The 57,671-nt window shown below is 41.5% G+C and carries 46 protein-coding genes (2 of these 46 cut by a window edge); 39 read left to right on the top strand and 7 right to left on the bottom strand.

Annotation, left to right across the window (positions count from 1 at the left end):
• Together INE92_RS25930 and INE92_RS25925 are read right to left on the bottom strand one after the other, a co-directional pair.
• A protein-coding gene (locus tag INE92_RS25930; protein WP_008025715.1) for an ISAon1 family transposase crosses the window boundary here: on the bottom strand, positions 1-513 show its 5' portion. The gene continues 423 nt to the left of window position 1, outside the view; 513 of the gene's 936 nt are visible here — the first part of the coding sequence; it begins with the start codon at positions 511-513; its stop codon lies beyond the left edge, outside the window.
• Between the two features lie 40 nt (positions 514-553).
• Positions 554-925, bottom strand: coding sequence for an ISAon1 family transposase N-terminal region protein (locus INE92_RS25925; protein WP_008640050.1), 372 nt, complete (start codon positions 923-925; stop codon positions 554-556).
• Between the two features lie 85 nt (positions 926-1,010).
• On the opposite strand from INE92_RS25925, the gene INE92_RS25920 reads away from it, so the two are divergent.
• From INE92_RS25920 to INE92_RS25855, 14 genes are all read left to right on the top strand, one after another.
• Entirely contained in the window at positions 1,011-1,484 is a 474-nt protein-coding gene (locus INE92_RS25920; protein WP_128859391.1) for a hypothetical protein, read from the top strand.
• 139 nt (positions 1,485-1,623) lie between these two features.
• Positions 1,624-3,813, top strand: a complete 2,190-nt coding sequence (locus INE92_RS25915) for a glutamine synthetase III family protein (protein WP_055235832.1) — start codon at positions 1,624-1,626, stop codon at positions 3,811-3,813.
• A 116-nt stretch (positions 3,814-3,929) separates the two neighbouring features.
• A complete protein-coding gene (locus INE92_RS25910; RefSeq protein ID WP_009039694.1) occupies positions 3,930-4,631 on the top strand; it encodes a Crp/Fnr family transcriptional regulator in 702 nt (233 codons plus the stop codon).
• Between the two features lie 34 nt (positions 4,632-4,665).
• Entirely contained in the window at positions 4,666-5,220 is a 555-nt protein-coding gene (locus INE92_RS25905; protein ID WP_195436702.1) for an RNA polymerase sigma factor, read from the top strand.
• Positions 5,221-5,287: 67 nt separating this feature from the next.
• Positions 5,288-6,448 carry a FecR family protein gene (locus INE92_RS25900; protein WP_004315456.1) on the top strand — a complete coding sequence of 387 codons (1,161 nt, stop codon included), beginning with the start codon at positions 5,288-5,290 and terminating at the stop codon, positions 6,446-6,448.
• Between the two features lie 29 nt (positions 6,449-6,477).
• Positions 6,478-10,044, top strand: coding sequence for a SusC/RagA family TonB-linked outer membrane protein (locus tag INE92_RS25895; RefSeq protein WP_195436701.1), 3,567 nt, complete (start codon positions 6,478-6,480; stop codon positions 10,042-10,044).
• 19 nt (positions 10,045-10,063) lie between these two features.
• Positions 10,064-11,608: a RagB/SusD family nutrient uptake outer membrane protein gene (locus INE92_RS25890; protein ID WP_074910156.1), complete on the top strand. Its 1,545-nt coding sequence runs from the start codon at positions 10,064-10,066 to the stop codon at positions 11,606-11,608.
• A gap of 31 nt (positions 11,609-11,639) precedes the next feature.
• Positions 11,640-12,653: a hypothetical protein gene (locus INE92_RS25885; RefSeq protein WP_195436700.1), complete on the top strand. Its 1,014-nt coding sequence runs from the start codon at positions 11,640-11,642 to the stop codon at positions 12,651-12,653.
• Between the two features lie 11 nt (positions 12,654-12,664).
• Complete coding sequence (locus INE92_RS25880) at positions 12,665-13,690, top strand: TlpA family protein disulfide reductase (RefSeq protein WP_008771145.1); 1,026 nt, start codon at positions 12,665-12,667, stop codon at positions 13,688-13,690.
• 31 nt (positions 13,691-13,721) lie between these two features.
• Positions 13,722-15,428 carry a S8 family serine peptidase gene (locus INE92_RS25875; protein ID WP_004315451.1) on the top strand — a complete coding sequence of 569 codons (1,707 nt, stop codon included), beginning with the start codon at positions 13,722-13,724 and terminating at the stop codon, positions 15,426-15,428.
• A gap of 10 nt (positions 15,429-15,438) precedes the next feature.
• Entirely contained in the window at positions 15,439-16,578 is a 1,140-nt protein-coding gene (locus tag INE92_RS25870) for an aspartyl protease family protein (protein ID WP_195436699.1), read from the top strand.
• A gap of 1 nt (position 16,579) precedes the next feature.
• Entirely contained in the window at positions 16,580-17,740 is a 1,161-nt protein-coding gene (locus tag INE92_RS25865) for a pepsin/retropepsin-like aspartic protease family protein (protein WP_195436698.1), read from the top strand.
• 20 nt (positions 17,741-17,760) lie between these two features.
• Positions 17,761-19,050 carry a thioredoxin domain-containing protein gene (locus INE92_RS25860; protein WP_008645677.1) on the top strand — a complete coding sequence of 430 codons (1,290 nt, stop codon included), beginning with the start codon at positions 17,761-17,763 and terminating at the stop codon, positions 19,048-19,050.
• A 157-nt stretch (positions 19,051-19,207) separates the two neighbouring features.
• Complete coding sequence (locus tag INE92_RS25855) at positions 19,208-21,637, top strand: glycoside hydrolase family 20 protein (RefSeq protein WP_211421274.1); 2,430 nt, start codon at positions 19,208-19,210, stop codon at positions 21,635-21,637.
• Positions 21,638-21,832: 195 nt separating this feature from the next.
• Here the strand turns inward: INE92_RS25855 and trxB are convergent, their stop codons facing one another.
• Genes trxB through INE92_RS25840 form a run of 3 tightly spaced genes read right to left on the bottom strand, consistent with a single transcriptional unit; the run spans position 21,833 to position 25,979 of the window.
• Positions 21,833-22,783 carry a thioredoxin-disulfide reductase gene (gene trxB / locus INE92_RS25850; protein WP_004315443.1) on the bottom strand — a complete coding sequence of 317 codons (951 nt, stop codon included), beginning with the start codon at positions 22,781-22,783 and terminating at the stop codon, positions 21,833-21,835.
• A gap of 36 nt (positions 22,784-22,819) precedes the next feature.
• Positions 22,820-23,467 (bottom strand): LolA-like putative outer membrane lipoprotein chaperone, encoded by a 648-nt coding sequence (locus tag INE92_RS25845; protein ID WP_087322118.1) that lies wholly within the window; start codon positions 23,465-23,467, stop codon positions 22,820-22,822.
• Positions 23,468-23,486: 19 nt separating this feature from the next.
• Positions 23,487-25,979, bottom strand: a complete 2,493-nt coding sequence (locus INE92_RS25840; RefSeq protein ID WP_195436696.1) for a DNA translocase FtsK — start codon at positions 25,977-25,979, stop codon at positions 23,487-23,489.
• Between the two features lie 126 nt (positions 25,980-26,105).
• Between INE92_RS25840 and INE92_RS25835 the strand changes: the two genes are divergently transcribed.
• From INE92_RS25835 to INE92_RS25725, 23 genes are all read left to right on the top strand, one after another.
• Positions 26,106-26,762 (top strand): DUF5063 domain-containing protein, encoded by a 657-nt coding sequence (locus INE92_RS25835; protein WP_195436695.1) that lies wholly within the window; start codon positions 26,106-26,108, stop codon positions 26,760-26,762.
• 8 nt (positions 26,763-26,770) lie between these two features.
• Complete coding sequence (locus INE92_RS25830) at positions 26,771-27,439, top strand: 3'-5' exonuclease (protein WP_004315434.1); 669 nt, start codon at positions 26,771-26,773, stop codon at positions 27,437-27,439.
• Positions 27,440-27,544: 105 nt separating this feature from the next.
• Positions 27,545-28,723, top strand: coding sequence for a class I SAM-dependent rRNA methyltransferase (locus INE92_RS25825; RefSeq protein ID WP_004315432.1), 1,179 nt, complete (start codon positions 27,545-27,547; stop codon positions 28,721-28,723).
• Positions 28,724-29,246: 523 nt separating this feature from the next.
• Entirely contained in the window at positions 29,247-30,497 is a 1,251-nt protein-coding gene (locus INE92_RS25820) for a nucleoside permease (RefSeq protein WP_008020916.1), read from the top strand.
• A 13-nt stretch (positions 30,498-30,510) separates the two neighbouring features.
• Positions 30,511-31,104, top strand: coding sequence for a bifunctional nuclease family protein (locus INE92_RS25815; protein WP_004315428.1), 594 nt, complete (start codon positions 30,511-30,513; stop codon positions 31,102-31,104).
• An 8-nt stretch (positions 31,105-31,112) separates the two neighbouring features.
• Positions 31,113-31,811 (top strand): 16S rRNA (uracil(1498)-N(3))-methyltransferase, encoded by a 699-nt coding sequence (locus INE92_RS25810; RefSeq protein ID WP_004315426.1) that lies wholly within the window; start codon positions 31,113-31,115, stop codon positions 31,809-31,811.
• Between the two features lie 40 nt (positions 31,812-31,851).
• Positions 31,852-33,399, top strand: coding sequence for a DUF4836 family protein (locus tag INE92_RS25805; RefSeq protein ID WP_008645657.1), 1,548 nt, complete (start codon positions 31,852-31,854; stop codon positions 33,397-33,399).
• Between the two features lie 20 nt (positions 33,400-33,419).
• Complete coding sequence (locus INE92_RS25800; protein WP_004313014.1) at positions 33,420-34,064, top strand: ATP-binding cassette domain-containing protein; 645 nt, start codon at positions 33,420-33,422, stop codon at positions 34,062-34,064.
• Positions 34,065-34,169: 105 nt separating this feature from the next.
• A complete protein-coding gene (locus tag INE92_RS25795; RefSeq protein ID WP_004313013.1) occupies positions 34,170-35,375 on the top strand; it encodes a hypothetical protein in 1,206 nt (401 codons plus the stop codon).
• A gap of 21 nt (positions 35,376-35,396) precedes the next feature.
• Positions 35,397-38,051, top strand: coding sequence for a TonB-dependent receptor plug domain-containing protein (locus INE92_RS25790; protein ID WP_195436694.1), 2,655 nt, complete (start codon positions 35,397-35,399; stop codon positions 38,049-38,051).
• A gap of 876 nt (positions 38,052-38,927) precedes the next feature.
• Complete coding sequence (gene miaA / locus INE92_RS25785; protein WP_004316676.1) at positions 38,928-39,848, top strand: tRNA (adenosine(37)-N6)-dimethylallyltransferase MiaA; 921 nt, start codon at positions 38,928-38,930, stop codon at positions 39,846-39,848.
• A gap of 57 nt (positions 39,849-39,905) precedes the next feature.
• Entirely contained in the window at positions 39,906-40,832 is a 927-nt protein-coding gene (locus tag INE92_RS25780; RefSeq protein WP_004316677.1) for a diacylglycerol/lipid kinase family protein, read from the top strand.
• Positions 40,833-40,949: 117 nt separating this feature from the next.
• The gene (gene kdsA / locus INE92_RS25775; RefSeq protein WP_004316678.1) at positions 40,950-41,750 is read left to right on the top strand and encodes a 3-deoxy-8-phosphooctulonate synthase; all 801 of its coding nucleotides are present in this window, start codon (positions 40,950-40,952) and stop codon (positions 41,748-41,750) included.
• Between the two features lie 81 nt (positions 41,751-41,831).
• Entirely contained in the window at positions 41,832-44,669 is a 2,838-nt protein-coding gene (locus INE92_RS25770) for a M16 family metallopeptidase (protein WP_118219342.1), read from the top strand.
• A gap of 24 nt (positions 44,670-44,693) precedes the next feature.
• The gene (locus INE92_RS25765) at positions 44,694-46,187 is read left to right on the top strand and encodes a DUF5687 family protein (protein ID WP_004316684.1); all 1,494 of its coding nucleotides are present in this window, start codon (positions 44,694-44,696) and stop codon (positions 46,185-46,187) included.
• 38 nt (positions 46,188-46,225) lie between these two features.
• On the top strand, positions 46,226-46,933 hold the full coding sequence (locus tag INE92_RS25760; RefSeq protein WP_074708534.1) for an ABC transporter ATP-binding protein: 708 nt from the start codon (positions 46,226-46,228) through the stop codon (positions 46,931-46,933).
• Positions 46,934-46,984: 51 nt separating this feature from the next.
• Complete coding sequence (locus tag INE92_RS25755; RefSeq protein WP_004316687.1) at positions 46,985-47,515, top strand: C40 family peptidase; 531 nt, start codon at positions 46,985-46,987, stop codon at positions 47,513-47,515.
• A 26-nt stretch (positions 47,516-47,541) separates the two neighbouring features.
• Positions 47,542-48,426: a TraB/GumN family protein gene (locus INE92_RS25750; RefSeq protein WP_195436688.1), complete on the top strand. Its 885-nt coding sequence runs from the start codon at positions 47,542-47,544 to the stop codon at positions 48,424-48,426.
• A 38-nt stretch (positions 48,427-48,464) separates the two neighbouring features.
• Positions 48,465-49,103, top strand: coding sequence for an HAD-IA family hydrolase (locus tag INE92_RS25745; protein ID WP_211421273.1), 639 nt, complete (start codon positions 48,465-48,467; stop codon positions 49,101-49,103).
• A 193-nt stretch (positions 49,104-49,296) separates the two neighbouring features.
• Positions 49,297-49,614: a 50S ribosomal protein L21 gene (gene rplU, locus INE92_RS25740; protein ID WP_004316691.1), complete on the top strand. Its 318-nt coding sequence runs from the start codon at positions 49,297-49,299 to the stop codon at positions 49,612-49,614.
• 21 nt (positions 49,615-49,635) lie between these two features.
• Positions 49,636-49,899 carry a 50S ribosomal protein L27 gene (gene rpmA, locus INE92_RS25735; RefSeq protein ID WP_004316697.1) on the top strand — a complete coding sequence of 88 codons (264 nt, stop codon included), beginning with the start codon at positions 49,636-49,638 and terminating at the stop codon, positions 49,897-49,899.
• Between the two features lie 250 nt (positions 49,900-50,149).
• Entirely contained in the window at positions 50,150-51,424 is a 1,275-nt protein-coding gene (serS, locus tag INE92_RS25730) for a serine--tRNA ligase (protein WP_004316699.1), read from the top strand.
• Between the two features lie 158 nt (positions 51,425-51,582).
• Positions 51,583-53,883, top strand: coding sequence for a bifunctional dihydroorotate dehydrogenase B NAD binding subunit/NADPH-dependent glutamate synthase (locus INE92_RS25725; protein ID WP_009039679.1), 2,301 nt, complete (start codon positions 51,583-51,585; stop codon positions 53,881-53,883).
• Positions 53,884-54,027: 144 nt separating this feature from the next.
• Here the strand turns inward: INE92_RS25725 and panD are convergent, their stop codons facing one another.
• Together panD and panC are read right to left on the bottom strand one after the other, a co-directional pair.
• Positions 54,028-54,381, bottom strand: a complete 354-nt coding sequence (gene panD, locus INE92_RS25720; RefSeq protein WP_004316702.1) for an aspartate 1-decarboxylase — start codon at positions 54,379-54,381, stop codon at positions 54,028-54,030.
• Positions 54,382-54,399: 18 nt separating this feature from the next.
• Positions 54,400-55,245: a pantoate--beta-alanine ligase gene (gene panC / locus INE92_RS25715; protein WP_074910211.1), complete on the bottom strand. Its 846-nt coding sequence runs from the start codon at positions 55,243-55,245 to the stop codon at positions 54,400-54,402.
• A gap of 142 nt (positions 55,246-55,387) precedes the next feature.
• On the opposite strand from panC, the gene INE92_RS25710 reads away from it, so the two are divergent.
• Positions 55,388-56,221, top strand: coding sequence for a glycogen/starch synthase (locus tag INE92_RS25710; protein ID WP_008020874.1), 834 nt, complete (start codon positions 55,388-55,390; stop codon positions 56,219-56,221).
• Positions 56,222-56,243: 22 nt separating this feature from the next.
• Positions 56,244-57,671, top strand: partial view of a DUF4270 domain-containing protein gene (locus tag INE92_RS25705; RefSeq protein WP_074910232.1) — the 5' portion only. 261 nt of this gene lie beyond the right edge of the window; 1,428 of the gene's 1,689 nt are visible here — the first part of the coding sequence; it begins with the start codon at positions 56,244-56,246; its stop codon lies off the right edge, out of view.

Raw genomic sequence — 57,671 nt, 5'->3', positions numbered from 1 at the left:
TCCGTTTTCGAGTTCTTCTGCTTTATATACTTCCCCCTTCTCTTTTGCCGCTTTCATAGCTTTATTCTCCTCTTTTATCACTTGCCATCTATATGTAATGCGCAACTCTTGTACAGCTTCGTATACAAGTTTTTGTACATGAAACCTATCAATCACCTGCATGGCACGTGGAAAGCACGTTTTGGCAATCTTTTGCATGCTCCCGGCCATATCCAGTGTAATTTCTTTGACCTGATTACGCAGCTCCTGTGGCATCTTTGTAAGTACCGCAATGATATCATCGGTTTTAGTGCCCTGAATTACAGCTATAATAGAACCTTTCCTACCTCGCTTATCTCTATTTATTAAGATGGTATAAAGATCTCCCTTACTTAAAGCCGTTTCGTCAATACATAGGTGATAACCCATATTCTTTGGATAAAGGATATACTCTTGGGCATGTGCTCTCTGATCCCAATTCTGGAAGTCACTCAGGTGGTCTTTATATTGGCTTTGAAGCTGTTTGCCATCCATACAGTAATGCTCAGCTACACTTTGGCAGCTAACGGCGTGATTATCTAAGTAATTCTTTTAAAAAAGCACCGAACTCAGCGGTTATGCGAGTACCGGTGGCTACCAAACTCCAGTCACGACTATATGTCTGCCCAGTGGATGGATCTTCCCAGCGACGACGCTTGATACGTAAATAAACGGCTTTACCACGGATAGGGAAGTCCTGAACTTCAATCTCAGGGAGGAAACCTTTTGAGTGAAGATGGAGATCAGAGTACTCAGCAGGAATAGTGGCTTTCTCCTCTAAATAAAGAATAAAGCAAGTATCCTGAGAAACATGATTGACTAGGGTAAAGTAATCAAGGATTCCTGAAGGCAAGAACAAGCTTAAAGAAGCAACAGGATCAATCGTTTGGGAAGAGGATGTTTTCATGATGCAAAAATAAGAATTTTAACGCAATCCCCCAAGGTTTCAGACTGAGCCAATCTTCGCCTACCACCTTATTCATAATTATATTATGGAAACAAAACTAGTTACCGTTCAACCAGCGGTGGGAGGCATGATAAAGGCTTCCAAAGATTCATTTGTTATTCCTAAAGAAGAATTAAAGGATTTCTACCTTAAATTCGCTTTCCTCCTGAACCCGGATTCCTGCTCCGTAAACCGCACCGAATTCGAACTATTAAACATTCTGCTGAAGGACCTGAAAAAAATCTTGGCAGCATTGACTCACCTCAACACCCATCCTTGGGATGAAGGCATCGCAGAAATCCAAATTTCATGCGGTGTTTACTCCCTACAAGATAACTTGAGCAAAGAAAAACGTATGCAAATGAACACCTCTACGGGTAAACACCTACAATTTCTCACCCAAATGGCTATGGACAGTCCAGTGTTCAAACAGTTATTCAGGAACTATCACAACCATTATATCCAAGTGGAAAGTTTGGTTAAACAGATGGCTAAAGAAATGGACCAACAGAAGCAATAAGAACAGAAGTTGGATAATCAACAGAGGGGGTATCTTTAGAAAAATACATTCATTTCTAAAAATACCCCCTTTAAAATAGGGGTACTTTCAGAAAAAACATATAATTTTGCGCCATCAACCGATAAAAAGTAGACCATTTATGTCAAAAATGCGTTTTTTTGCCTTACAAGAGCTTTCCAACCGGAAACCTCTGGAAGTAACTGCTCCTTCCAACAAACTCTCTGATTATTATGGTAGCCACGTGTTCGACCGCAAGAAGATGCAGGAGTATCTTCCCAAAGAAGCCTACAAAGCTGTAACCGATGCTATCGAAAAAGGTACGCCTATCAGCCGCGAAATAGCAGATTTGATTGCTAACGGCATGAAAAGTTGGGCCAAGTCACTCAACGTCACTCACTACACACACTGGTTCCAGCCTCTGACAGACGGAACAGCCGAGAAACATGACGGTTTTATCGAATTCGGCGAAGACGGCGGAGTAATCGAACGCTTCTCCGGAAAACTACTGATCCAGCAAGAGCCGGATGCCTCTTCTTTCCCTAACGGCGGTATCCGCAACACTTTCGAAGCACGAGGATATACAGCCTGGGATGTTTCTTCACCGGCATTCGTGGTAGACACCACTCTTTGTATCCCCACTATCTTCATTTCTTATACAGGTGAAGCACTGGATTACAAAACTCCCTTATTGAAAGCACTTGCCGCCGTAGATAAAGCAGCAACGGATGTCTGCCAACTATTCGACAAGAACATCACCCGCGTATATACCAATTTAGGATGGGAACAGGAATATTTTCTAGTTGACTCTTCCTTATATAATGCACGCCCCGACCTCTGCCTGACAGGACGGACACTGATGGGACACTCTTCCGCCAAAGACCAACAGTTGGAAGACCACTATTTCGGCTCCATCCCTCCACGTGTCACCGCATTTATGAAAGAACTCGAAATTGAGTGTCACAAACTGGGTATTCCTGCCAAAACCCGTCATAACGAAGTAGCCCCCAACCAATTTGAGTTGGCCCCTATCTTCGAAAACTGCAACCTTGCCAACGACCACAACCAACTTGTCATGGATTTGATGAAACGTATTGCAAGGAAACATCACTTCAATGTACTCCTACACGAAAAGCCATACAGCGGAGTAAACGGTTCGGGCAAGCACAACAACTGGTCGCTCTGCACCGACACCGGCATCAACTTGTTCGCCCCCGGAAAGAATCCGAAAGGAAACATGCTATTCCTCACTTTCCTGGTAAACGCCTTAATGATGGTTTATAAAAACCAGGATTTACTGCGGGCCTCCATCATGAGCGCCAGCAACAGCTACCGTTTGGGAGCCAACGAAGCTCCTCCCGCCATTCTCTCCTGCTTCCTGGGTTCACAACTATCGTCCACTCTCGACGAAATTGTCCGCCAGGTAGGAAACGAGAAAATGACACCGGAAGAAAAAACCACTCTTAAATTAGGTATCGGACGTATCCCCGAAATCCTACTGGATACTACCGACCGTAACCGCACCTCTCCTTTCGCATTCACCGGAAACCGTTTCGAATTCCGTGCCGCAGGTTCTTCTTCCAACTGTGCCGCCTCCATGATTGCAATCAATGCCGCCATGGCAAACCAGTTGAACGAATTCCGCGCATCAGTAGAAAAGCTGATGGAAGAAGGAGTAGGCAAAGATGAAGCCATCTTCCGCATACTGAAAGAAACGATTATCGCCTCCGAACCGATTCGTTTTGAGGGCGACGGTTATTCTGAAGAATGGAAACAGGAAGCCGCACGCCGCGGACTGACTAACATCTGCCACGTACCGGAAGCCCTGATGCACTATATTGACAACCAATCCAAATCAGTGCTGATTGGCGAACGTATCTTCAACGAAACCGAATTGAACAGCCGTCTGGAAGTGGAACTGGAGAAATATACCATGAAGGTGCAAATCGAAGGCCGTGTACTGGGCGACCTCGCCATTAACCACATCGTACCGACTGCCGTTGCCTATCAGAACCGATTGCTCGAAAATCTTCGCGGACTGAAAGAAATATTCCCGGCTGAAGAATACGAAGTGTTGAGTGCCGACCGCAAAGAACTGATCCGTGAGATTTCCCACCGGGTCACTTCCATCAAAGTACTGGTTCGCGAAATGACCGAAGCACGAAAAGTAGCCAACCACATGGAGAACTACAAGGAAAGAGCATTTGCATACGAAGAAAAAGTACGTCCATACCTCGATCAAATCCGCGATCACATCGATCATTTGGAGATGGAAGTGGACGATGAAATATGGCCGTTACCCAAATACAGGGAACTGTTATTTACTAAATAAAATGCCTATAAGATTGCACGAAAGCTCCCACTTTTGTGCAATCTTTTTATAGATTCGTTCATTTTCTCATTTTTTCTTTTTACTTTTGTGCTGTATAACACAGTTTTGTAGCACTCATGGTAAAAATGAATATGTCAGACATCGATATTTCGGAACCGTTATCCGATATGTTAGCTCCTTTAAATAACGAGCAAAAGGAGTTTCTGATGAACAATTATACGATACAAACCTACAAAAAAAATGAAACCATCTACTGCGAAGGGGAAACACCTTCTCATCTGATGTGTCTTATCAGTGGGAAAGTAAAAATCTTCAAAGATGGCGTGGGAGGTAGAAGTCAGATTATTCGCATGATTAAACCACGCGAATACTTTGCTTATCGTGCTTATTTTGCCAAACAAGATTTTGTAACTGCCGCAGCAGCTTTCGAACCCTCTGTTGTTTGTCTGATTCCTATGAATGCTATCTTAACTTTAGTTGCCCAGAATAATGACCTGGCCATGTTTTTTATCCGCCAGCTTTCTATTGATCTCGGCATCTCGGACGAACGCACCGTTAATCTGACACAAAAGCATATCCGCGGACGCTTGGCCGAATCTCTCATCTTCCTGAAAGAAAGCTACGGTTTGGAAGAGGACGGATCTACTTTGAGCATTTATCTTTCACGCGAAGATTTAGCTAATCTCTCTAATATGACTACTTCGAATGCTATCCGCACATTGTCACAGTTCGCTACGGAACGACTGATTACAATCGACGGAAGAAAGATCAAAATCATCGAAGAAGAAAAGCTGAAGAAAATAAGTAAGATTGGATAAGAAAATTCCTGCACCAGTCGCTCCACCCTAAATAGTGAACATACATATAGAAAATATAATTGCAGACATCAGACGTGGTAACAAACAGGCTTTCAAAAAGCTATTTGATGACTACTATCCTATTCTTTGCGTGTTCGCATCCCACTATATTGAAGACAAAGAAGTTTGCAAAGACATTGCGCAAGATGTATTGTTAGCTTATTGGGAACGAAAAGAAGATTTCGACGACATTTTGAAAGTAAAAAGCTTCCTTTATACCGTCACCCGAAATAAATGTCTGAATCACCTAAAACATGAACAATTAGATATTCCTAATTTTTCCGGACAGGAAGAAATCGATAGTGGCTTTGAAGCTGCCATTATCGAACAGGAAACATTCCACATGGTTCGCAAAGCGGTAGAAGAATTGCCTACCCAAATGCGAAATATCATCTTATACTCTATGAAAGGGTTAAAAAACCATGAGATTGCTGACAAATTGCAAATTTCAGAAGGCACTGTCCATACGTTAAAGAAATTCGCCTATCGCAAACTTCGCGAAGGTCTCAAAGGCATAAATTACACCTTATTACTATTTTTATGCAAATAAAGTAACTTTTTGATTACCCCGTTTTTTCGATTGGATTGTTTTACTTATATAACAAATCGAAAAAACGATGAATTCATTCAAAGAAAAATTTAAAATTGCAAAAATCTTAGCTTCCTTATTTACTCATTCGTCTACTCCCGAAGAGGAAAAAAACTATCATGCGTGGTTGGATGAAAATCCGGAGCATCAAAAAATAGCCGACCGGATATTAAATAAGGAAACGTATGAAGAAAACAGCCGGTTAATAAAAAGCTTCTCTTCACAAAAGGCATGGGACAGAATCTATCCGCTACTAGGAGGAGAAAAAACATCCGGTTTTCTTTCATGGAAAAGGAGTCTGAAATATGCGGCTCTTCTTTTGCTATTGTTAATACCGATTTCATACCTTATTTATAATTGGGTAGCCGGAGAACCAATCGGTGAAATCACTCCAGGAACCCATGGCGGAGAACTGACTTTAAGTAATGGCAACACTTTCAACCTTTTTGAGAATGTCCTTCCGGAGGGTGCAACTGAAGTGTTCATCATTGACTCCAAAGGGATTAATTATCAAACTCCTGCCAACAAGCCCAAAGTGAAAGAAATCAAAAATACGCTTCGTACACTGCATGGTATGGAATGTCACATTGTCCTTTCAGATGGAACAAAAGTACATCTGAACGCAGAATCACAACTGACTTATCCGATTTGTTTCAGCGATAAGGAACGCATCGTACAGGTTGAAGGTGAAGCCTATTTTGATGTTGCTCCAGATAAAGCACATCCTTTTATCGTGCAAACACCGCACACTTCTATTCGGGTGACAGGAACTTCTTTCAATGTAAGGGCTTATGCGGATGAAGAAGTGGAAAGTACTACACTAATTAGTGGAGCTATAGAGATTAGCAGTGAAAACGAAGATTATGAATTGATTCCAAACCAACATTTCGTATATGACAAAAATAGTCGGGAAAGTACCGTATCTAACGTAAATACAGAATTATACACTTCCTGGGAGTCCGGATCATTCATATTTATGAATGTTCCTCTTGAGAATGTAATGTCATATCTTTCCAAATGGTACGGATTCACATACACTTTTGAAGACGATGCAGCCAGACAGGTACAAATCGGAGCTTATCTCAACCGCTATGCAAACATGAATCCAATTATCGACATGATAATGGAATTAAATATGGTAGACATAAAACAAAGAGAAGGTATACTGCACATTTCTTATAAACAATAACTATTAATACATATTATAACTAACGCATTATGAAAAAACGAACACAATCCTCCTCAAAGGGAGTATCTTATGTAAGCAGAAATTTCGTTAAGTTCTGCCTTTTATGGATATTCTCCCTTTCTTCACTTATGATTCAAGCACAAGACAATCAGCGAATCTCCGTTGATCTGAGAGGCGAAAGCCTGGAATCTACGCTTTGGTATTTGCAAAACCGTACAAAATTCATTTTTATGTACGCAACAGAAGATATCGCTAACATAACCGATATCAGCGTAAGGGCAAAAAACAAAACGATCACCGAAATTCTGGATGAATGTCTGGAAGGAACTAACCTGACTTATGAAGTATCAGGCACTGCCATCGTTATTAAGAAAAGAAAGACTAATAAAATCACGATTAGTGGATGGATACGTGATGCAAGCGGTGAAGCACTTCCCGGAGCTACAGTCACTGTCCGAGGTTCAAAACATGGAGCTATCGCCGGACTAGACGGACATTACACTTTTAATATTCCTGCACAAGAAGGGTTAATATTAACTTATTCATTCATCGGAATGGAGAAAAAGACTGTAAGATATACAGGAAAGAAAACGATTAATGTCACTCTAAACAGTTCCAGTACTGAAATTGACGAAGTGGTTGTAACCGGTTATCAGAATATTCAACGCCGTGACCTAGTAGGTTCTATTACCACAGTAAAAGCAAAAGATATTTTAATGCCTTCATATACCACTATTGACCAAATGTTGCAAGGACGTGTGGCAGGTATGATTGTCACCAATACAAGTAGTCGTGTAGGTACTGCCCCGAAAATTCAAATCCGTGGTACCAGTACCTTACTGGGTAATCAAGACCCACTTTGGGTAGTCGACGGCATCATTCAGGAAGACCCCCTGGAATTGAATGCATCTTCTCTCATGACAGAGGACTTGAAAAACATTATCGGTAATCAGATTTCTTGGTTAAATCCTGCTGATATCGAAAGCATTAGTATTTTAAAAGATGCTTCTGCGACCGCTATTTATGGTTCAAAAGCATCGAATGGTGTTATTGAGATCACAACCAAAAAGAATACGACTGATCGTCTAAGTGTCAATTACACCTCTAATTTTGTAATGGGTACGCGTCCCAACTATGGACAGTTTAATTATATGAATTCCAAAGAAAGAGTACTATTCTCACAAGAAGCTTTTAACTGGGGAACACCTTATGGCACAGAACCAATCAAACAAATATATACTTATGAAGGATTATTGAATATGTATCTATCGCACGATATATCTTCTGAAGATTTTCTGGCACAACGCAATGTTCTGGAAACACAAAATACAGATTGGTTCAAACTACTAACCCGCCGTTCTTTTAGCCATAACCATAATATAAGTGTTTCCGGTGGAACAAATAAATACAGTTATGCAGCTTCTATGGGATATTCCAATAGCGAAGGGCAGGAAATAGGAAACGACAGTGAACGTATGACCGGACGCGTTGCCATCACCATACGCCCGGTACAAAAACTAACGATTAATGCAACGATCAACGGTAGCGTAAGTACGAATAACGGTTTTGCCGGAGGAGTCAATCCTATGGGGTATGCTACTACTACCAATCGTTCTATAGACCCTGATGCTTACTATCAAATGAAAGCCTCATACCCATACAATAGCGGAGTCAAATCATTATCATACAATTTCGTAAATGAACGGAATAATAGTGGTTCTAAATCAAAATCAAGTTTCATGTCAGCTTCGCTGGACTTGAAATGGAATATATTGGACTGGTTAACTTACCAATTTACTGGTGGATATTCCAATAATAACAGCACAAACGAAGCTTGGGAAACTGAACAAACGTTTTATATTGCTGAAACATATCGTGGTTATGATTTCAACTCTGTCTCACCAAACAGTAAAGAGTTTGGAGCAGCCTTACTCCCATTCGGAGGCGAATTATTCACAAATAACGCACAGCAGTACTCTTACAACATCCAAAATAAACTGCAATTCAGTAAAGCCTTTAATAATGAGAACCGAATTAATGCTTTAGTAGGTATGGAATTACGTTCTTCCACTAATAAAGGTGTCAGCAATACGGTATGGGGATATGCCCCAGATAGAGGAGAAGTAATAACATTACCAACCACTCCACAAGCTTTTACACCGATTACAGGTTCTAAAAACGAAGGATGGGGGCTTTTAAAAAAGATATATGATGGTGGATGGAGAAAAGTCAATACTACAGACAATTACCTTTCCGTATTCGCCACATTGGCATATTCACTCAAAAACCGATATGTTGTTAATGCAAATATACGTAATGATGCATCCAACCGTTTCGGTCAGGATGCCAATCACCGTATTGACCCTACCTATTCATTCGGTTTCTCCTGGAGAGCTTCAGAAGAGGACTTCATGAAGAAATATGTAAAATGGATAACAACCTTAAACTTCCGCGGCACCTATGGTATTCAAGGAAATGCAGTAACGCGCATTAGTCCGGATTTGATTTTAAATCAGGGGAAAGTGGCTAATCTATACAACAGATATCAGTCTACCATCTCCCAAATCCCAAATCCGAATCTATCATGGGAACGTACCAAATCATGGAATTTCGGTGTAGACCTGGAATTATTCAGTATGTTTTATATGAATTTGGAATATTATACAAGACGATCCAATGCCATTGTTGAACTGGAATTACCTTATGAATATGGAATAACATCCATGAAACGCAACGGTGGTATTATCCACAACAGAGGTATCGAATACACATTAACTTTTACCCCGATACAGAAACGGGACTATGCATTAAGTGTCAGTTTGAATGCTTCCAAGAACTGGAATGAAGGCGGACATACAGACATTGATGTCAATGCAGCTTCCTTCTTAAGTGGACGTTCAGATATTGTATTAAAAGAAGGATATCCGCTCAGCAGTTTCTGGTCATACTCTTTTGCAGGATTAGACGGAAAAACCGGTGAAGCTTTATTCAATCTTTTGGATATTCCGGAAGAAGAACGTAGCAGACAAATAGATCCGACTACTTATCTGGTATATTCTGGTCAGAAAGATCCTTATTTCACTGGTGGATTGAGCTTAAGTTTCCGCTATAAATCATTAACTTTAAACACCAGTTTTTCACTTTTACTCGGCAACAAGAAACGTCTGCCATCACCATACAACCAATTCGCTAGTTCTTATTATATGCCAGATCCATATACAAATATAAACCGCGATTTACTGAACCGTTGGAAAGAACCGGGAGACGAAGCCCATACAATCATTCCTTCTTTACCCAAAGCAGGAATGGCTTATATAGAATTGCCCAACAATGAGAATGTTTATAGCATTCCATTATGGGAACAATCTGACGCTATGGTGGTCAGTGGTTCTTTCTTACGCTGCCGCAACATCGGTCTATCCTGGCAAATGAAACGTGAGTGGTGCGAAAAAATATATATGAAAAATCTATCACTCAACTTTAACATGGATAACATCTTTGTTATCGCCAGCAAACGTTTCAACGGTTTCGACCCGGAAGTTAGCAACAGTGTACTTCCACGGAATTATTCATTAGGTATTAACATTGGTTTCTAAAAAAATAAAAAGATAGACAATGAAAAGAATTATATACATACTAACAGGAATAGTCTTACTATCACTATCCTCTTGCTCAGATTTTCTAGAGCCTAAATCTCAAAGTGAGTACGTTCCCAAAGATGCAAATGCTTTGCAAGAAATGTTAATCGGTTCTGCTTATCCCAGACAGGATAAAAGCAATTTCCTACTACCCTTTCTTAGCTTCTTAGACGATGACATTCAGTTCCACAAAACTGATTATGAATTTAGCATCAACTCTCTAAAAAATATAGAAGCCAAACAAGCTGTTTATACATGGCAACCGGATATGTTTTTCATTATGGAAAGAAATGGTTATCCTCTTCAGAATATCTGGGAAGGATACTATAACTATATCTTAGGCGCAAATGCAGCTCTTGATTATATCGGTGACGTAAATGGTACGGAGGCTGAAAAAAATTATGTAATAGCCCAATCCCTCGGATTAAGAGCTTTCTATTATTTTATGTTAGTCAATCATTTTGGAGCACCATACAACTATAACAAACAGGCTTTAGGAGTTCCACTCAAACTAGACAGCAACCTGCTACCTGAAGACCAACTATTAATGACACGAAACACCGTTGAGGAAGTATACAACCAAATTGTGGACGATCTGAATGAAGCTGAACGTTTATTCCTTACTTTAAGCAAAGATAAACAATATGAACCGAATTATCTGGTTAGCCTTCCAATGATACAATTGCTGAAGTCCCGCGTCTTTCTCTATATGGAAAACTGGAAAGATGCAGCGATATACGCCAACAAAGTAATAAAAGACTGGTCCTTCGCTTTAGTAGACTTAAATAACCTCCCTTCTCCAACAGTGGCAGAGCCTTATTACAATTTTACATCTTTAAAATCATCTGAGGTTATTTGGTTATATGGAAGCGTTTCAGACTTAACTGTATTCAATGATGAGTCGGTAGAGTATGAGGAAGAAGGTTACTTCGGTAATACCACCACCTATTACCGAGAAGCTTTTATCGCTTCTGATAACTTGATTGAAAGCTTTGAAGATGGAGATTTAAGAAAAGAAAAGTATATAGCAAAAGAGTTCAATAAAGATGATAAAGTTTTCTATGAAGACTCTTATACTACTTTCGGCAAATACAAACTTTCAGCTACAGGTGAACCTAGTGGTTCGGAAAACTTTGCTTTATCCTTCAGACTAGGTGAGGCTTATTTAAATCTAGCAGAAGCAGCTGCCCATAATAATGACGAGAGTACAGCACTATCTGCTTTAAAAACCTTACTGGCTAAACGTTATGAACCCGACAAATTTGTTGAGCCTACCGGATTAACAGGTGATGCGCTCAAAACTTTCATCAAAAATGAAAGAAGAAAAGAACTTTGTTTTGAAGGGCAACGATGGTTTGATCTCCGACGCTACGGAATGCCACAAATTATTCATAGATGGGGAGAACAGGTATATACATTAAAACAGAATGATCCTTCCTATACCATGCCTATACCAGACGCCGTCTTAATTAAAAATAAAAAACTGGAGCAGAACCCTTTAGCTCCAAAACGCGAAAGTTAATAGTATATATCTTATGAATTAAACAAAAGAAATGAATATGAAAAAAAAATATATATTATGGGGATTACTTGCTTGTATGGCATTATTCACCTCATGTTATGAAGAAGACACACTGACTCCTACAGAAGGAGGCATTGAATTACGCTTTAAAGTACCTCAAGGAAATAATAGTTGGGACGATGACATCGCCCAAATATACGAAGACTATAATGTATATCTTATTTATAAAGATCTGCAAAGGGCTGATTTTAATCGCAGCTGGACAGGCATATCATATGGTAGTGGCTACGAAGGCCAAGGCTGTGTAAATGACGAAATGACCAATTACTATGTCGAATTTATGAAAAAGCATATCTTTGCATACTTGAATCCGCCGATCACATCTAAAGTTCTGCCTATGTATTGGTATTTGGGATACAATGTCTATAGTAAAGGCGTATTAGAAGTTGGAGGCGTAATCCTAGCAAGCTGGATTGTACCCATACACGAAAATTACGATGGGCTGGATTATTGGTGCACTTGTATGTTTGGAGAAGACAATCCCAGCGATCCTTATTTAATTCCCACAGACAGAGCACTCCTTGACAGACGCCGGAAAATGATATTGGCTCCCGTATTGGAAAAAGCAGTAAAAGCCGGAAACATCATTATACCTGAAGAATTTGAAGTGGGATTCGACCATGTCACTAATCTGATAGCAGGCTTGGGAATGGAAGATGACCCAAACTATTATCTTACCAGAGGATATCCGGGAAGTGTAAACACGTATGTATTCAATAGTATCAGCGAACCAGCCAACAACTCTTATCCTCCAACCAATGAAGAGACTTTTATAGGATATATGCATCTTTCCATGTACTATAACCAAGCACGACTAACAGAGGTATATCCGGCTGATAAATATCCTTTTCTCACCGAAAAGTTTGCTTTCGTACAGAAATATTTAAAAGATAAATATCAGATCGATCTGGAAGCAATAGCCAACGGACCGGAAGACTGGGATTTACCTTTACCTCCAATACCGGAGACTCCAGATGAAGAATAACAACTCTGATAATGAACTATAAACTCATAATAATGACAAAAGTAAAAAATCTATTATTAACCATATTACTCTTATGCGGTACCACCATATGGGGAAATAACGGGCTAAGAATATCAGGAAGAATAAAAGTATTAAAGCCAACGACTTTACAAATAAAAGATATGAATGAAGGCGTTGTATTAAGCTGCATCATCGGTACTAATAACACATTCAGTACCGATGAAATAAACATCATTCCTGATGTCTACAAACTCTATTTAGGAGAAACCGAACAGAATATTTATCTGGAAAATAACCCGGTAACAATCAATGGCTACTTCGACGAAAAGAACCCTGAACAAAGTTCGCTTTCATTCACTGGCATCGATCCGTTTCTGACTTTACAAAACTATATGCCAGCAGAAAAAGACCCGGATATAGCAACGATTTCTACTTCCGTCAAAGGAAAACTAACTCCCTCCATGGCATCTGCATTAGCCTATCTGGCAGATGTAAATGATTACCAATCCAACAAGATGCTATTGGACATGATACCGGAACAAGACAGAAAGTCTTTATCTGCCAAATGGCTGGTAAACAGGGTAGAAATCCTCTCCCACCAAATCATTGGTGCAGAATGTCCCGACTTTACTTTCACAGATGCCAACGGAAAAAACGTAAGTCTGAAAGACTTCCGTGGGAAAATTGTCGTACTTGACTTCTGTGCCTCCTGGTGTGGTCCTTGTCGTAAAGAGATGCGTAGTATGCTAACCATATACAATGAATTGAAGGCTGACGATCTGGAATTCATCAGTGTCTCGCTGGATGACAGCGAAGCAAAATGGAGAAAAATGCTGGATGAAGAAAAATTGCCGTGGGTGATGCTATGGGATAAGACAGGATTCCCTAAAAACAGCAAGACTCCAAGTGCTATCCAGACTGATTACGGCTTCTACTCCATCCCTTTCCTTGTAGTCATTGACAAAGAAGGCAAACTTGCTGCACGCAACGTCCGGGGTGAACAAGTACGCGAGGCCATTTTAAAAATAAGACAATAAACAAACTATATAAATTATAACTCTTTTGACAATGAAGAAACTTATATTTCCAATCGTATGCTGTTTTATCAGCGTTACTGTATCAGCCCAGTTAATCAAACCAAAGGCAGAAACACAAAAAAAACAATCCGAACTGGACTGGTTTAACTGTTCTTTCGACCAGGACAGTGTATACGGAGCTGAAGTAAACAAAGCTTATGATTACCTGAAAGCCAACAAAAAGAAAGCAAAGAAAAGACCGGTTGTTGCACTGATCGGAACCGGAATGGACGTAGAACACGAAGACCTAAAACACGCAATCTGGATCAACCCAAAAGAAAAGTCAAACCAAAAAGATGATGATAAAAACGGGCTTGTTGACGACATCAATGGCTGGAACTTCATCGGTGGTAAAGACGGCCAAGTAATGGAAGCTTTGACACGCGAAGGAGAACGTGAATTCTTCCGTCTCAAAGATAAATACGCTGATTATATCTTTGACGGAAAGAAGTATTATAAAATAGTCAATGGAAAACGCCAAGAAGTCCCCGCACCGGAAAACATAGAAGAATATAATTACTATCGCTATAAAGTCATGCCGGAATCAAGAATCGGTGGAGCTTACGGCGGTCTTCAACTATCTTATGTTATAGAAGAATATGTTGAAAAGTTCGATAAGGACATGAAAAAACGTTTTCCCGGAAAAGAGCTGACTGTTGAGGACTTCCAAAGTTGTTATGATCCCAAAGCTGAAAGAGACAGTCTTTCTGAAGTCGCTTTTGTATTTACTGCCTACTATTTCAGCATCTATAATACGGATAAATGGGAACCTGTTTATCAGAATATGGGAAAGAAAAGTGTAGAAACAGGTAAAGCGTCTTATGAAGAGGCTTTAAAGAGATACGGAAGTGATAATCGAAAAGAAATTGTAGGTGACAATCCTCTGGATATTAACGATACGCATTATGGTAATAATGTACTGTTGACATCTGATGCGGCAACAGGCGTAATGAAGGCCGGCGTTATCGCAGCTAAACGTGACAACGGTATCGGAAGTAACGGTATTGCAGACAATGCAGAAATCATGACCTTACGCATCCACCCGGGAGAAGGAGAACCATACCTGAAAGATATGGCATTGGCCATCCGCTATGCAGTAAACCACGGTGCAGATGTAATCGTATTACCGGAACAAAACTCCATATATCCGAAAGAGCAGAAACAATGGGTGTCAGAGGCGTTGAAAGAGGCAGAGAAGAAAGGGGCATTAGTTATAGTTCCGGTTTGGGATCTATCAATGGATATGGATAAAGACGAATTCTTTCCCAACCGTAAGATGAATAAAGAGGGAGAACTTACTAATTTTATGGTAGTTGCTTCTTCAGACAAGAATGGAAATCCGGTATTGAACACCAATTACGGTGCAACTGCTCTCGATATTTATGCTCCGGGAACAGACATTTATTCATCTTATATGGGTGACACTTATCAAAAAGGAACTGGAGAAGGAATGGCTTCGGCTACTGTAGCTGGCGTAGCTGCTCTTGTGAAGTCTTATTTCCCTAAACTGACCGGCTCTCAAATCCGTGACATATTATTAAAAAGCGTCACTTCACGCAAAGGTGTAGAAGTAGAAAAAGGAATCCGCGTGAACGATAGCCCTTCACAAGATTTATTCCTTTTTGATGACCTATGTATTTCCGGAGGTATCGTTAATGCTTACCAAGCAATCTTGGAAGCAGAAAAAGTCAGCAAATAAAGATTAGTCTATGAAATATACTCGTCTAATAGGAACCGTCATTGCCTTTTCCATGGCGGTCCCTTTATTCGCCCAACAATATAAAGCAACTATACCTTATCGGATAGTAGGCGAAAAAATGGTTATCGAAATGAAAGTGAACGGCAATGCACGCCCTTTTATCTTTGATACCGGAGGGCGCACCGCACTTACCACTAAAGCCTGTCAAGCACTACAAATAACAGCAACAGACTCTATGAAGGTGACAGATGTGAATAACGTGGAAAGCTATTACAAAACTACGCGAATAGAAAATCTGACGACTCCCGATGATGTTATTAACTTTAAAAATGCCCCGTCGCTAATCATCAATGAAGTAAAAGGCTGGGAATGTTTTGGAGTAGATGGTATCATCGGAAGCGATTTATTTGCAAGTACTATTGTAAGCATTGATTCGCAGACTAAAAATATCATAGTCACATCTGCCGAAAAGCCTTCTACAGTATCTTTACGAAAAATGCTGAATTTCACGAAAGAAGGGGGAATGCCAATTGTCAATGTACAGATCGCTCCGGTCAGCAACATCACTGTATTATTTGATACAGGCAGTCCCAGTCTGTTATCTCTTATTGAAAGTGATTTTGAGAGAATTAAACCGGAGGCATCTATGGAAGTCGTTTCTGAAGGATATGGGGAAGGAAGTATCGGAGTAGCCGGACAAGCAGATAAAGCATCTTCATATAGAGTACATATTCCCTTATTATCAGTAGGAGCCACCAAATTCCGCAACTTAACGACCCATACAGACAAACACCCTTATACATTACTAGGTGTAAAGTTATTACAATACGGGAAAGTGACTATCGACTATCCACGTGGAAGATTCTATTTTGAAGCTTTCCAACCGGATAATGAAATCAACAATCAATGCAACAACTTCGATTTGACGGTCAAAGACGGAGACTTATTTGTATCTACCGTCTGGAGTAGCACGAAAGGTAAGATAGAAGTAGGAGACAAAGTGATTAAGATTAATGGCAAACCTGCTAAGAAATATGACTTCTGCGAAAGTATTCTGAACGGAATACCGGAATTGAAAGAGAAAAAACAGACGAAGCTAACGATTGAGACTGCTTCCGGAATAAAAAATATTATCTACAAAAAAGAATGACATGAAAAGAATAGGAATACTGACCGTCTTATGGCTGCTATTATTTCTAAACTGCGGACAAGAAATGGTAGCGCAAATCCAGAATAAGGTTTGCGATACCATTCCTTATGAATTCATTCAGGAGAAAATCATTATACCCGTTACTGTTAATGGTGTAAATGTAAAATACATCGTCGATACAGGAGGAAGAACCGGGACTATGTATGACGCCGCAACTGAAATGAAAGCTACTGCCGCAGGATATATGCGCATTTCCGATGTGAATGCACAAGGCTCCAACTATCAGGAAGCCCACGTACAAAATGTTTCCATCGGAAAGAACTACAAAATCAAACAGTTGAAAACGATGGTACTACCTAAGAATCCATTCTTCACAGACCTGGGAGTTGTCGGAATTCTTGGAGGAGATGCCTTTGCACAGTCGGTAGTAACATTCGATTCCCGTTCTAAAATAATGGTAATCAACTATCCTTATCGCCCCGAAAGATTAAAAGTAACGGACGGAATTCCTTTGTTGGATGAAACAGAACATCATTCCATCGTCAACGTTCGTTTAGGAAATAATGATTTAAGAGTTCTGTTCGACACTGGCGCCGGAGGCTTTCTACTTTATTCTACGGAAGATTACAACAGGTTGGCTGACATTTCGCAAGTTACCAATCATGGATATGGTATCGTAGCTGCCGGAATAACAGGGTTGGGCAAGCCGGTAGATATTAAAAAAGTATCTGTACCTTCCATCAATATCATGGGAAAAGAATTCACAAACGTAGGTAGTACAACAACTGTCATGAATGGAACTATCATCGGGGTGGATCTACTGAAATATGGTAAAGTAATTATTGATTATATGCGGAGACGTTTTTACTTCCTCCCATTTGAAGAAGGAAAAATCGACATGGGTGGTGCTCCCGCTCTTTGGAACGTAAGCATATTACCGCGCAACGAAAGATTCGAAATTACAACTATATGGGATAGCATGAAAGATGCAGTTGCTTTCGGCGACGAAGTGATTAATATCAACGGAACTTCTCTTAAAGATTGCCCCATGAGCCAGATGGCCGTAGAAGAAATTATGAATGCTATACCTGGTGATACCGGCTATATTATCATCAAAAAAGATAATCAAGAGAAAAGAATTGAAATCAGGAAAGAGAAATAAACTTTAAACAGAAAGAATATATGAAACGAATAATAACTAAAATGTATCTCTGTTTGCTTGCATTTTGTATCACAGGAGGCATCAGTGCACAAACACAAAACAGTATGACAGAGGTCATTCCATTCAAAACTATTGATGGAAAAATTATCGTGGAAGCCACTATAAATGGTGAAGTGGCTGACTTTGTCCTTGATTTATCGGGACATAACGCTCTACTTCCTGAAGCTCTCAAAAAGTTACACATCAATACAGAAAAGAGAGGAACTTTTAGTTCTTACCAAGATTTTGTATTTAAACAGGTGCCTGTTGGAAAGGTATATGAAATGGGAACAGTAGCTATTGGTAAAAATACATTTGCAAACGATCTTCCGGCTTTCACATTAGAAGACGAACCTTATCTACGCAAGCTAGGGGTTATGGGTGTATTAAGTGGTGCTGTTTTCCGCACTTCTGTATTAACCATTGACATGCAACGGAAGAAAATTACGATTACACAACCCTACCGTCCTTCTTATATGAAACTTAACTATCGGGAAAATTTTAACCTGATAACAGGATTAGGAGTAGTATGCCCGATAAACATTCAGGGAAAGCCGATATCTTTTGTTCTGGATACATGGAGTGAAGGATTAGTGAATCTTACTGAAGCAGATTTCAATACATGGAGCGCACAATATACCAAAGGGAGTAACCAAAAAGTCTCCAATGGATATAAAGAAATAAGTCAAGATGAGGAAAGCCTCATCCTACCTGAAACGATGTTTGTAAAAACAAAGATTGAAGATGCCATAGCAGTGAAAAACCCATTCTTGAAACGTTCCGTATTAGGCAAAAAGATACTGGACTACGGAATTATATCCATCGACTATATTCATCAGAAAATTTATTTTCAGCCGTTTGACATGGTTCCTATACCGGAAGCGGAAGCTAAAGTGACGGAAACCAAAGTTGAAGATGGTAAATTGAATCCAATTACCCGCCAGTTCTTCCTCGAACACATTTTCGACTATCGAAAAGGAAATGATTTCGTTTATAATGGCGACAAACCGGTTGTGATTGATTTCTGGGCAACTTGGTGCGGACCTTGCATGCGTTTACTTCCGGAAATGGAAAAGCTGGCCGAAAAATATAAAGGAAAAGTTATATTCTATAAGGTAAATGCTGATAAAGAAAAAGATTTATGCAGCCACTTCAGTGTACAAGCATTACCTACGTTATTCTTCATCCCGGTAGGCGGCAAACCGATAATCGAGGTTGGTGCTACGCCGGAAAAGTATGTGCAAATCATCGAAGAGCAACTACTGAAATAAAAACTCTCTCTTTATTATATAACTACATTAATCTGAAACTTTAGCTAAAAGCCGGACATCATTCCGGCTTTTTTATTTCCATATCATTGGAACTTATCATTAAAACAAGTACATTTGCCCTGTCAAATCTATTTATAACTTAACACACATTTTGACCATGAAGAAAAGTATTTCTCTTCTTCTTTTGTCTTTGCTTATGATTGCCCCCGGTTGCCAAAAGACAAAAGAAGTGGTGAACGAGTACAACATCGTTCCCAAACCCAATCAAATTCTCCCACAGGAAGGACGTTTTGAACTAAACAGCAAAGTCTGCCTCGTAGTACCTTCGGATGCTCCGGAAGTAAAAAGCATTGCCGACAGCCTGGCCGGACAACTAAAACTGACAGCAGGAATCTCGTTGAAAGAGGCAGAAAGTGCAGATGGAAAATCAGCAATCTGCTTTGTTGTACAAGAAGGTATGCCGAAGGAAGGATATAAATTATCCGTTACTCCCAGTCTCATCACGCTTACCGCTTCTCAACCGAACGGGTTCTTCTACGGCGTACAGACACTTTATCAGTTACTCCCTCCGGCGGTTTACGGAAACCAGTTGGATAAGAAAGCAAACTGGTCGGTTCCTGCTGTAGAAATAGAAGATTCGCCCCGTTTTGTTCACCGCGGACTGATGCTGGATGTTTGCCGCCATTATGTACCGATTGACTATATTTACAAGTTTATCGACTTGCTGGCAATGAACAAGATGAATGTTTTCCATTGGCATTTGACAGACGATCAGGGATGGAGAATCGAAATCAAGAAATATCCTAAATTGACAGAAATCGGTTCTAAACGTGAAAAGACATTGGTAGACTATTACTATGTAAATTATCCGCAAGTATTCGACGGAAAAGAACACGGAGGGTATTACACACAGGAACAAATCAAAGATGTAGTAGCTTATGCTGCAAGTAAATATATCAACGTTGTTCCCGAAATAGAAATGCCGGGACATGCGTTGGCTGCACTGGCTGCCTATCCGGAACTGTCATGTGATTCTACACAGACTTATAAAGTATCTCCTACATGGGGTGTATTCGAACAGGTGTTCTGTCCGAGTGAAACAACTTTCAAATTCTTTGAAGGAGTGATGGATGAAGTAATTGAATTATTCCCTAGCGAATACATTCACATCGGTGGCGACGAATGTCCCAAGACAGCATGGAAGAACAGTGCTTTCTGCCAGCAGCTAATCCGCCAGTTAGGACTGAAGGATGATACGACTCCCAGCAAGACGGACGGAATAAAGCATAGTAAAGAAGATAAGTTGCAGGGCTATTTTGTAACCCGCATGGAGAAATATCTGAATGGCAAAGGCAGGAACATCATTGGTTGGGATGAAATTCTCGAAGGTGGTCTGGCTCCAAATGCGACTGTTATGTCATGGCGTGGTGTAGAAGGAGGAATGAACGCTGCCAAAGCCGGACATAATGCAATCATGACTCCAAACCCTTATGTATATCTGGACTACTACCAAGAAGAACCGGAAATTGCCCCGACTACTATCGGCGGATACAACACACTAAAAAAAACATATAGCTACAACCCTGTCCCGGATGATGCAGACGAGCTTGCCAAGAAGCATATCATCGGAATACAAGGTAATATATGGAGAGAATATATGCAGACTTCCGAACGTACAGACTATCAAGCTTTCCCGCGTGCAATGGCTATCGCCGAAACGGCATGGACACAAAACGCAAACAAAGACTGGAAGAATTTCTGCGAACGAATGGTAACTGAATTTGAACGTTTGGAAGTAATGAACACCAAACCTTGTCTCAACTTCTTTGACGTAAACGTAAATACGCACGCGGATGAAAACGCTCCTTTAATGGTATTGCTGGAAAGTTTCTATCCGAACGCGGAAATACGATATACTACGGACGGCAGTGAACCTAGTAAAATATCCACACTGTACGAAAAGCCTTTCGTTCTGGAAGGTAATATCGACCTGAAAGCCGCTGCTTTCAAAGATGGAAAAATGCTGGGTAAAGTAGCTCACAAGCCATTATACGGTAATTTATTGACAGGAAAACCCTATACTGTTAATTATAAGATGGGATGGACAGGCGATATATTTGATGAAAACGATGTATTAGGAGCTGACAAGACAACCTTCGGACTGACCAACGGTAAACGAGGAAATAACGCTTCTTATACTCCGTGGTGCAGCTTTGGTATTGTTGAAGGTAAAGACTTGGAATTTATCGTTAATTTGGATAAGCCGACACAAATCAGCAAAATAATTTTCGGTTCTTTATTCAATCCGGCTATGAGAATTCTTCCTGCAGGAGGAGTTGCCGTAGAAGTATCAGCAGATGGCAAACAATACACTCCGGTAGCTGAAAAAGCCTTGAAACACGATTATCCGGAAACAGGACGAATTGCATTCACTGATTCCATTGAATTTGAGCCAACACAGGCTACCTTCCTGAAAGTTAAGATTAAGAATGGCGGCACACTGCGCAATGGGGTTAACTTTGAAAAGAACAATGGCCCGGAAATAATTCCTGCCGAATTATGGATTGATGAAATAGAAGCTTATTAAACAAAGCTAACTATATTTTATGCGGATTTCACGGTGCTGACTCAACAGGACGTGGAATCCGCATCATTTATTCCGGACCTGAATAACAGAACGGTGAACGCTAGTTTAATACTAATGTTCACCGTTTTATTTATAATCAATCACACCCCAAAAGGCATAATTATCATTCATTCGTTTACACCGAAGATATATTTATCACACAAGTCCTTTGGAAGAAAGGTAACGTTCTGCCTCCAAGGCAGCCTTACATCCACTTCCCGCGGCTGTAATAGCTTGACGATAATGCGGATCGGCCACATCTCCTGCTGCAAAAACTCCGGGCACTTTCGTACGAGGGCTATCACCGTCTGTAATAATATAACCTACTTCGTCCGTATCGATATACTCCTTAAATATTTCAGTATTTGGTTGATGCCCGATAGCCAGGAAGAAACCGTCGATAGGTAAACTATAACGTTCTTCATCTGGTTCACCCCAACGTTTCACTAGGTTTACACCCTCTACGCCATTGTCACCAAACAAACCAACTGCATTGTGTTCAAAAAGAACTTCAATCTTCTCGTGGTTCATGACACGTTCCTGCATAATCTTCGATGCACGCAGGAAAGGTTTACGAACGATCAGATATACCTTGGATGCAAGACCGGCAAGATAAACCGCTTCTTCACAAGCAGTATCACCTCCACCAACTACAGCAACCACTTTCTTACGATAGAAAAATCCGTCACAAGTAGCACAAGCGCTTACACCCATTCCGGCATATTTCTTTTCATCCTCCAGTCCCAGATATTTAGCAGTTGCCCCGGTAGCAATAATCAATGATTCCGTTTCAATCACTTTATCACCGTCAATTGTTATTTTATAAGGAGCTTTGCTTAAATCTGCTGCCGTAGCGATACCAAAACGAATATCTGTTCCGAAACGGCTCGCCTGTGCACGCAAATCTTCCATCAACTGCGGACCACTGATACCTTCCGGATAACCGGGAAAGTTTTCTACATCTGTCGTAGTAGTCAACTGGCCGCCCGGCTGCAATCCTTCATATAGTACCGGACATAAATTTGCACGTCCTGCGTAAATCGCTGCCGTATATCCGGCAGGTCCTGAACCTATAATCAGGCATTTCACTTTTTCTATTTCTGCCATTTTAATTTATCTTTATTGTTTTGTTATAAAAACATGTTATCTCAAATCTATCACCTCTGCATTGGGATATTGTTTTTTATCAAAAGTAAAAACACGATCCGTATAATTCTGCCCCGTCTGATAACTTGTAACGGTTATCTCATTACGTGTCTGCTGTCCACGCTGCTGAAGCAAAATATATAGAGGTTCATAAGTGTCCTTCGTCACAAAAAGAGTGATACGTTCCAACTCCTGTTTCTTATCCCTGGCAGTCAGAACGACTTCCCAAACGGCTTTTCCACGAAACGTCTTAGTCGCCCCCAACTTATAAGAGAACCCTTTCTGATACATATACAGAAAGGTATACGGATTTATCTGCTGCAACTCTTCCTGCGTCGGATTACTGACATTCACTTCATCATTCTTTGTCACATAACTCCATTGCGTTTTTCCGTCAAACCAAGTGATGATATCAGATGTTTTCAGTACGAATTTCTCTCCTTTCAACTGAATTGTTCCGTTTTCAGCACCTTCTACCAAGCCGTTTGCCACAGCCTTTACAGTAAAATCAGCCTTCACGCCACCAGCTTTACGAAACGCCTCTGCCGTTTTGTCAAGAATGACTTTAGCCTGGGACTGCTGTTGTTGAGCAATCACAGGCAAAGACAGTAAAGCTATTAAAACACTAAAAATGTACTTTCTCATTTGATTAATAAACGAACTGTTACTGTAAATTGTTCAATCGCATTTCAAGATCATTATCGTCAATACACAATACGTCACGCGCCTTACTACCTTGCGTAGGCCCAACAATTCCGGCTTTCTCCAATTGATCCATTATACGCCCGGCACGATTATAGCCAATCGCAAATTTACGCTGAATCAATGAAGTGGAACCTTGCTGATGAATAACAACCAACCGGGCTGCATCTTCAAACAACGGATCGAGACGTCCCATATCAATATCCCCTACTTCACTATTACTATCTTCACTCACATATTCGGGCAAGAAGAACGGAGTAGGATAACCTTGCTGACGGGCAATGAATTTTGTAATCTCTTCTACTTCCGGCGTATCGATAAAGGCACACTGTACACGTACCGGATCAGCTCCCTGCAAGAAGAGCATATCCCCCTTACCAATCAGACGGTTAGCACCCGGACGGTCAAGAATAGTACGAGAGTCCATCATGGCAGATACACGGAAAGCGATACGCGCCGGGAAGTTGGCTTTAATCGTACCCGTAATGATATTGGTAGTCGGACGCTGTGTAGCAATAATCATGTGAATACCGACAGCACGTGCCAACTGCGCAATACGGGCAATCGGAAGTTCCACTTCCTTACCGGCAGTCATAATCAAATCTCCGAACTCATCAATAACCACTACGATATACGGCATAAACTTATGCCCCTTTTCCGGATTCAGACGACGGTTGATAAACTTCTCATTATATTCTCTGACATTACGTACATGCGCCATCTTCAGCAGGTCATAACGGGTATCCATCTCTACACAAACAGAGTTCAGGGTTTGTACAACCTTTGTTACGTCTGTAATAATCGGTTCGCCTCCATCAGGAAGTTTGGCCAGGAAATGATTTTCAATCACCGAATAGATGCTGAATTCTACTTTCTTCGGGTCAACCAGTACAAATTTCAATTCTGCCGGATGTTTCTTATATAATAAGGAAGTAATAATAGCATTCAAACCTACTGACTTACCCTGACCAGTTGCACCCGCCACCAATACGTGCGGCATCTTGCAAAGGTCGAACATAAAGACTTCATTCGTGATGGTCTTACCCAATACAATAGGCAGATCATATTTGGATTCCTGGAATTTCTTACTTCCGATCACACTTTGTCCGGAAACGATCTTCGGATTCTTGTTCGGCACTTCAATACCGATTGTTCCTTTACCCGGTATCGGAGCGATGATACGGATACCGTCAGCAGAAAGGCTTAATGCAATATCATCCTCCAAACCACGGATTTTAGAAATACGTACTCCTTGCTCCGGAGTGATTTCGTATAGAGTTACCGTAGGTCCTACCGTTGCTTTAATCGTACTGATTTCGATTCCGAAACTGCGCAATGTATTGATGATACGATCTTTGTTTGCATTTTGTTCGTCCATGTCAATCGTCGGATCATCATTTTCGAAATGTTTCATCAGGTCGATAGTCGGGAAGCGGTAGTTTTCCAAATCCTTAGTAGGATTATAAGGTTCAAGTTCCGGTCCCTCATATTCTTCTTCAGAAGTCGCAGGTTCTACTTCAAACCCGGGTTCCGCCTCTTCCAAAGGTTCGTCCTGCACAGCGGGAACAGGATTAGGAACAGTCGGTTCAAACACCATCGTCACTCCTTCACTTTCATCAGACAAAGGAGACTCTTCCGGCTCCGGCTGGTTGACTGGGAATTCATCTTCGGATTCTTCAGCCTGTATATCCATTACAGGTACCGGAGGAGGTGTCTGTTTATACGTCCGTTTCAAATTGAACTCCACTTCCTGCGGTTGAGAAGTCGTGAATTCCTGATCGCCTTCTCCTTCCGGGATGACTTCTTCCTTCTCTTTCTTTTCGCGTTTTAGGAAGCTCAACGCAAAAAGTTTACGCAACCAAATAACAGTACGCGCACTTATATATATAAAGAAACAGATAGCAGTTATCAACAGGATCATCCATACACCAGGTACTCCTACTTGTGAGATTAACCAACGACTGACATTGTATCCGTGCATGCCGCCCAGATAAATGAAAGAATCCTGATAATGATCCATAAAAGCAAATCCGAAGAATATGGAGAACCAGACTAATAAAAGCGTGCAACCAATAAACCACTTCCACAAGCGGACCACACGTACACGCATCAACTTCAATCCTGCCACTGCCAGAAAAACAAGTATGAAGAAAGAGGAAATACCGAAACAGTCGTTTATCAGATAGCTTGCCAACTGCGCTCCACGTGAACCGGCATAATTCTTCACCTGATTATTAACAGCCGCCAAATCCGCCGAACTACCGCTATCAATAATACTTTGATCGGCAGCCCCCGTAAAGAAGAAGGAAGAAAAAGCCAACAACAGGTAAACGGAAAAGATGACCAGCATCAATCCAATCACAAAATGAACAGTTTCATTCTTACATACAGCCACAATTTTACTGGGGGAAGAGGGAGTGCTTTCTGCCTCCTTATCTAATTTCTTCTTTGCCATGAGTCTTTTATTCTATTTTTATAAAACTGGAATGAGATTCTAAGCCGCAAAAATAATAAAAAAATAACGAGCACTACGCTCATTCAATCCTTTTTCTTACCTTTGCGTTTCAAATCAATATAGATCATGGAAAAAGAAAGCCAAACGATATTTGATAAGAACGTAATTGAGTTCGTTACAGTAGCCGCCGAATTTTGTGCATTTCTCGAACGTGCCGAACGCATGAAGCGTAGTACTTTCGTTGATACATCATTAAAAATACTCCCCCTGCTCTATCTCAAAGCATCTATGCTGCCCAAATGTGAGACGATCGGGGACGAGACACCCGAAACGTATGTCACAGAAGAGATTTACGAAATTCTGCGTATTAATCTTTCAGGATTGATGGGTGACAAGGATGATTATCTGGACGTATTCGTGCAAGATATGGTTTATAGCGACCAACCTATCAAAAAATCAATATCGGAAGATCTGGCTGACATTTATCAGGATATTAAAGATTTCATATTTGTCTTCCAACTGGGACTGAACGAAACAATGAATGATTCATTGGCTATCTGCCAGGAAAACTTCGGTACACTGTGGGGACAGAAACTGGTAAACACGCTACGCGCCCTTCATGACGTGAAATACAACCAAGAAGAAGAGGAAGAGAATGGTAATGAAGAAGGATTTTACGAACCAAGCGACGACAACGATTGTTGTGAAGAAGAAGGCTGTCATTGCCACGACGATGATTGCCACTGTCACGAAGACGGTTGCCATTGCCACGATGATGAATAAAAATAGAAATGATTGTAAGAAGAACCATAGATAAAGATGAACTAAAAGAACTCCCGAAAACTGTTTTTCCGGGACGAATTTACGTTATCCAGTCGGAAGCTGAAACGGAAAGAGCAGTAGCTTACCTCCAATCCAGATCTGTGATAGGCATTGACAGTGAAACGCGTCCTTCCTTTACCAAAGGACAATCGCACAAAGTAGCACTCCTCCAGATTTCTTCTGAAGAATGTTGTTTCCTATTCCGGCTCAACATGACGGGATTGACCCAGCCATTGGTTGACTTATTAGAAAACCCGGCTGTAATCAAAGTGGGCCTTTCACTGAAAGATGACTTTATGATGCTGCACAAACGCGCACCTTTCACTCAACAAAGTTGTATCGAGTTGCAGGACTATGTGCGCCAATTCGGTATACAGGACAAAAGTCTGCAAAAGATTTATGCCATCTTATTCAAAGAAAAAATATCCAAATCACAGCGCTTGTCCAACTGGGAAGCTGATGTATTGAGCGACGGGCAGAAACAATATGCCGCCACGGATGCATGGGCTTGCCTCAACATCTATAATCTGTTGCAAGAGCTGAAACAGACAGGAGATTGGGAAATAGCTGCTCTCCCACCTGCTCCCAAGGAAAGGGAAGAAGTCACTATCGGCCCTATAAGCAACCAGCAGTCATAGACGATAAATGATAAGTGATAAATAATAAAATAAGTAATTAATAACCAATAACAAAACTATCTCAATCCTCCTCTCCCTGGGAGAGGGTTAGGGAAAGGCTATATTATGCATAAAGTATATCTCAAACCCGGTAAAGAAGATTCTCTCAAGAGATTCCACCCCTGGATTTTTTCCGGTGCTATCGCCCGTTTTGACGGAGAGCCCGATGAAGGTGAAGTTGTAGAAGTATACACCTCCAAAAAAGAATTTATTGCCGAAGGACATTTCCAGATCGGAAGTATTGCTGTGCGCGTACTGTCTTTCCATCAGGAACCTATCGATCACGATTTTTGGAAACGCAAACTGGAAATAGCATACGATATGCGTCGCAGTATCGGCATCGCCACCAATCCGACCAACAACACTTACCGGCTTGTTCATGGTGAAGGAGACAATCTCCCCGGACTGGTTATTGACGTTTATGCCAAAACTGCAGTCATGCAGGCACACTCTGCAGGAATGCACGTAGACCGCATGACAATTGCCGAAGCTTTATCCGAAGTAATGGGCGACAAGATCGAGAATATCTATTATAAATCAGAAACAACTCTTCCTTTTAAAGCAGATCTTTTCCCTGAAAACGGTTTCCTGAAAGGAGGAAGCAGTGATAATATCGCGCAAGAATATGGTTTGCAATTCCATGTAGACTGGCTGAAAGGTCAAAAGACCGGATTTTTTGTAGACCAGCGCGAAAATCGTTCTTTACTGGAACGTTATGCCAAAGACCGTTCGGTACTGAATATGTTCTGCTATACCGGCGGATTCTCATTCTATGCCATGCGCGGAGGTGCAAAGCTCGTCCACTCTGTCGACAGCTCTGCCAAAGCGATTGATCTGACTAATAAAAATGTAGAACTGAACTTCCCCGGTGATTCCCGCCACGAGGCTTTTGCCGAGGACGCTTTCAAATATCTCGACCGCATGGGCGACCAGTATGATTTAATCATTCTCGACCCGCCCGCATTTGCCAAACACAAAGACGCCCTGCGGAATGCTTTACAAGGTTATCGCAAACTGAATGCCAAAGCATTCGAGAAAATCAAACCGGGCGGCATCCTGTTTACTTTCTCTTGTTCGCAAGTAGTAAGCAAGGACAATTTCCGTACTGCCGTATTTACCGCAGCAGCCATGTCAGGACGTAGTGTACGCATCCTACATCAACTGACTCAACCCGCCGACCATCCGGTAAACATCTACCATCCTGAAGGAGAATACCTGAAAGGCCTGGTACTCTATGTAGAATAACCGGATTCACCACGGATTACACGGATTAACACAGATTTTTATCACAAAGTCATGCAGGGGTTCCACAGGGTGGTACAGGGTTTCACGGAGTCCTTTTCCTTTTCTAAGATGAGAACAGAGAATCCGGATATGATGATTGATTGATAAAAATCTGTGTTAATCCGTGTAATCTGTGGTGAAACAGAAGGGCAGTAACAGAAAAATGGAGGATTCAAAGTTAATTAGAGTTAATAAATAGAAGATTTTCGAGAAAACATCATGTTGTATAACATAAACCATCTATCTTTGCACTGTGTTTTTCATGGTATTAGATTTAAGGTTAACAAAGATTGGCTGTCTGGGATAGATAGCCTTCTTTTTTTTATACCCCCTTCATTTGTTTTTTCACGACCAAATCTCTTCTTTTCTTCGCATTTATGCCATTTTTATCCCCTTTTTATCAAATTACTAGTCTACCTATTCAATGAAAATATTATATTTGCAAGGTTTATGAACGTGAAGAGAAACACAAATTAAAAAAGTCATGAGTATAAAAGTTCGTTTGATTATTATGAACTTCCTGCAATTCTTTGTATGGGGGTCCTGGTTAATATCACTAGGTGGCTATATGGGAAGAGAACTCCATTTCGAAGGAGGACAGATCGGAGCCATTTTCGCTACTATGGGGATTGCCTCTTTGGTAATGCCGGGTATTATTGGTATCATTGCCGATAAATGGTTTAATGCAGAACGTTTATACGGGCTTTGCCATATCGCAGGAGCCGGATGCCTCTTCTACGCTTCTACCGCAACAGGATACGATCAGATGTACTGGGCCATGTTACTCAACTTGTTGGTATACATGCCCACGCTATCCCTCGCTAACACTGTATCGTACAATGCACTGGAACAATATAAATGTGACCTGATTAAAGACTTCCCTCCCATCCGTGTATGGGGAACGATCGGTTTTATCTGTGCCATGTGGGCGGTCGACCTTACCGGGTTTAAGAATTCAAGTGCACAGCTTTATGTAGGCGGTGCTTCCGCGTTACTGCTCGGGCTTTATTCTTTTACCCTTCCTGCTTGCCGACCGGCTAAATCAGAAAACAAATCATGGCTCTCCGCTTTCGGTCTGGATGCGCTGGTGTTATTCAAGAAAAAGAAGATGGCTATTTTCTTCCTTTTCTCCATGCTTTTAGGTGCAGCATTGCAGATTACAAATACTTATGGTGATCTTTTCTTAAGTAGCTTTGCCAGCATCCCCGAATATGCAGAATCATTCGGAGTGAAACATTCGGTAATCCTGCTGTCCATCTCGCAGATGTCGGAAACACTGTTTATTCTTGCCATACCTTTCTTCCTGCGTCATTTCGGAATCAAACAAGTCATGCTAATCAGTATGTTTGCCTGGGTATTCCGGTTTGGGCTGTTCGGCTTTGGAGATCCGGGATCGGGACTATGGATGCTGATCCTTTCCATGATCGTTTATGGTATGGCCTTTGATTTCTTCAACATTTCCGGTTCATTGTTTGTTGAACAAGAAGCCAATTCCTCCATCCGTGCCAGTGCACAAGGGTTGTTCTTTATGATGACTAACGGACTGGGAGCCATCATTGGCGGATATGCCAGCGGTGCGGTAGTAGATGCATTCTCTGTGTATGCTGACGGCAGACTGGTGAGTCGCGAATGGATGGATATCTGGCTGATATTCGCAGCATACGCGCTGGTGATCGGCATCCTGTTTGCCTTGGTATTCAAGTACAAACACCAGCAGGAGAGTAAAACAAATTAAGTAAAAGAGAACGATGGACAAAAAGGTAGAATTACAAGTTATAAATATCACGAACAGCCAGGCGCAAGTAGGCGCGTTTGCTATGCTATTAGGCGAAGTGGACGGTGAACGGCAACTGCCTATCATCATCGGTCCCGCGGAAGCCCAGGCTACCGCTTTATATCTGAAGGGAGTAAAGACACCCCGTCCATTGACACACGATCTGTTTACAACAAGCCTCACCATACTGGGAGCCAGTCTGATACGTGTGTTAATTTACAAAGCAAAGGATGGTATTTTTTACTCCTATATTTACCTTAAGAAAGACGAAGAGATTATACGTATTGACGCACGGACTTCAGACGCCATTGCCTTGGCAGTGCGTGCCGACTGTCCAATTCTTATTTATGAATCTATTCTTGAACAGGAATGCCTTCACATGTCGTCGGAAAAAAGAACCCGTTCTGAAGAAACGGACAACGACGAAGAGACTGAAGAAGAACATGATTTGCCGGATGCTACTTCCAGAACGCTTGAGGAAGCACTGGAGCAGGCTATCAAAGATGAGAATTATGAATTAGCCGCCCGGATACGTGACCAAATCAACTCAAGAAATAAAAACCAGTAAGTAACATTATGCACGTTTTTTATACTCCCGATATACAGAAAAGCAACGAACTTCCCGAAGAGGAAGCACAACATTGTACCCGCGTTCTGCGATTAGGTATCGGAGATGAAATCACTCTTACGGACGGTAAGGGGAACTTCTACAAAGCTGAAATTACTGTTGCGACCAACAAACGTTGTTTTGTAACGATCAAAGAAACGATTTTTCAGGAACCGTTATGGCCGTGCCATTTACACATTGCCATGGCACCGACGAAGAACATGGACCGTAACGAATGGTTTGCAGAGAAAGCTACCGAAATCGGATTTGACGAACTGACTTTCCTCAACTGCCGTTTCTCGGAACGTAAAGTCATCAAGACCGAACGGATTGAAAAGATTCTTGTATCAGCAATCAAACAATCTCTCAAGGCACGGTTGCCTAAATTGAATGAGATGATCGAATTCGATCCGTTCATCAGACAGGAGTTCAAAGGACAGAAGTTTATCGCCCACTGTTATGAAGGTGAAAAACCTTTATTAAAGAATGTCCTGAAACCCGGAGAAGACGCCCTTGTCCTGATAGGTCCCGAAGGAGATTTCAGTGAAGAAGAAGTCAAGAAAGCCATCGAACAGGGATTTGTTCCGATCAGTTTGGGCAAATCACGACTCCGTACGGAAACAGCGGCACTGGTGGCCTGCCATACGCTGAATCTACAAAATCAATAATTCTGAATCAATGATTATACAACTTTTAAATAACATAAGTATGGCAAAGAAAACGATTTCACGACTCTCGGTACTGGCAGTACTGATTGTTTTTCTGGCAGCATGTTCCAAAACATCGGAGTATACCAATGTGATACCGGCTGACGCCTCGGTAGTTGCCTCTATCAACCTCAAATCCCTTGCAAGTAAAGCGGGATTGGATGATAAAGAGAATGAAGCTGCGAAACAAAAAGTACTGGAAGCACTGAAAAGCGGAATGAATGCCGCTACCTTCCAACAACTGGAAAAGGTCATGAAGAATCCGGGTGAATCGGGAATCGATGTCGAATCTCCATTCTATGTATTCTCATCCTCTTCTTTCCCTTACCCTACTGTTGTAGGTAAAGTGAACAACGAGGACAATCTTCATGCTTCACTCGACGTGATGGCTAAAGAACAAATCTGCCAGCCGATAAGCGAAGCTGACGGCTACAGTTTTACAACAATGAATGGCGGCCTGCTCGCTTTCAACAATTCTACTGTATTGATAGTCAATGTAAGCGGAACCACTCAAACTGAAAAAGCCAAAGAAGCCATCACTAATCTGTTGAAACAGACGACCGATAACAGCATTGTAAAATCAGGAGCTTTCCAAAAAATGGAAAAGCAGAAAAGCGATATCAACTTCCTCGCTTCTATGGAAGCTATCCCTGCAACCTATCGCAACCAGATAAGCATGGGGTTACCAACGGAGGTGAAAGCAGAGGACATCACTCTTGTAGGAGGACTGAATTTTGAGAAAGGCAAGATTGCCCTCAAAACAGAAAACTATACTGAAAACGAAGCCGTGAAAGCGCTTATAAAAAAACAAATGGAGTCATTTGGAAAAGCAAACAACACTTTCGTTAAATACTTCCCGTCTTCCACACTGATGTTCTTCAATGTAGGTGTGAAAGGAGAAGGGCTTTACAACTTATTGAGCGAAAATAAGGAATTCCGCAATACAGTATCTATTGCTAAAGCAGACGAAGTAAAAGAGTTGTTCGGCTCGTTCAATGGTGATATTTCTGCCGGATTAATCAACGTAACGATGAACAGTGCTCCTACTTTCATGATGTATGCGGATGTTAAGAATGGTAATGCCCTCGAAACAATTTATAAGAACAAGCAATCATTGGGACTGAAAAGAGGGGAAGATATCATGCAACTTAGCAAGGACGAATATGTCTACAAAACAAAAGGCATGAATATATTCTTCGGTATCAAGGATAAACAAATGTATGCTACCAATGATGAATTACTCTACAAGAACGTGGGCAAAGCTGCCGACAAATCGATAAAAGATGCTCCTTACGCATCGGATATGAAGGGTAAAACCATCTTTGTTGCAATCAACGCTGAAGCAATACTGGACTTGCCTGTTGTTAAAATGGTAGCAGGTTTCGGAGGACAGGAAGTTAAAACATATATTGAGTTAGCCAATAAGGTTTCTTATCTGTCAATGAGTTCAGAAGGAGAAATCAGCGAGATCGACCTTTGCCTGAAAGACAAAGACGTCAACGCTCTCAAACAAATCGTAGACTTTGCCAAGCAATTTGCCGGCATGTAATTAATTTGTAAACAAACGGTATGAATAGTATTCACCTGCAGCAAACACTTCCCCAAGTGTTTGCTGACCGTAATTCGGTGACTTCGGATGTATGGCACCAGGATCTGATCTTCCGGAAAGAAGAAATGTATCTGATTGAAGCAGCTTCCGGCACCGGCAAATCTTCGTTGTGCAGCTATATCTATGGTTATCGCAACGACTACCAGGGGATTATTAATTTCGATGAAATCAATATCAAAGCATACTCCGTGAAGCAATGGGTCGACCTAAGAAAGCATTCACTAAGTATGCTTTTTCAAGATTTACGCATCTTCACCGAACTGACCGCTCTTGAAAATGTGCAATTGAAGAATAACCTTACCGGATGCAAAAAGAAAAAAGAAATCTTATCATTCTTCGAGCAACTGGGTATCGCAGATAAAATAAATGTGAAAGCCGGCAAACTATCTTTCGGACAGCAGCAACGTGTTGCCTTTATCCGGGCACTCTGCCAGCCGTTCGACTTTTTATTTCTGGATGAACCGATCAGCCATCTGGATGATGATAACAGCCGCATCATGGGTGAACTTATCATTGCCGAGGCAAAGACACAAGGAGCCGGTGTAATCGCAACCTCCATCGGTAAGCATATCGAGTTGCCTTACAACCATATACTTCAACTGTAACGAGTAATAAATAACAAAAAATGAGTGGAAAATAGTAAGTGAGAAAATCAGCCGTCTCCCTCCACTGCAACATTTCAAATCGTAAATCGTAAAATTATAAATAAAATGCCAACCCTTGTCTGGAAGCTCCTCCGCCAACATATCAGTATCGGTCAACTGGCCGGTTTCTTTTTAGCCAATCTATTCGGCATGATGATTGTATTGCTTAGTGTGCAGTTTTATAAAGATGTCATTCCGGTATTCACCGAGGGAGACAGCTTTATGAAAAAGGATTTCATCATAGCTACCAAGAAAATCAGCACACTCGGTTCTTTTGCAGGAAAGAGTAATACGTTCTCTGCCGAAGATATTGCGGATTTGAAGAAACAACCGTTTACCAAAACAATAGGGGCTTTCACTCCTTCTCAATTCAAAGTATCGGCAGGATTGGGCATGCAGGAAGCTGGTATTCATCTTTCCACGGATATGTTCTTTGAGTCTGTTCCTGATGAGTTTGTGGACATCAAACTCGACAAGTGGCACTTCGACGAAAGCACGCATACCATCCCCATTATCATTCCCCGCAACTATCTGAACCTTTACAACTTCGGTTTTGCACAGAGCCGTAGTCTTCCCAAGCTCTCGGAAGGATTGATGGGGCTAATTCAAATGGATATTATGATGCGTGGAAACGGACGGGTGGAACAGTACAAAGGAAACATTGTCGGCTTCTCCAATCGTCTGAATACGATTCTTGTTCCCCAGTCTTTTATGAAATGGGCGAATGAGAATTTCGCACCGAATGCAGAAGCACAACCGGCGCGATTGATTATCGAAGTGAGCAATCCGGCGGATTCCGCTATCGCCAGCTATTTTCAAAAGAAAGGATATGAAACGGAAGACGGCAAACTGGATGCCGGAAAAACGACTTATTTCCTCCGTCTTATCGTAGGCATTGTATTGGGGGTAGGTTTATTTATCAGTATTCTTTCATTCTATATCCTGATGTTGAGCATTTTCTTGCTCTTGCAAAAAAATACGACTAAGTTGGAGAGTTTGTTATTAATCGGGTACAGTCCCAACAAGGTAGCATTGCCTTATCAGTTACTCACGGTAGGACTGAATGTTATCGTACTTGTATTATCCATCGGATTAGTCTCCTGGCTACGCAGTTATTACATAGACAGCATCCGATTATTGTTTCCACAACTGGAAACCGGGTCATTATGGGCAGCTATCAGCATGGGTGTTGTGTTATTCATTGTCGTATCGGTGATTAACATACTGGCAGTAAAGAGGAAAGTACTTTCTATCTGGATGCATAAATCATAAATGTATTCAAAGATATATCGTATGAAAAGCAAAACTACATTTTCAATGAATAGAGGTTCAATGGCTTTCTTTTTCGGAATGTTATTCTGTTTTACCTCATTATCCGGACAAAACACACAAGATACAATTCTTGCGTATTTCAATCTGCTGGAGAAAGTTCCGCAAGAAAAACTGTATCTGCATTTAGATAAGCCTTTCTATGGAGCAGGAGAAAAAATCTGGTTCAAGGGGTATCTCGTAAATTCTGTCACTCATCAAGACAATACGCAAAGTAACTTCATCATTACGGAGCTTGTCAATCGTTCCGACTCTATCGTGGAACGCAAGAAGATTCGCAGAGATTCGTTAGGTTTCCATAATGCTTTCACGCTCCGTCCCACTCTCCCTGCAGGTGACTATTATTTGCGGGGATATAGCAACTGGATGCTTAATCAGGAACCGGAATTCTTTTATTCACGTAATCTGAAGATTGGTAATTCGATTGATAACACGATTGTTTCAAACATTGAGTATCAACAAGAAGACGAATCACATTATACAGCTAGGGTCAGATTTACCAGCAACACACAAGAGGCTTTCGGAAATACAACCATCCGCTATCGCACCATCGAAAACGGAAAGATAAAAGATAAAGGTAAAAGAAAGACGGACGAAAGTGGTTTGATTTCTATTTCTCTGCCGGATCTGAAGCCTATTGCCGCACGCCAGATTGAAGTAGAATTTGACGATCCTCAATATATTTATAAGAGAACGTTCTATCTGCCTTCGTTTACAAAAGACTTTGACGTTAAGTTCTTCCCGGAAGGTGGAGCTCTCTTGACCGTTGCTCATCAAAACATAGCTTTCAAAGCTCAAGGATCGGATGGTTTTTCCACAGAAATAGAAGGATTTCTGTTCGATGCAAAAGGAGACACATTAACTGCTTTTCGTTCGGAGCATGATGGTATGGGAGTTTTCACCTTGAACCCGATTGCAGGGAATTCCTATTATGTGATTGCCAAGTCTAGTGACGGCATTACCAAGCGATTCGATCTTCCGGCCGCAGAAGAAAAAGGAATCGCTCTTTCCATGACGCATTACAAAAAAGAAATACGCTACGAAATCCAAAAAACAGAAGCTACCCAGTGGCCTCAAAAGTTATTCTTGATTGCACACACTCGTGGGAAGCTGGCAATCTTGCAACCGGTCAGTGCCGACAGGACTTTTGGAAGAATGAATGACAGTTTATTCAACGCAGGTATCACCCATTTTATGTTAATCGACCAACAGGGAAACGCACTTAGCGAACGTTTAGTTTTCGTACCCGACCGGAATCCACATCAATGGCAAATCCTTGCGGATAAGCCTACATACGGAAAAAGAGAAAAGGTTTCCTTGCAAATTTCAGCAAAGGATGATAACGGAACTCCGGTAGAAGGTAGTTTCTCCGTCAGCATTACAGACAGAAGAAGTATCCAGCCGGACTCACTTACAGATAATATCTTATCGAACCTTCTACTAACTTCAGATTTGAAAGGATATGTAGAAAATCCGGGGTATTATGTTCTTCAGCAAGACCTGCGTACACTTCGCACGATAGACTTCTTGATGATGACGCACGGATGGCGTAGGCATCATATCCAAAATGTACTGACTTCGCCTTCATTGAACCTCACCAACTATATGGAAAAAGGACAAACGATCAGCGGACGTATCAAGGGTTTCTTCGGCGGCAACGTCAAAAAAGGACCTATTTGTATTTTAGCCCCCAAACAGAACATCGTTGCCACTACTACCACAGATGAGAAAGGAGAATTCATCGTCAATACATCATTCAGAGACAGCACAACTTTCCTCGTTCAGGCACGTACCAAAAGAGGATTCGCCGGAGTAGACATCGTGATCGATGCTCCCCAATACCCGGTAGCTTCTCCTAAATCTCCTTTTCATGATGGAACATCAACCTCCTTTATGGAAGATTATTTGCTAAATACCCGCGACCAGTATTACATGGAGGGTGGAATGAGAGTATACAACCTAAAAGAAGTAGTGGTTACAGGAAGCCGCAAGAAAGCCAGTTCGGAAAGTATTTATACAGGAGGCATCAACACCTACACTATCGAAGGAGACAGACTTGAAGGATTCGGTGCACAGACGGCCTTCGATGCAGTCAGCAGGCTTCCGGGGGTCAGTGTGACAAACGGAAACGAAATACATATCCGCAACAATCCCGAACAACCCGTTATCGTCATTGATGATGTTGTCTATGAAGACGACAACGACATACTGACCATGATTCAAACCAGCGACATGTCCAGTTTGAGCCTTCTTCGTGGTGCTGATGCAGCAATTTTAGGTTCCCGCGGATCGGCAGGTGCCATCGTCATCACCCTGAAAGACGGCAAGGATCTTCCGGCAAGACCGGCACAGGGCATTATTACATGTACTCCATTGGGATATAGCGATTCAGTAGAGTTCTATCAGCCGACTTATGACACTCCCGAGAAAAAGAATGACCAACGTTCGGATTTACGAAGCACTATCTACTGGAATCCATCCTTACAACTGAATGCAGACGGAAAAGCAACTATAGAATATTATACTCCGGACAGCACTGCACCGGAAGATATCATCATAGAAGGCGTGGATAAAAACGGAAAGATATGCCGGACGATACAAACGATCAACAAAAAATAAATGAAACTGAATTTGAGATATGAATAGACTCATTATTGGTACAAAAAATGAACTAAATACAATCTATTCCGTGCTCCCTGCAAACGATTTTTCATTTTCATTTCTCATATTCTCATTGTTTTTAGATAAACGGAAGATAATCAGATTAATATCTTATGAGAAATACTTTTTAAAACGGCATTTCTCATAAGTTTATCCGTATTTTAGCTCTAAATAGACCTTATTCTCATAGTGTTTCAAGGTATTTCTCATAGTGTAATGTGCCGGAAGCCGGCATTGAATAAATAGAACGATGTATTCCTTTTGCTTGTTTCCATATACAGTGCCTTAGTCCCATATATTGTGGGAAAAGATTCCCAACAGCTTGGGAAAGGATTCCCTCATTTTGTGGGAAAGTTTTCCTTCAATATATGGGAATACTCTCCCACAATATATGGGACAATCGGAACTAATGAGCATCTTCAAGCAATAAGCCACTATTTTATCTAAATAGTAGCTTCGTTTCCTGATAAAAATAAGGTAAGTCGAAAGAAAAAAGGAAAGACGAATGGCTTTTGACTATGAGAAATACCCTGAAACACTATGAGAATAAGGTCTATTTAGAGCTAAAATACGGATAAACTTATGAGAAATGCCGTTTTAAAAAGTATTTCTCATAAAATATCTATCTGATTATCTTTCGTTTATCAAAAACAATGAGAATATGAGAAATGAAATGAAAAATTCTTTTTCAGTGCGTGGAGGTGGGAATTCATTTTGTACAAGAACGAAAACATAAAGAATCCTTCTCCCTCTACTTATCTTGATAAAAAAGTGATTGAATATCAAACAGGTTAAAATTATTTCGTAATTTTGCAGATATAAAAGAATGAAGCTATGCCGGACTATGATTTAATCGCCATACTCGGACCTACAGCCTCGGGTAAAACTCCCTTTGCCGCGGCCTTGGCCTATGAACTCAATACAGAAATTATCAGTGCCGACTCTCGTCAGATATACAGAGGGATGGATCTCGGTACGGGAAAAGACTTGGCAGACTATACAGTAAACGGACGTACAATCCCCTACCACTTAATCGACATTGCAGATCCCGGATATAAATATAATGTATTCGAATATCAACGCGATTTCCTGATTTCTTACGAATCAATCAAACAAAAAGGCTGTCTCCCCGTTTTATGTGGAGGGACAGGCATGTATCTGGAATCCGTATTGAAAGGATATAAGCTGATGCCCGTGCCGGAAAACCCTGAATTACGTATTCGTTTGGCAAATCATTCGCTCGAAGAGTTGACGGAAATATTAGGCCGGTACAAAACATTACACAATTCTACCGACGTAGATACCGTGAAACGTGCTATCCGTGCGATAGAGATTGAAGAATATTATGCTGCCCATCCGGTTCCCGAACGGGAGTTTCCTGAATTGAACAGCCTCATTATCGGAGTGGATATTGACCGGGAACTGCGTCGTGAAAAGATCACCCGCCGATTGAAACAACGGTTGGACGAAGGAATGGTAGATGAAGTGCGGCAATTGATCGAGCAAGGAATTGCGCCGGATGATTTAATCTATTATGGGTTGGAATATAAATACCTGACATTGTATGTTATTGGAAAACTAACCTATGAAGAGATGTTCAACGGTCTGGAAATTGCGATCCATCAGTTTGCCAAACGGCAAATGACCTGGTTTCGCGGCATGGAAAGAAGAGGATTTACCATCCATTGGATGAATGCGGAACTGCCGATGAAAGAAAAGATAGCTTTTGTAAAAGAGAAACTGGAAGGGATTTAGTATCTTTGTCAGTTATATAGTGTGATTTTTAATACACAATAGGATAGATATACGAATATGAGTGTAGAACCAAAGAAATGGGGAGTGATTTACAACCCGAAAGCTGGTACCCGAAAGGTAAAAAAGCGCTGGAAAGAAATTAAGGAGTACATGGACAGTAAAGGCGTGGACTATGACTATGTACAATCCGAAGGTTTCGGTTCGGTGGAACGTCTCGCCAAGATTTTGGCCAACAATGGTTATCGCACGATTGTCATTGTGGGCGGTGATGGGGCATTAAATGATGCCATCAACGGCATTATGCTATCCGATGCCGAAGATAAAGAAAACATCGCTCTCGGCATGATTCCCAATGGTATCGGAAACGACTTCGCCAAATATTGGGGGCTTAGTACCGAATATAAACCGGCTGTCGACTGTATCATCAATCACCGGCTGAAGAAAATAGATGTGGGGTACTGCAATTTCTACGATGGAAAAGAACACCAACGCCGCTACTTCCTCAATGCTGTTAATATCGGACTGGGGGCACGAATCGTTAAAATCACCGATCAGACCAAACGCTTCTGGGGGGTGAAATTCCTTTCCTACGTGGCCGCCCTGTTTTCTCTTATATTTGAACGGAAACTCTATAGGATGCACCTCCGCATCAACGACGAGCATATCCGCGGACGCATCATGACCGTATGCATAGGCAGTGCCTGGGGATGGGGACAGACGCCTAGCGCCGTTCCTTATAACGGATGGCTGGATGTCTCCGTTATCTACCGACCGGAATTCCTGCAAATTATCTCCGGACTATGGATGCTGATTCAGGGAAGAATCCTGAATCATAAGGTAGTGAAAAGCTACCGGACGAAGAAAGTAAAAGTACTACGGGCACAAAATGCCGCTGTAGATTTGGACGGGCGGTTGTTGCCTAGACATTTCCCGCTGGAAGTAGGGGTGCTTTCGGAAAAAACAACACTTATTATTCCAAATTGATAAATTCAGGCACGGATTACGCGGATTACACGTTTTTTAGTAAATCTACATCTGCAAAAGCCGTATAGTTCGCGTAATCCGTGCCCGAAACATAAACTTATAATTAGATTAAGAAAAATGATAGAACTTAAGAACAATCCTGCCGGTAACTTCTTTCTGTTGGCAGGTCCATGCGTTATAGAAGGTGAAGAGATGGCAATGCGCATTGCCGAACGAGTAGTAAAAATCACCGAAGCTCTGCAAATTCCATACGTATTCAAAGGCTCTTACCGCAAGGCTAACCGCTCACGCCTGGATTCGTTTACAGGTATCGGTGACGAAAAAGCACTCAAAGTATTAAGAAAAGTACATGAAACTTTCGGAGTTCCGACTGTGACAGATATTCACAGTGCAGATGAAGCAGCTATGGCAGCCGAATATGTAGATGTACTTCAAATCCCGGCTTTCCTTTGCCGCCAGACCGATTTGTTGGTTGCAGCAGCGAAAACCGGAAAAACAATTAACATCAAAAAAGGGCAGTTCCTTTCTCCGCTGGCAATGCAGTTTGCTGCCGATAAAGTGGTGGAAGCAGGAAATAAAAATGTGATGCTTACCGAACGCGGAACGACTTTCGGTTATCAGGACCTTGTTGTAGACTATCGCGGCATCCCTGAAATGCAATCATTCGGTTATCCGGTTATTCTGGATGTCACCCATTCCCTGCAGCAGCCCAACCAGACCAGTGGAGTAACCGGTGGAATGCCGCAACTGATAGAGACTGTAGCTAAAGCAGGTATCGCCGTGGGTGCTGACGGGATATTCATTGAGACACATGAGAATCCTGCGGTAGCTAAAAGTGACGGTGCCAATATGCTAAAGTTAGACCTTCTGGAAGGGCTGTTAACGAAGTTAGTCAGGATACGGGAAGCTATAAAATAACTCTTTTCCCTGTCTATTTGTGATTTACAACCAAACAAGACGACAAATAACAAAGAAATATTTATTTAAACTAAATAGAACATGAAACATTTATTACGTGGATTATTTATTGCAGTCCTTTTTATATGCTGCAATTTCCAGCTCGTACTTGCACAACCCATGCAAGAACTGCCTGTGGACAAAAATGTCCGCATCGGTAAACTGGACAACGGGCTTACCTATTACATTCGACACAATGCACTTCCTGAAAAACGAGTAGAATTCTACATCGCACAGAAAGTAGGTTCCATCCTTGAAGAACCGCAACAACGTGGTTTGGCTCACTTCCTGGAGCACATGGCTTTCAATGGAACCAAAAACTTCCCGGGGGATGAGACAGGTCTTGGCATTATACCTTGGTGCGAAACGAAAGGTATCAAATTCGGTACAAACCTGAATGCATATACCAGCGTCGATCAGACGGTATATAATATCAGCAACGTGCCGACTGAAAACATTAATGTAGTAGATTCATGCTTGCTTATCCTTCACGACTGGTCGAGTGCCATCGACCTTGCTGACAAGGAAATAGACAAAGAACGTGGCGTAATCCGCGAAGAATGGAGAAGCCGTAACAGCGGCATGCTCCGTATCATGACCAATGCACAGCCTACGATGTATCCGGATTCTAAATATTCAGACTGTATGCCTATCGGAAGCATTGACGTTATCAACAACTTCCCTTATCAGGATATCCGCGATTATTATGCCAAATGGTATCGTCCGGACCTGCAAGGTATCGTTATTGTAGGTGACATCAACGTAGATGAAATTGAAGCCAAACTTAAAAAAGTATTCGCAGACGTAAAAGCTCCGGTAAATCCGGCCGAACGTATCTACTATCCGGTAGCAGACAATCAGGAACCGCTTATCTATATCGGTACTGACAAAGAAGTGAAAAATCCTTCTGTCAACATCTTCTTCAAACAAGATGCGACTCCGGATTCTTTGAAAAATACCATCGCTTATTACGCAACGAGCTATATGGTCAGCATGGCTATGAATATGCTGAACAACCGTTTGAACGAACTTCGCCAGACTGCTAATCCTCCTTTCACAAGTGCCGGTGCAGAATATGGAGAATATTTCCTTGCCAAAACTAAAGAAGCATTCAGTATCAGCGCAAGCAGCAAAATCGACGGAATCGATTTAGCTACGAAGACTATCCTGGAAGAAGCAGAACGCGCACGCCGCTTCGGATTTACGCCAACAGAATATGACCGCGCACGCGCCAACTATCTGCAAGCCGTAGAATCTGCTTACAACGAACGCGAAAAAACCAAAAGCGGCTCTTATGTCAACGAATACGTTAACAACTTCCTTGATAAAGAACCGATTCCGGGAATCGAAGTTGAATATACGCTCCTGAACAAACTGGCTCCGAATATTCCGGTAGAAGCTGTTAACCAGATCATGCAACAACTGATTACTGATAATAACCAGGTAGTTCTGTTGGCCGGTCCGGAAAAAGAAGGAGTGAAATATCCTACCAAAGAAGAGATTGCCGCTCTGCTGAAACAAATGAAGTCATTTGACTTGAAGCCTTATGAAGACAAAGTCTCTAACGAACCGCTGATCTCGGAAGAACTGAAAGGTGGCAAAATTGTTTCTGAAAAAGCCGGAGACATTTATGGTACGACTAAGTTAGTACTTTCCAACGGTGTAACTGTATATGTGAAGCCTACTGATTTCAAAGCTGACCAAATTGTTATGAAAGGGGTAAGTTTCGGTGGTACGAGCATATTCCCGAACGAAGAGATCATCAATATTGCTCAATTAAACGGAGTAGCCCTGGTGGGTGGTATCGGTAATTTCAGCAAGGTTGACTTGGGCAAAGCTCTTGCCGGTAAACGTGCAAACGTGGCTGCCGGTATCGGTAATACAACAGAAACGGTTTCCGGTAGCTGTGCACCGAAAGATTTTGAGACAATGATGCAACTCACTTATCTGACTTTCACTTCTCCACGCAAGGACAATGAAGCATTCGAATCTTACAAGAATCGTTTGAAAGCCGAACTTCAAAATGCGGATGCCAACCCGATGACTGCTTTCAGTGACACTATTACAAGTGTATTATATGGTCATCATCCGCGTGCTATCCGAATGAAAGAATATATGGTAGACCAGATCAACTACGACCGTATTCTCGAAATGTACAAAGACCGCTACAAAGACGCAAGCGACTTTACTTTCTACCTGGTGGGAAATGTAGATTTGGCAACGATGAAACCGTTGATCGCCAAATATCTGGGTAGCCTGCCATCTATCAACCGTAAAGAGACTTTCAAGGACAACCACATGGATATCCGCAAAGGACAGATCAAGAATGTATTCGCAAAAGCACAGGAAACTCCGATGGCTACCATCATGTTCCTTTATAGCGGTAGTTGCAAATACGACTTACGCAACAATGTCCTGCTTAGCTTCTTAGATCAGGCTCTGGATTTGGTTTACACAGCAGAAATCCGTGAAAAAGAAGGTGGTACATACGGCGTAAGCTGTAACGGTAGCCTGGGTAAATATCCGAAAGAAGAATTGGTTCTTCAAATCGTATTCCAGACTGATCCTGCCAAGAAAGACCACCTTTCTGCTATCGTTGTGGAACAACTCCACAAAATGGCCAAAGAAGGTCCGTCTGCCGAACACATGCAGAAGATCAGAGAATATATGCTGAAGAAGTATAAAGACGCCCAAAAAGAAAATGGCTACTGGCTCAATAACATGGACGAATACTTCTACACCGGTGTCGATAATACAAAAGACTATGAAAAGTTGGTCAACAGCATCACTGCTAAAGAAGTACAAGACTTCCTTGCCAAGTTGCTGAAACAGAACAACGAAATTCAAGTCATTATGACTGTACCGGAAGAAAACAAATAAATATTTCTCTAGTATATCTACTGAATGATGATATTCAACGAATTACGTAAACATGGAAGGCTCGCCGCCAAACGGCATCCGATGTATGAAAAGAACAAAGTTGCTAAAATACTCGGTTATGTCATGGGCGCATTTTGGGCCGGTTACCTGATATTCTTCGGTACGACATTCGCGTTCGGTTTTTCAGATATGGTTCCCAACCGGGAACCATATCATGTAATGAACGCAGTGGTTCTGATCTTTATCCTGGCACTGGACTTCCTGTTGCGTGTTCCGTTACAAAAAACACCGACACAGGAGGTAAAACCTTACCTCCTGTTGCCGGTTAAACGAATTCGTGTCATCGACTTTTTACTGATCCGCTCGGGACTAAGTCTGTTCAACCTGTTCTGGTTGTTTCTATTTGTCCCTTTTTCCTTCATCACTATTACCAAGTTTTTCGGTATCTCCGGTGTTATCACCTATCTTATCGGTATCCTGCTATTAATTATTGCCAACAATTACTGGTACTTGCTTTGCCGCACTCTTATCAACGAACGTATTTGGTGGATTCTATTACCTATCGCTTTCTACGGTGGAATAGGCTGCCTTCTTTTTATTCCCGAAGATAGTCCCCTCTTCTATTTCTTCATGGATCTGGGAGACGGATATATACAGGGAAACATTTTCTATTTTCTCGGCACCATACTTGTAATTGTGCTTTTATGGCTGATTAACCGCAAAATCATGTCCGGGCTGATTTATGCAGAGCTAGCCAAAGTGGATGATACCCAAATAAAACACGTCTCCGAATATAAATTCTTCGAACGCTACGGAGAAGTGGGTGAATATATGCGACTGGAACTGAAAATGCTCTTACGCAACCGCCGCTGCAAAGGTGCACTACGCAATATCTCTATCGTAATTGTAGCTTTCTCCGTTGCACTTAGCTTTTCCAGTGTCTATGACGGTAATTTCATGACCTCTTTTATTTGTGTGTATAACTTTGCCGTATTCGGAATGATTATCCTTTCACAGATAATGTCATTCGAGGGCAACTACATTGATGGTCTGATGTCTCGCAAAGAATCGATTATGAGTTTGCTGAAAGCTAAATATTACACATACAGTATTGGTGAAATTATACCTTTCATACTGATGATCCCCGCTATCATCATGAACAAACTTACCTTATTGGGTGCTTTTGCCTGGTTTTTCTATACCATTGGCTTTATCTATTTCTGCTTCTTCCAACTGGCTGTTTACAACAAACAGACAGTACCTTTGAACGAAAAAGTGACAAGCCGACAAAACAATAGCGCCATACAGATGTTGGTCAATTTCGGTGCTTTCGGCGTACCGCTTATCTTATACAGCCTGTTAAATGCACTTTTGGGAGAAACAATCACTTACACAATCCTGTTAGTGATTGGTCTCGGATTTACCCTGACCTCTCCTTTATGGATAAAAAATGTATATCATCGCTTCATGAAACGGCGGTACGAAAATATGGAAGGCTTCAGAGACAGCCGCCAATAAACGTTCATGAATCATTAACTATATAAACATTGAAGATCATGATTACCATTGATAAACTTAAAAAGAATTTCGGTGAAAAGGTTGCCGTAGACATAGAACATTACGAAATCAATCAAGGCGACATGCTCGGATTGGTGGGTAACAACGGTGCCGGTAAAACAACTCTTTTCCGATTGATGTTGGATCTGCTGAAAGCAGACGATGGAAAAGTGATTATAAATGATATTGATGTCAGCCAGAGTGAAGACTGGAAAAGCATTACCGGTGCTTTCATCGACGATGGCTTCCTGATCGATTATCTCACTCCGGAAGAATATTTCTATTTCATCGGGAAAATGTATGGACTCAAAAAAGAAGAAGTAGACGAACGTCTTATCCCTTTCGAACGCTTTATGAGCGGAGAAGTGATCGGACACAAAAAATTAATTCGCAACTACTCTGCCGGTAACAAGCAAAAGATCGGGATAATCTCCGCCATGCTTCATTATCCGCAATTATTAATCTTGGATGAACCGTTCAATTTCCTCGATCCAAGTTCGCAGTCTATCATTAAACATCTGCTTAAGAAATACAACGAGGAGCATCAGGCTACGGTTATCATATCCAGTCACAACCTCAATCATACCGTAGATGTATGTCCACGGATCGCTTTACTGGAACACGGGGTCATCATCCGGGATATTATCAACGAAGATAACTCCGCAGAAAAAGAACTGGAGGATTATTTTAATGTAGAAGAAGAGTGAGGGAGATTTATGATTTATGAGTTATGATTTATGAGTTATGATTTATGATTTATGATTGAGATACAGTTGATGAAGGCAAAATTAAAATTTATCTATCTATTAGTTGGGCTGGCTGCTATATTTAGTTCCTGTCGCACTTCCGCTCCCCGGCTGGACTATCAAGCATTGGCACGAGCTTCTATTTTATTAGGTGTAGATGTCAATCTGGAAGATAATCATAAGCTCTATCTCGAAGCAGCCGACTGGATAGGGGTTCCTTATCGTGGCGGGGGTGATTCTAAACGAGGAACAGATTGTTCGGGGCTGGTTTATCAAGTGTATCGAAAGGTATACCGCACCCAAGTGCCACGCAATACAGAGGACTTGAAAAAAGAAAGTAATAAGGTCGCTAAGCGAAACCTTCGGGAAGGAGACTTGGTATTCTTTACCAGTAGCCGTTCAAAAAAGAAAGTAGCTCATGTGGGTATTTATCTGAAAAACGGAAAGTTCATTCATTCCAGTACCAGCAAAGGAGTGATCGTCAGCAACTTGAACGAGAGTTATTATACCAAACACTGGATAAGCGGAGGCAGAATACGTTAATTATCAACTTCTAATGATATAAAATTATGAAATCATTCATCGGAGCAGTTATATTTATTTGTGTGGCATTCAGTGCCAATGCACAACTTTTATGGAAAGTGTCCGGCAACGGACTAACTCAACCGTCCTACATCATAGGTACTCATCACTTGGCACCATTCAGCATCATGGACAGCATTGCCGGACTTCAAAAAGCGATGAATGAAACGCAACAGGTGTATGGAGAACTGAAAATGTCGGAAATGCAGTCGCCCGCTACCATGGGAAAGATGCAAAAAGCAATGATGATTGAAAGTGATACCACACTGACCTCCCTCCTTTCTCCGGAAGACTTTGAGACTGCTAACAAATTCTGCAAAGAAAACCTGATGGTAGACTTAAATATGGCTTCAAAACTAAAACCTGCCTTCCTGTTGAATAATGTAGTGGTAATGGCTTACGTAAAACATGTAGGAAAGTTCAACCCGCAAGAGCAACTCGACACGTTCTTTCAAAGCCAAGCCGCCCAAAACGGAAAAAAGGTGGACGGTCTGGAAACTGCCGAATTCCAATTCAACCTGCTTTTCAACGGTAGTTCACTACAACGACAAGCACAGCTACTCATGTGCACTCTTAATAATATAGAAGCAGAAGTAGAAAACCTGAAAAAGCTCACGAACGCTTACATGAAACAGGATTTGAACACTATGTTCAAAATCAGCGAAGAGCGCAAAGGCAATCAATGCGACGCACTTCCCAGCGAAGAAGATGCCCTAATTTACAACCGTAATAAAATATGGGCTGAAAAATTACCGGCTATCATGAAAGCCGCTCCGACTTTTGTTGCGGTAGGCGCCCTGCACCTTCCCGGGGAAAAAGGATTATTAAAGTTACTAAAAAGCCAAGGATACACAGTAGAACCTGTGAAATAAGAAAAGTATTTAGTACTTTTGCGGAAAAGTTTTCCCCAATGAACTACAAAACCTATTTATTCGATTTCGACTATACATTAGCCGATTCGTCGCGTGGTATCGTTAAATGTTTCAGAATTGTGCTCACCCGGCACCAGTATTTAACCGTTACCGATGAAGCTATCAAGCGCACGATCGGCAAAACACTGGAAGAATCATTCAGTATCCTTACTGGAATTACCGACCCGGAACAGTTAGAATCTTTCCGGCAGGAATACAGACTGGAAGCTGATGTACACATGAATGTAAATACCCGTCTTTTCCCTGATACATTATCTACACTGAAAGAATTAAAGAAACGGGGTGCCCGCGTCGGAATTATCTCTACCAAGTATCGCTTCCGGATATTGAGTTATCTGGAAGAATATCTGCCAAAAGATTTTCTCAATATAGTTGTGGGAGGAGAAGATGTAAAAGCACCGAAACCTTCACCGGAAGGGGTACTATTTGCTTTGGAACATTTGGGAAGTACACCCGAAGAAACTTTGTATATCGGAGATAGCACGGTAGATGCTGAAACGGCCCGAAATGCAGGAGTAGATTTTGCAGGCGTATTGAACGGAATGACAACAGTCGAGGAACTTCGCATTTATCCACACAAAATCATTATGCAGAATTTGGGAGAGTTGGTCCAATAAGCTACAATGAGAGTTAAAATGCTCATTTATTTGCTGTAATCATTTTATCTCCTGCAAAAAATAAAAGAAATATTTGTCGGGAACGAATAAAAATAGTACTTTTGTGCCCGATTATTCCGCAACGGGTTCGATAAAGAGCTCTTTAAGTGATTAAAGACCACCCGCCGGAGCTAACTTATACATTATATATAAGATGTACGCAATTGTAGAAATTAACGGTCAGCAGTTTAAAGCAGAAGCTGGTCAAAAGTTGTTCGTTCACCACATCGAAGGTGCAGAAAACGGTTCAACAGTAGAATTTGAAAAAGTTCTTTTGGTAGACAAAGACGGAAACGTTACAGTAGGTGCTCCTACCGTAGAAGGCGCTAAAGTTGTTTGCCAGGTTGTTTCAAACTTGGTTAAAGGCGACAAAGTTCTTGTTTTCCACAAGAAAAGAAGAAAAGGACACAGAAAACTGAACGGTCACCGTCAACAGTTCACTGAATTAACAATTACAGAAGTAGTAGCTTAATCAATTAAAAAGTAAGAAGAAATGGCACATAAGAAAGGTGTCGGTAGTTCTAAGAACGGCCGCGAATCACAGAGCAAGAGATTAGGCGTTAAGATATTTGGTGGCGAAGCTTGCAAAGCAGGTAACATCATCGTTCGTCAAAGAGGTACTGAATTCCACCCGGGTGAAAACATCGGAATGGGTAAAGACCACACTCTTTTCGCTTTAGTAGACGGAACAGTTAATTTCAAAGTAGGTAAAGAAGATAGAAGATATGTTTCTATCGTTCCTGCAACAGAAGCATAATTATCCGGACTGAAAATAGTTAAGACAAGGAGATGCAATCCACAAGATTGTATCTCCTTTCTTTTTATACCAAAACATACTTTATCGCCTGACAAGTATACGCCTTTTTAACATTCAAATATTCACCTCATGGATATTTTTCATTTTTTCCATCCTTATTATTACCAAAATATTACAGAAGTGTAATATCGTTTATTTTTTTATCTATCTTTGTAGACTTAAAAAAAGGTTTTTCATAAAAAGTATAGATATGCTTACCATTAAACAAATTACAGAAAACACAGAGGCGGTACTCCGCGGACTGGAAAAGAAGCATTTCAAGAATGCAAAGGAAACGATCGATCAGGTGATCGCTCTTAACAACAAGAGACGTAGCACACAAAATGAATTAGATAAAAACCTGGCAGAGGTTAACTCACTTTCGCGCACCATCGGTCAACTGATGAAAGAAGGCAAAAAAGAGGAAGCAGAAACTGCACGTGCCCGCGTTGCCGAACTAAAAGAAGGCAACAAAGAGCTGGATGCTGCCATGACACAGGCTGCAACAGATATGCAGAATGTACTTTATACCATCCCCAACATTCCTTATGACAGCGTACCGGAAGGCGTAGGTGCCGAAGATAACGTCGTAGAAAAAATGGGAGGTATGGAAACCGAACTTCCTAAAGATGCACTCCCCCACTGGGAACTGGCAAAGAAATATGATTTAATAGACTTCGACCTGGGTGTAAAAATCACAGGTGCGGGTTTCCCTGTATATAAAGGTAAAGGAGCACAACTTCAACGCGCCCTTATCAACTTCTTCCTGGATGAAGCACGCAAATCCGGATATACCGAAATCATGCCGCCGACAGTAGTCAACGCTGCTTCCGGCTATGGCACCGGACAGCTTCCGGACAAAGAAGGACAGATGTATCATTGTGAAGTAGATGATTTATACCTGATCCCGACAGCGGAAGTTCCCGTTACTAATATCTACCGTGATGTGATTCTGGAAGAGAAACAATTGCCTATAATGAATTGTGCGTATACACAATGTTTCCGTCGCGAAGCAGGTTCTTATGGTAAAGATGTACGTGGCCTGAATCGTCTGCACGAGTTCTCCAAAGTAGAATTGGTTCGTATCGACAAACCGGAGCATTCTAAACAATCTCATCAGGAAATGCTGGACCATGTAGAAGGACTGTTGCAAAAACTGGAACTCCCCTATCGCATTCTCCGTCTTTGCGGTGGAGATATGAGTTTCACTGCTGCTCTTTGTTTCGACTTCGAAGTATATTCTGAAGCACAGAAGCGTTGGTTGGAAGTAAGTTCCGTATCCAATTTCGACACTTATCAGGCCAACCGCCTGAAATGCCGTTACCGTAATGCAGAAAAGAAAACCGAACTCTGCCACACACTGAACGGTTCAGCATTAGCACTGCCACGTATTGTTGCTGCCCTACTCGAAAACAACCAGACTCCGGAAGGTATCAGAATTCCGAAAGCATTGGTTCCGTATTGCGGCTTTGACATGATAGACTAAGACTTGGCATGACAGACTAATAAAAGTACCCATATACAGAGAGCCACTCATCAAAAGAGTGGCTTTTCTTTTATATTTCGTAAATTAGCTGTATCTTTGCCAAAATTTATATCATTCTGATAGCAGTTACGTAATAAAAACAACAAATTAATTAGATAATGAACAAAATCATTAGCAAGGAACGCTTTTCTGAAAAAGTATTCAAATTTGAAATTGAAGCTCCTTTAATTGCTAAATCCCGTAAGGCCGGACACTTTGTCATCGTGCGTGTAGGTGAAAAAGGAGAACGTATGCCATTGACTATCGCAGGTTCTGACCTCAAAAAAGGTACCATTACTCTGGTAGTGCAGGAAGTCGGGCTTTCTTCTACCCGTCTCTGTGAACTGAATGAAGGCGATTACATCACTGACGTAGTAGGCCCGCTCGGACAAGCTACCCATATAGAGAAATTCGGAACAGTAGTCTGCGCTGGTGGTGGTGTAGGCGTGGCTCCGATGCTTCCTATCGTACAGGCTTTGAAAGCAGCCGGCAACCGTGTTATCACTGTATTGGCCGGACGTAACAAAGACCTGATTATTTTAGAAAAAGAAATGCGTGAAAGCTCTGACGAAGTAATTATCATGACAGATGACGGCTCTTACGGTCGTAAAGGTCTGGTGACAGAAGGCGTAGAAGAAGTTATCAAACGCGAGAAAGTGGACAAATGCTTCGCTATCGGCCCTGCCATCATGATGAAGTTCGTTTGCTTGCTGACTAAGAAATATGAAATTCCGACTGATGTTTCATTAAATACCATCATGGTGGATGGAACAGGTATGTGTGGTGCTTGCCGTATCACTGTGGGAGGAAAAACTAAATTCGTTTGTGTAGACGGTCCTGAATTCGATGGTCACCAAGTGAATTTTGATGAAATGCTGAAACGTATGGGCGCGTTCAAAAATATCGAGCGCGAAGAAATGCATAAACTGCAACCGGAATGTGAAGCAACCAAAGAAATCGACGAGAAAAGCCGTAATGCAGCCTGGAGACAGGAATTACGCAAATCAATGAAACCGAAAGAACGTACAGCCATCCCCCGTGTAGAAATGAACGAGCTTGACGCTGAATATCGTTCACACAGCCGTAAAGAGGAAGTAAATCAAGGATTAACAGCAGAACAGGCTGTTACAGAAGCTAAACGCTGTCTCGACTGTGCTAATCCTGGATGTATGGAAGGCTGTCCGGTAGGTATTGATATTCCTCGCTTCATTAAGAATATCGAACGTGGAGAGTTTCTTGAAGCTGCTAAAACATTGAAAGAAACAAGTGCGCTTCCGGCTGTTTGCGGTCGCGTGTGTCCACAAGAAAAACAATGCGAATCAAAATGTATTCACTTAAAAATGAATGAAAAGCCCGTCGCTATCGGTTATCTGGAACGTTTCGCAGCTGATTACGAACGTGAAAGCGGGCAAATCTCCGTACCTGTCATTGCAGAGAAGAACGGTATTAAAATAGCTGTAATCGGTTCGGGACCTGCAGGATTGGCATTTGCCGGAGATATGGCTAAATATGGATATGATGTAACTGTATTCGAAGCATTGCATGAGATTGGTGGTGTGTTGAAATATGGTATTCCAGAATTCCGTTTGCCAAACAAGATTGTAGACGTAGAAATCGATAACCTTAGCAAGATGGGGGTTAACTTCATCAAAGACTGTATCGTAGGAAAAACAATCGGCGTAGAGGACTTGAAAGCTGAAGGTTTCAAAGGAATATTTGTGGCTTCCGGCGCCGGGCTGCCTAACTTTATGAATATCCCGGGAGAGAATTCCATCAATATCATGTCATCCAACGAATACCTCACTCGCGTTAATCTGATGGACGCTGCCAGTGAAGATTCGGACACTCCGGTCGCTTTCGGTAAAAACGTAGCAGTAATCGGTGGTGGTAATACAGCGATGGACTCTGTTCGTACTGCCAAACGTCTTGGTGCAGAGCGCGCTATCATTATCTATCGCCGTTCGGAAGAGGAAATGCCTGCACGTATCGAGGAAGTAAAACATGCTAAAGAAGAAGGAGTTGAATTCCTTACACTACATAATCCGATCGAATATATTGCTGACGAACAAGGTTGCGTAAAACAGGTTATTTTGCAAAAGATGGAATTAGGCGAGCCGGATGCTTCCGGACGTCGTAGTCCTGTAGCCATCCCGGGAGCAACAGAAACAATTGATATCGACCTGGCAATTGTCAGCGTCGGAGTATCCCCTAACCCAATTGTTCCAAGCTCCATCAAAGGACTGGAACTAGGACGAAAAGGAACCATCACTGTGGATGACAACATGGAATCTTCCATCCCTATGATTTATGCAGGAGGCGATATCGTTCGCGGTGGAGCTACTGTTATTCTGGCGATGGGCGATGGCCGTAAAGCCGCTGCCGCCATGAATGAACAATTGAAGGCAAACGCCGGTAACTAATTGCCGCTTATTAACAGGTGGGCTAAAACCAACTCACACGTGGGCGGAACATCACTCGTCCCCCGGCATAAAAATAAAATAAGAAAAGCCCCGTCTACAAAATGTAAACGGGGCTTTTCTTATTTCAAATATCAAAGATACTTTCTACTTTACCACTTTGTTCGTCGCAGGATCGGGGAAGATTACAGCCGGTTTAAACGACTTGGCTTCCTCAAAATCCATCAAAGCATAGGACATGATTATAACAATATCATCCGGTTGCACCTTGCGGGCAGCAGCACCATTCAGGCAAATTTTACCCGAACCGCGTTCACCTTTGATAATGTAGGTTTCAAAGCGTTCACCATTGTTATTATCAGCGATATACACTTTCTCTCCCGCAATCATGTTTGCAGCATCCAACAGGTCTTCATCAATCGTGATACTACCCATGTAGTTCAGATTGGCCTCTGTGACACGTGCACAATGAATTTTCGACTTCAACACTTCAATCATCATAAGGTTTCGTCTTTTTAGTTATTCTTTATATTTAATATTATCAATCAGCCGGACTTCTCCACAGAATACTGTGATGCATCCAACTGCATAGGAAGTATCTTCCCAATTACTAATTTTCTGCAATGTGTTTCCGTCTACAATCTCAAAATACTCCATGCGCAAGCCCGGAGCAGCTTCGATTGCATCTTCTACCATCTTTTGCGTCTCGCTCACCGTGTGAGTGGCTGCAAAGTTACGACTTTTAAATAAGGTCCGGGAAATATTTAAAGCATTTTCACGTTCTTCTGCCGATAAACGTTTATTCCGGCTACTCAATGCCAGTCCGTCTTCCTCACGCACAATTGAACAACCAACAATTTCAAGGTTATATTTCAATTGTCGAACCATCTCACGAATAATTGCTAACTGCTGAAAATCTTTCTCCCCGAAATATGCGCAGTCCGGCTGTACGGCATTAAACAGTTTGCTGACAATCTGGCAAACACCGTTAAAATGCCCCGGACGGAAAGCACCTTCCATCACCGTATCTAATGGTGCATAGCTAAATTGACGGGTATCCGGTTCCGGGTACATTTCGCTTACCGAAGGAGCAAAAGCGAAATCCGCCCCGCATTCTTCCAACAAACGGCAATCTGCATCCAATGTACGCGGATATTTCTCCAAATCGTTTTTATCGTTAAACTGTGTGGGATTCACAAAAACACTCACAACAGTTACACCATTCTCACTTACGCTGCGCTTTACCAGAGATGCATGTCCCGCATGTAAAGCACCCATTGTAGGAACCAGTCCCACCTTTTTACCTTGGGCTCTCAAGGCAGTCAATTCTGCCTGTAAGTCCTTGATAGTGTGCACTACTTTCATTTTCGTCAATTGGTTTATGTTTTACTCGTTTGCAAAAACTCTGCAAAATAAACTAATATTTGCCACATAAAGAAAGAATATCTTATTTAATGTGTCTTTTTTTTCGTATCTTTGCAGAATATTATAGTGAACTATTGTTATTATGACAAAGGCGAATAAAGTTTTATTTATTACTCAAGAGATTACACCTTACGTTTCAGAATCCGAAATGGCCAATATAGGTAGAAACCTTCCACAGGCGATACAAGAAAAAGGCCGTGAAATCAGAACCTTTATGCCTAAATGGGGAAATATCAATGAGCGCAGAAACCAGCTGCACGAAGTGATCCGCCTCTCCGGTATGAACCTGATCATCGACGATACTGACCACCCCTTGATTATAAAAGTTGCATCTATCCAATCCGCACGCATGCAGGTATATTTCATCGATAACGATGATTATTTCCAGAATCGTATGCAGACAGCGGACGAAAATGGTGTAGAATATGAAGATAATGATAGTCGTGCCGTTTTCTACGCACGCGGCGTATTGGAAACAGTGAAAAAACTTCGCTGGTGTCCTGATGTCATTCACTGTCATGGCTGGATGACAGCTCTAGCTCCTCTTTATATAAAGAAAGCCTATAAAGACGAACCTTCTTTCCGCGATGCCAAAGTGGTATTCTCTGTTTATGAAGATGACTTCAAGAATACACTTAGCGATGATTTCGCAGCCAAATTGATGCTGAAAGGTATTTCCAAAAAAGATTTAGGTGATTTGAAAGAGCCGGTAGACTATGCTGCTCTGTGCAAACTCGCTGTTGATTATTCGGATGGAGTCATACAAAACAGCGAAAAAGTAGACGAGTCTATTATTGAATATGCCCGCCAATCTGGCAAATTGGTACTTGACTACCAGAACCCGGAAAACTATGCAGATGCCTGCAACGAGTTCTACGATCAGGTATGGGATGCTACTGCAAACGAAGAAGAATAAAAAAAATCAAGATACGACGATCATGAAAGCAAAATACGCCTTAATAGCTTTACTGGCAATCACTTTTTGGGGTTGTGATGATAACACTGCCGGACTGGGATTGGGAATGTTTCCGGGAAGCGACCAGAATATCAATGGAAAGCTATCTACCTTTGATGTGACTACAGAATCCGTTCATGCCGGTAAGATATATGCAATGACTAATGTGGGGTATGTAGGTAAGTTCACTGATGAAACATTCGGAACTTATCAGGCAGGGTTCTTGGCACAACTTAATTGTCCTGAAGGAATGACTTTCCCAGAAGCTTTTTCTGGAACCACCGAAAGTGGTACTGGAAAGATGATGACAAATTTCGAAAACTTGGAAAAAAGTGTATCTGGTAACTACACCATCATTGAAGACGACAACGGAAATCCTATTGGTAACTGCCAAATCAATATTTATCTTTGGTATGACAGTTATTTTGGAGATTCATTAACAGCTTGCCGACTAAGTATGTATGTATTAGATAAGAAAGAAGGCAACAAGTATTGGAATGAAGACCCAGATGCTTATTATACCAATATCGACCCTACAAAATATTATTATAGTACGACAAGTTTATTAGGCAATAAATCTTATACAGCAGTTGATTTGTCTATTAGTGATTCTATACGTAATCTTTCAACTTACGTTCCTTATATTAAAATTACATTGGATCAGACTAAAACACAGGATTTGGGACTGAAACTTTTAAAAGAAGGACGTACGAAAGACCTATATAAAAAATTTCAAAGTATATTCCCTGGATTGTACGTAAAAAGCGACTATGGAGACGGTACTATCCTCTACGTAAATTCCGTACAAATGGATGTAGCATTCTTGGAGCATGCCAGAGACAGCATAACAGGTGGTCTACTACACACATCTGCTGGAAAAGACTCTGTTATATACAACGGACGATCATTCACATCTACCCGTGAAGTCATCCAAGCCAATCGATTGGAAAACGATACGGAAAAAATTCAAGAATGTATAAATGAGTCCAAATGGACTTACTTAAAGAGTCCTGCAGGAATTTTCACTCAAATAACTCTCCCTATCAGTCAAATAGCAGAAAAGCTCCAAGGAGATACTTTGAATGCAGTTAAATTAGGAATTCCTATCTACAATGAAACTAGTGACAAGAAGTTTGGTATGTCTACTCCTCGTAATGTTTTATTGATACGTAAAAAGTATAAAGATAGTTTCTTTAAAGATAATCAGCTTAGTGATGGTGTAACTTCATCTCTATTTAATCCTACTACTAGCTTTACTCAATATACATTCAACAACATTACTCAAATGATTAATGACTGTTTAGCAGATGGAGAAAGAGAAGCTGCAGAAAAGAAACTCAAGAATGGTGGAACGATAACTCTCCAGATAACTGACGCAGAAGGAAATGTCAAAGAAGAGACTGTTGATAAT

Origin of the sequence: Bacteroides xylanisolvens, assembly GCF_018289135.1 — a bacterium.
Classification (GTDB): Bacteria; Bacteroidota; Bacteroidia; order Bacteroidales; family Bacteroidaceae; genus Bacteroides; species Bacteroides xylanisolvens.
This window is presented reverse-complemented; position numbering and strand designations above follow the sequence as displayed.

What these genes read in the sequence shown, in the direction of transcription:
- INE92_RS25925 (WP_008640050.1), bottom strand. Translation starts at nt 925, where the DNA reads ATGAAAACATCCTCTTCCCAAACGATTGATCCTGTTGCTTCTTTAAGC.
- INE92_RS25920 (WP_128859391.1), top strand. Translation starts at nt 1,011, where the DNA reads ATGGAAACAAAACTAGTTACCGTTCAACCAGCGGTGGGAGGCATGATA.
- INE92_RS25915 (WP_055235832.1), top strand. Translation starts at nt 1,624, where the DNA reads ATGTCAAAAATGCGTTTTTTTGCCTTACAAGAGCTTTCCAACCGGAAA.
- INE92_RS25910 (WP_009039694.1), top strand. Translation starts at nt 3,930, where the DNA reads ATGGTAAAAATGAATATGTCAGACATCGATATTTCGGAACCGTTATCC.
- INE92_RS25900 (WP_004315456.1), top strand. Translation starts at nt 5,288, where the DNA reads ATGAATTCATTCAAAGAAAAATTTAAAATTGCAAAAATCTTAGCTTCC.
- INE92_RS25895 (WP_195436701.1), top strand. Translation starts at nt 6,478, where the DNA reads ATGAAAAAACGAACACAATCCTCCTCAAAGGGAGTATCTTATGTAAGC.
- INE92_RS25890 (WP_074910156.1), top strand. Translation starts at nt 10,064, where the DNA reads ATGAAAAGAATTATATACATACTAACAGGAATAGTCTTACTATCACTA.
- INE92_RS25885 (WP_195436700.1), top strand. Translation starts at nt 11,640, where the DNA reads ATGAATATGAAAAAAAAATATATATTATGGGGATTACTTGCTTGTATG.
- INE92_RS25880 (WP_008771145.1), top strand. Translation starts at nt 12,665, where the DNA reads ATGAACTATAAACTCATAATAATGACAAAAGTAAAAAATCTATTATTA.
- INE92_RS25875 (WP_004315451.1), top strand. Translation starts at nt 13,722, where the DNA reads ATGAAGAAACTTATATTTCCAATCGTATGCTGTTTTATCAGCGTTACT.
- INE92_RS25870 (WP_195436699.1), top strand. Translation starts at nt 15,439, where the DNA reads ATGAAATATACTCGTCTAATAGGAACCGTCATTGCCTTTTCCATGGCG.
- INE92_RS25865 (WP_195436698.1), top strand. Translation starts at nt 16,580, where the DNA reads ATGAAAAGAATAGGAATACTGACCGTCTTATGGCTGCTATTATTTCTA.
- INE92_RS25860 (WP_008645677.1), top strand. Translation starts at nt 17,761, where the DNA reads ATGAAACGAATAATAACTAAAATGTATCTCTGTTTGCTTGCATTTTGT.
- INE92_RS25855 (WP_211421274.1), top strand. Translation starts at nt 19,208, where the DNA reads ATGAAGAAAAGTATTTCTCTTCTTCTTTTGTCTTTGCTTATGATTGCC.
- trxB (WP_004315443.1), bottom strand. Translation starts at nt 22,783, where the DNA reads ATGGCAGAAATAGAAAAAGTGAAATGCCTGATTATAGGTTCAGGACCT.
- INE92_RS25845 (WP_087322118.1), bottom strand. Translation starts at nt 23,467, where the DNA reads ATGAGAAAGTACATTTTTAGTGTTTTAATAGCTTTACTGTCTTTGCCT.
- INE92_RS25840 (WP_195436696.1), bottom strand. Translation starts at nt 25,979, where the DNA reads ATGGCAAAGAAGAAATTAGATAAGGAGGCAGAAAGCACTCCCTCTTCC.
- INE92_RS25835 (WP_195436695.1), top strand. Translation starts at nt 26,106, where the DNA reads ATGGAAAAAGAAAGCCAAACGATATTTGATAAGAACGTAATTGAGTTC.
- INE92_RS25830 (WP_004315434.1), top strand. Translation starts at nt 26,771, where the DNA reads ATGATTGTAAGAAGAACCATAGATAAAGATGAACTAAAAGAACTCCCG.
- INE92_RS25825 (WP_004315432.1), top strand. Translation starts at nt 27,545, where the DNA reads ATGCATAAAGTATATCTCAAACCCGGTAAAGAAGATTCTCTCAAGAGA.
- INE92_RS25820 (WP_008020916.1), top strand. Translation starts at nt 29,247, where the DNA reads ATGAGTATAAAAGTTCGTTTGATTATTATGAACTTCCTGCAATTCTTT.
- INE92_RS25815 (WP_004315428.1), top strand. Translation starts at nt 30,511, where the DNA reads ATGGACAAAAAGGTAGAATTACAAGTTATAAATATCACGAACAGCCAG.
- INE92_RS25810 (WP_004315426.1), top strand. Translation starts at nt 31,113, where the DNA reads ATGCACGTTTTTTATACTCCCGATATACAGAAAAGCAACGAACTTCCC.
- INE92_RS25805 (WP_008645657.1), top strand. Translation starts at nt 31,852, where the DNA reads ATGGCAAAGAAAACGATTTCACGACTCTCGGTACTGGCAGTACTGATT.
- INE92_RS25800 (WP_004313014.1), top strand. Translation starts at nt 33,420, where the DNA reads ATGAATAGTATTCACCTGCAGCAAACACTTCCCCAAGTGTTTGCTGAC.
- INE92_RS25795 (WP_004313013.1), top strand. Translation starts at nt 34,170, where the DNA reads ATGCCAACCCTTGTCTGGAAGCTCCTCCGCCAACATATCAGTATCGGT.
- INE92_RS25790 (WP_195436694.1), top strand. Translation starts at nt 35,397, where the DNA reads ATGAAAAGCAAAACTACATTTTCAATGAATAGAGGTTCAATGGCTTTC.
- miaA (WP_004316676.1), top strand. Translation starts at nt 38,928, where the DNA reads ATGCCGGACTATGATTTAATCGCCATACTCGGACCTACAGCCTCGGGT.
- INE92_RS25780 (WP_004316677.1), top strand. Translation starts at nt 39,906, where the DNA reads ATGAGTGTAGAACCAAAGAAATGGGGAGTGATTTACAACCCGAAAGCT.
- kdsA (WP_004316678.1), top strand. Translation starts at nt 40,950, where the DNA reads ATGATAGAACTTAAGAACAATCCTGCCGGTAACTTCTTTCTGTTGGCA.
- INE92_RS25770 (WP_118219342.1), top strand. Translation starts at nt 41,832, where the DNA reads ATGAAACATTTATTACGTGGATTATTTATTGCAGTCCTTTTTATATGC.
- INE92_RS25765 (WP_004316684.1), top strand. Translation starts at nt 44,694, where the DNA reads ATGATGATATTCAACGAATTACGTAAACATGGAAGGCTCGCCGCCAAA.
- INE92_RS25760 (WP_074708534.1), top strand. Translation starts at nt 46,226, where the DNA reads ATGATTACCATTGATAAACTTAAAAAGAATTTCGGTGAAAAGGTTGCC.
- INE92_RS25755 (WP_004316687.1), top strand. Translation starts at nt 46,985, where the DNA reads ATGATTGAGATACAGTTGATGAAGGCAAAATTAAAATTTATCTATCTA.
- INE92_RS25750 (WP_195436688.1), top strand. Translation starts at nt 47,542, where the DNA reads ATGAAATCATTCATCGGAGCAGTTATATTTATTTGTGTGGCATTCAGT.
- INE92_RS25745 (WP_211421273.1), top strand. Translation starts at nt 48,465, where the DNA reads ATGAACTACAAAACCTATTTATTCGATTTCGACTATACATTAGCCGAT.
- rplU (WP_004316691.1), top strand. Translation starts at nt 49,297, where the DNA reads ATGTACGCAATTGTAGAAATTAACGGTCAGCAGTTTAAAGCAGAAGCT.
- rpmA (WP_004316697.1), top strand. Translation starts at nt 49,636, where the DNA reads ATGGCACATAAGAAAGGTGTCGGTAGTTCTAAGAACGGCCGCGAATCA.
- serS (WP_004316699.1), top strand. Translation starts at nt 50,150, where the DNA reads ATGCTTACCATTAAACAAATTACAGAAAACACAGAGGCGGTACTCCGC.
- INE92_RS25725 (WP_009039679.1), top strand. Translation starts at nt 51,583, where the DNA reads ATGAACAAAATCATTAGCAAGGAACGCTTTTCTGAAAAAGTATTCAAA.
- panD (WP_004316702.1), bottom strand. Translation starts at nt 54,381, where the DNA reads ATGATGATTGAAGTGTTGAAGTCGAAAATTCATTGTGCACGTGTCACA.
- panC (WP_074910211.1), bottom strand. Translation starts at nt 55,245, where the DNA reads ATGAAAGTAGTGCACACTATCAAGGACTTACAGGCAGAATTGACTGCC.
- INE92_RS25710 (WP_008020874.1), top strand. Translation starts at nt 55,388, where the DNA reads ATGACAAAGGCGAATAAAGTTTTATTTATTACTCAAGAGATTACACCT.